The 55,859-nt window shown below is 71.9% G+C and carries 58 protein-coding genes (2 of these 58 running past the window's edge); 36 read left to right on the top strand and 22 right to left on the bottom strand.

Features of this window, described 5'->3' with window-relative positions; translation table 11 throughout:
- A protein-coding gene (locus B0E54_RS04485) for an SDR family oxidoreductase (protein WP_234581963.1) crosses the window boundary here: on the bottom strand, positions 1-253 show its beginning. The gene continues 467 nt to the left of window position 1, outside the view; the window shows 253 of its 720 coding nt (coding positions 1-253); the start codon lies at positions 251-253; its stop codon lies beyond the left edge, outside the window.
- Between the two features lie 143 nt (positions 254-396).
- Here B0E54_RS04485 and B0E54_RS04480 point away from each other — a divergent pair, with 143 nt between their 5' ends.
- Complete coding sequence (locus B0E54_RS04480) at positions 397-1,296, top strand: LysR family transcriptional regulator (RefSeq protein WP_234581962.1); 900 nt, start codon at positions 397-399, stop codon at positions 1,294-1,296.
- A gap of 13 nt (positions 1,297-1,309) precedes the next feature.
- Positions 1,310-1,759, top strand: a complete 450-nt coding sequence (locus B0E54_RS04475; protein WP_234581961.1) for a GNAT family N-acetyltransferase — start codon at positions 1,310-1,312, stop codon at positions 1,757-1,759.
- Here the strand turns inward: B0E54_RS04475 and B0E54_RS04470 are convergent.
- The 3 genes from B0E54_RS04470 to B0E54_RS32700 all read right to left on the bottom strand — a co-directional run bounded on the left by B0E54_RS04470 (position 1,756) and on the right by B0E54_RS32700 (position 7,033).
- On the bottom strand, positions 1,756-2,664 hold the full coding sequence (locus B0E54_RS04470) for an NAD(P)-dependent oxidoreductase (RefSeq protein WP_234581960.1): 909 nt from the start codon (positions 2,662-2,664) through the stop codon (positions 1,756-1,758). The two genes, B0E54_RS04475 and B0E54_RS04470, sit on opposite strands and share 4 nt — an antisense overlap.
- Before the next feature lie 168 nt (positions 2,665-2,832).
- Positions 2,833-5,661, bottom strand: a complete 2,829-nt coding sequence (locus B0E54_RS04465; protein WP_234581959.1) for a PQQ-dependent sugar dehydrogenase — start codon at positions 5,659-5,661, stop codon at positions 2,833-2,835.
- Positions 5,662-5,749: 88 nt separating this feature from the next.
- Positions 5,750-7,033 (bottom strand): ThuA domain-containing protein, encoded by a 1,284-nt coding sequence (locus B0E54_RS32700; protein WP_308195335.1) that lies wholly within the window; start codon positions 7,031-7,033, stop codon positions 5,750-5,752.
- A 312-nt stretch (positions 7,034-7,345) separates the two neighbouring features.
- On the opposite strand from B0E54_RS32700, the gene B0E54_RS04455 reads away from it, so the two are divergent.
- Positions 7,346-7,693: a hypothetical protein gene (locus B0E54_RS04455; RefSeq protein ID WP_234581958.1), complete on the top strand. Its 348-nt coding sequence runs from the start codon at positions 7,346-7,348 to the stop codon at positions 7,691-7,693.
- Between the two features lie 24 nt (positions 7,694-7,717).
- On the opposite strand, the gene B0E54_RS04450 is transcribed toward B0E54_RS04455, so the two are convergent.
- A complete protein-coding gene (locus tag B0E54_RS04450; protein WP_234581957.1) occupies positions 7,718-8,446 on the bottom strand; it encodes an alpha/beta fold hydrolase in 729 nt (242 codons plus the stop codon).
- Between the two features lie 120 nt (positions 8,447-8,566).
- Positions 8,567-9,310 carry a cyclopropane-fatty-acyl-phospholipid synthase family protein gene (locus tag B0E54_RS04445; protein WP_234581956.1) on the bottom strand — a complete coding sequence of 248 codons (744 nt, stop codon included), beginning with the start codon at positions 9,308-9,310 and terminating at the stop codon, positions 8,567-8,569.
- A 105-nt stretch (positions 9,311-9,415) separates the two neighbouring features.
- On the opposite strand from B0E54_RS04445, the gene mug reads away from it, so the two are divergent.
- Positions 9,416-9,985: a G/U mismatch-specific DNA glycosylase gene (gene mug, locus B0E54_RS04440; protein ID WP_234581955.1), complete on the top strand. Its 570-nt coding sequence runs from the start codon at positions 9,416-9,418 to the stop codon at positions 9,983-9,985.
- Here mug and B0E54_RS04435 read toward each other — a convergent pair.
- Together B0E54_RS04435 and B0E54_RS04430 are read right to left on the bottom strand one after the other, a co-directional pair.
- On the bottom strand, positions 9,982-10,485 hold the full coding sequence (locus B0E54_RS04435) for an SRPBCC family protein (protein ID WP_234581954.1): 504 nt from the start codon (positions 10,483-10,485) through the stop codon (positions 9,982-9,984). The two genes, mug and B0E54_RS04435, sit on opposite strands and share 4 nt — an antisense overlap.
- Positions 10,482-10,844 (bottom strand): helix-turn-helix transcriptional regulator, encoded by a 363-nt coding sequence (locus B0E54_RS04430; protein WP_234581953.1) that lies wholly within the window; start codon positions 10,842-10,844, stop codon positions 10,482-10,484. Before B0E54_RS04430 ends, B0E54_RS04435 begins: the two co-directional genes overlap by 4 nt.
- Before the next feature lie 92 nt (positions 10,845-10,936).
- Here B0E54_RS04430 and B0E54_RS04425 point away from each other — a divergent pair, with 92 nt between their 5' ends.
- Positions 10,937-12,034: a calcium:proton antiporter gene (locus tag B0E54_RS04425; protein ID WP_234581952.1), complete on the top strand. Its 1,098-nt coding sequence runs from the start codon at positions 10,937-10,939 to the stop codon at positions 12,032-12,034.
- Between the two features lie 49 nt (positions 12,035-12,083).
- Here the strand turns inward: B0E54_RS04425 and B0E54_RS04420 are convergent, their stop codons facing one another.
- From B0E54_RS04420 to B0E54_RS04410, 3 genes are all read right to left on the bottom strand, one after another.
- Entirely contained in the window at positions 12,084-13,340 is a 1,257-nt protein-coding gene (locus tag B0E54_RS04420) for an RNA polymerase sigma factor (RefSeq protein WP_234581951.1), read from the bottom strand.
- 4 nt (positions 13,341-13,344) lie between these two features.
- Positions 13,345-13,737 (bottom strand): YciI family protein, encoded by a 393-nt coding sequence (locus B0E54_RS04415; RefSeq protein WP_234582035.1) that lies wholly within the window; start codon positions 13,735-13,737, stop codon positions 13,345-13,347.
- 170 nt (positions 13,738-13,907) lie between these two features.
- The gene (locus tag B0E54_RS04410) at positions 13,908-14,270 is read right to left on the bottom strand and encodes a hypothetical protein (protein ID WP_234581950.1); all 363 of its coding nucleotides are present in this window, start codon (positions 14,268-14,270) and stop codon (positions 13,908-13,910) included.
- A 212-nt stretch (positions 14,271-14,482) separates the two neighbouring features.
- Here B0E54_RS04410 and B0E54_RS04405 point away from each other — a divergent pair, with 212 nt between their 5' ends.
- Positions 14,483-15,226: a neutral zinc metallopeptidase gene (locus B0E54_RS04405; RefSeq protein ID WP_234581949.1), complete on the top strand. Its 744-nt coding sequence runs from the start codon at positions 14,483-14,485 to the stop codon at positions 15,224-15,226.
- 121 nt (positions 15,227-15,347) lie between these two features.
- Positions 15,348-15,998 carry an HAD family phosphatase gene (locus B0E54_RS04400; RefSeq protein ID WP_234582034.1) on the top strand — a complete coding sequence of 217 codons (651 nt, stop codon included), beginning with the start codon at positions 15,348-15,350 and terminating at the stop codon, positions 15,996-15,998.
- A 54-nt stretch (positions 15,999-16,052) separates the two neighbouring features.
- Here B0E54_RS04400 and B0E54_RS04395 read toward each other — a convergent pair whose 3' ends face one another.
- From B0E54_RS04395 to B0E54_RS04380, 4 genes are all read right to left on the bottom strand, one after another.
- A complete protein-coding gene (locus B0E54_RS04395; protein ID WP_234581948.1) occupies positions 16,053-18,608 on the bottom strand; it encodes an ABC transporter permease in 2,556 nt (851 codons plus the stop codon).
- On the bottom strand, positions 18,608-19,375 hold the full coding sequence (locus tag B0E54_RS04390) for an ABC transporter ATP-binding protein (RefSeq protein WP_234581947.1): 768 nt from the start codon (positions 19,373-19,375) through the stop codon (positions 18,608-18,610). Before B0E54_RS04390 ends, B0E54_RS04395 begins: the two co-directional genes overlap by 1 nt.
- Before the next feature lie 354 nt (positions 19,376-19,729).
- Positions 19,730-20,416 (bottom strand): response regulator transcription factor, encoded by a 687-nt coding sequence (locus B0E54_RS04385; protein ID WP_234581946.1) that lies wholly within the window; start codon positions 20,414-20,416, stop codon positions 19,730-19,732.
- A 169-nt stretch (positions 20,417-20,585) separates the two neighbouring features.
- On the bottom strand, positions 20,586-21,500 hold the full coding sequence (locus tag B0E54_RS04380) for a PD-(D/E)XK nuclease family protein (protein WP_234581945.1): 915 nt from the start codon (positions 21,498-21,500) through the stop codon (positions 20,586-20,588).
- A gap of 140 nt (positions 21,501-21,640) precedes the next feature.
- Here B0E54_RS04380 and B0E54_RS04375 point away from each other — a divergent pair, with 140 nt between their 5' ends.
- From B0E54_RS04375 to B0E54_RS04365, 3 genes are read left to right on the top strand one after another with little or no spacing between them, the layout of a single operon-like run.
- Positions 21,641-22,732, top strand: coding sequence for a site-2 protease family protein (locus B0E54_RS04375; protein WP_374109240.1), 1,092 nt, complete (start codon positions 21,641-21,643; stop codon positions 22,730-22,732).
- Positions 22,729-23,730, top strand: a complete 1,002-nt coding sequence (locus B0E54_RS04370; RefSeq protein WP_374109239.1) for a tRNA (adenine-N1)-methyltransferase — start codon at positions 22,729-22,731, stop codon at positions 23,728-23,730. The genes B0E54_RS04375 and B0E54_RS04370 overlap by 4 nt, the downstream gene beginning before the upstream one ends.
- A 28-nt stretch (positions 23,731-23,758) precedes the next feature.
- The gene (locus B0E54_RS04365; protein WP_234581943.1) at positions 23,759-24,331 is read left to right on the top strand and encodes a hypothetical protein; all 573 of its coding nucleotides are present in this window, start codon (positions 23,759-23,761) and stop codon (positions 24,329-24,331) included.
- 63 nt (positions 24,332-24,394) lie between these two features.
- On the opposite strand, the gene B0E54_RS04360 is transcribed toward B0E54_RS04365, so the two are convergent.
- A complete protein-coding gene (locus B0E54_RS04360) occupies positions 24,395-24,688 on the bottom strand; it encodes a ferredoxin (protein ID WP_039908212.1) in 294 nt (97 codons plus the stop codon).
- A 178-nt stretch (positions 24,689-24,866) separates the two neighbouring features.
- Between B0E54_RS04360 and arc the strand changes: the two genes are divergently transcribed.
- The 6 genes from arc (at position 24,867) to prcA (ending at position 31,140) form a co-directional block, all read left to right on the top strand.
- On the top strand, positions 24,867-26,651 hold the full coding sequence (gene arc, locus B0E54_RS04355) for a proteasome ATPase (protein WP_234581942.1): 1,785 nt from the start codon (positions 24,867-24,869) through the stop codon (positions 26,649-26,651).
- A gap of 293 nt (positions 26,652-26,944) precedes the next feature.
- Positions 26,945-28,462, top strand: a complete 1,518-nt coding sequence (gene dop / locus B0E54_RS04350; protein ID WP_357490263.1) for a depupylase/deamidase Dop — start codon at positions 26,945-26,947, stop codon at positions 28,460-28,462.
- 104 nt (positions 28,463-28,566) lie between these two features.
- Positions 28,567-28,782, top strand: a complete 216-nt coding sequence (locus tag B0E54_RS04345) for a ubiquitin-like protein Pup (protein WP_030332902.1) — start codon at positions 28,567-28,569, stop codon at positions 28,780-28,782.
- Between the two features lie 21 nt (positions 28,783-28,803).
- Positions 28,804-29,490, top strand: a complete 687-nt coding sequence (locus B0E54_RS04340) for an endonuclease VII domain-containing protein (protein WP_234581941.1) — start codon at positions 28,804-28,806, stop codon at positions 29,488-29,490.
- Positions 29,409-30,248 carry a proteasome subunit beta gene (gene prcB / locus B0E54_RS04335; protein ID WP_234581940.1) on the top strand — a complete coding sequence of 280 codons (840 nt, stop codon included), beginning with the start codon at positions 29,409-29,411 and terminating at the stop codon, positions 30,246-30,248. Before B0E54_RS04340 ends, prcB begins: the two co-directional genes overlap by 82 nt.
- A gap of 61 nt (positions 30,249-30,309) precedes the next feature.
- Entirely contained in the window at positions 30,310-31,140 is an 831-nt protein-coding gene (prcA, locus tag B0E54_RS04330; RefSeq protein WP_234581939.1) for a proteasome subunit alpha, read from the top strand.
- A 229-nt stretch (positions 31,141-31,369) separates the two neighbouring features.
- On the opposite strand, the gene rfbB is transcribed toward prcA, so the two are convergent.
- Complete coding sequence (gene rfbB / locus B0E54_RS04325; RefSeq protein ID WP_234581938.1) at positions 31,370-32,371, bottom strand: dTDP-glucose 4,6-dehydratase; 1,002 nt, start codon at positions 32,369-32,371, stop codon at positions 31,370-31,372.
- A gap of 91 nt (positions 32,372-32,462) precedes the next feature.
- Between rfbB and rfbA the strand changes: the two genes are divergently transcribed.
- The 4 genes from rfbA to B0E54_RS04305 all read left to right on the top strand — a co-directional run bounded on the left by rfbA (position 32,463) and on the right by B0E54_RS04305 (position 36,398).
- A complete protein-coding gene (rfbA, locus tag B0E54_RS04320) occupies positions 32,463-33,347 on the top strand; it encodes a glucose-1-phosphate thymidylyltransferase RfbA (RefSeq protein ID WP_234581937.1) in 885 nt (294 codons plus the stop codon).
- A 123-nt stretch (positions 33,348-33,470) separates the two neighbouring features.
- Positions 33,471-34,829, top strand: a complete 1,359-nt coding sequence (gene pafA, locus B0E54_RS04315) for a Pup--protein ligase (RefSeq protein WP_234581936.1) — start codon at positions 33,471-33,473, stop codon at positions 34,827-34,829.
- Between the two features lie 68 nt (positions 34,830-34,897).
- Positions 34,898-35,101, top strand: coding sequence for a hypothetical protein (locus B0E54_RS04310; protein ID WP_234581935.1), 204 nt, complete (start codon positions 34,898-34,900; stop codon positions 35,099-35,101).
- A 154-nt stretch (positions 35,102-35,255) separates the two neighbouring features.
- A complete protein-coding gene (locus tag B0E54_RS04305; RefSeq protein WP_234581934.1) occupies positions 35,256-36,398 on the top strand; it encodes an oxalate decarboxylase family bicupin in 1,143 nt (380 codons plus the stop codon).
- Positions 36,399-36,409: 11 nt separating this feature from the next.
- Here the strand turns inward: B0E54_RS04305 and B0E54_RS04300 are convergent, their stop codons facing one another.
- Both B0E54_RS04300 and B0E54_RS04295 read right to left on the bottom strand, forming a co-directional pair.
- A complete protein-coding gene (locus tag B0E54_RS04300; RefSeq protein ID WP_234581933.1) occupies positions 36,410-37,495 on the bottom strand; it encodes a DUF3866 family protein in 1,086 nt (361 codons plus the stop codon).
- Positions 37,496-37,551: 56 nt separating this feature from the next.
- Entirely contained in the window at positions 37,552-38,553 is a 1,002-nt protein-coding gene (locus B0E54_RS04295; RefSeq protein WP_234581932.1) for a cation diffusion facilitator family transporter, read from the bottom strand.
- A gap of 119 nt (positions 38,554-38,672) precedes the next feature.
- Between B0E54_RS04295 and B0E54_RS04290 the strand changes: the two genes are divergently transcribed.
- The 6 genes from B0E54_RS04290 to B0E54_RS04265 all read left to right on the top strand — a co-directional run bounded on the left by B0E54_RS04290 (position 38,673) and on the right by B0E54_RS04265 (position 43,604).
- Positions 38,673-39,671, top strand: a complete 999-nt coding sequence (locus tag B0E54_RS04290; RefSeq protein WP_234581931.1) for a YafY family protein — start codon at positions 38,673-38,675, stop codon at positions 39,669-39,671.
- Complete coding sequence (locus B0E54_RS04285; protein ID WP_234581930.1) at positions 39,668-40,726, top strand: YafY family protein; 1,059 nt, start codon at positions 39,668-39,670, stop codon at positions 40,724-40,726. The genes B0E54_RS04290 and B0E54_RS04285 overlap by 4 nt, the downstream gene beginning before the upstream one ends.
- 10 nt (positions 40,727-40,736) lie before the next feature.
- Positions 40,737-40,982, top strand: coding sequence for a hypothetical protein (locus B0E54_RS04280; protein WP_234581929.1), 246 nt, complete (start codon positions 40,737-40,739; stop codon positions 40,980-40,982).
- A gap of 181 nt (positions 40,983-41,163) precedes the next feature.
- Positions 41,164-41,478 (top strand): Sec-independent protein translocase subunit TatA, encoded by a 315-nt coding sequence (gene tatA / locus B0E54_RS04275; protein ID WP_124855346.1) that lies wholly within the window; start codon positions 41,164-41,166, stop codon positions 41,476-41,478.
- A gap of 18 nt (positions 41,479-41,496) precedes the next feature.
- A complete protein-coding gene (tatC, locus tag B0E54_RS04270) occupies positions 41,497-42,447 on the top strand; it encodes a twin-arginine translocase subunit TatC (protein ID WP_234581928.1) in 951 nt (316 codons plus the stop codon).
- A 272-nt stretch (positions 42,448-42,719) separates the two neighbouring features.
- Positions 42,720-43,604, top strand: coding sequence for a diacylglycerol kinase family protein (locus tag B0E54_RS04265; RefSeq protein WP_234582031.1), 885 nt, complete (start codon positions 42,720-42,722; stop codon positions 43,602-43,604).
- Here the strand turns inward: B0E54_RS04265 and B0E54_RS04260 are convergent.
- On the bottom strand, positions 43,567-44,484 hold the full coding sequence (locus tag B0E54_RS04260) for a DMT family transporter (protein ID WP_234581927.1): 918 nt from the start codon (positions 44,482-44,484) through the stop codon (positions 43,567-43,569). The two genes, B0E54_RS04265 and B0E54_RS04260, sit on opposite strands and share 38 nt — an antisense overlap.
- A gap of 319 nt (positions 44,485-44,803) precedes the next feature.
- On the opposite strand from B0E54_RS04260, the gene B0E54_RS04255 reads away from it, so the two are divergent.
- From B0E54_RS04255 to B0E54_RS04245, 3 genes are all read left to right on the top strand, one after another.
- Positions 44,804-46,009, top strand: coding sequence for an MFS transporter (locus tag B0E54_RS04255; protein ID WP_234581926.1), 1,206 nt, complete (start codon positions 44,804-44,806; stop codon positions 46,007-46,009).
- A gap of 141 nt (positions 46,010-46,150) precedes the next feature.
- A complete protein-coding gene (locus B0E54_RS04250; protein ID WP_234581925.1) occupies positions 46,151-46,447 on the top strand; it encodes a hypothetical protein in 297 nt (98 codons plus the stop codon).
- On the top strand, positions 46,444-46,842 hold the full coding sequence (locus B0E54_RS04245) for a hypothetical protein (RefSeq protein ID WP_234581924.1): 399 nt from the start codon (positions 46,444-46,446) through the stop codon (positions 46,840-46,842). The genes B0E54_RS04250 and B0E54_RS04245 overlap by 4 nt, the downstream gene beginning before the upstream one ends.
- Before the next feature lie 18 nt (positions 46,843-46,860).
- Here B0E54_RS04245 and B0E54_RS04240 read toward each other — a convergent pair whose 3' ends face one another.
- Positions 46,861-47,631: an HAD family hydrolase gene (locus B0E54_RS04240; protein ID WP_234581923.1), complete on the bottom strand. Its 771-nt coding sequence runs from the start codon at positions 47,629-47,631 to the stop codon at positions 46,861-46,863.
- Positions 47,632-47,717: 86 nt separating this feature from the next.
- Between B0E54_RS04240 and B0E54_RS04235 the strand changes: the two genes are divergently transcribed.
- Both B0E54_RS04235 and B0E54_RS04230 read left to right on the top strand, forming a co-directional pair.
- On the top strand, positions 47,718-50,519 hold the full coding sequence (locus tag B0E54_RS04235; protein WP_234581922.1) for an RNA helicase: 2,802 nt from the start codon (positions 47,718-47,720) through the stop codon (positions 50,517-50,519).
- A gap of 165 nt (positions 50,520-50,684) precedes the next feature.
- The gene (locus B0E54_RS04230) at positions 50,685-51,569 is read left to right on the top strand and encodes an MHYT domain-containing protein (RefSeq protein WP_234581921.1); all 885 of its coding nucleotides are present in this window, start codon (positions 50,685-50,687) and stop codon (positions 51,567-51,569) included.
- A gap of 19 nt (positions 51,570-51,588) precedes the next feature.
- On the opposite strand, the gene B0E54_RS04225 is transcribed toward B0E54_RS04230, so the two are convergent.
- Positions 51,589-51,957, bottom strand: coding sequence for a nuclear transport factor 2 family protein (locus B0E54_RS04225; RefSeq protein WP_234581920.1), 369 nt, complete (start codon positions 51,955-51,957; stop codon positions 51,589-51,591).
- Between the two features lie 147 nt (positions 51,958-52,104).
- On the opposite strand from B0E54_RS04225, the gene B0E54_RS04220 reads away from it, so the two are divergent.
- The 5 genes from B0E54_RS04220 to B0E54_RS04200 form a co-directional block, all read left to right on the top strand.
- Positions 52,105-52,914 carry a helix-turn-helix domain-containing protein gene (locus B0E54_RS04220; RefSeq protein ID WP_234582030.1) on the top strand — a complete coding sequence of 270 codons (810 nt, stop codon included), beginning with the start codon at positions 52,105-52,107 and terminating at the stop codon, positions 52,912-52,914.
- Between the two features lie 97 nt (positions 52,915-53,011).
- Positions 53,012-53,863, top strand: a complete 852-nt coding sequence (locus tag B0E54_RS04215) for a fumarylacetoacetate hydrolase family protein (RefSeq protein ID WP_234581919.1) — start codon at positions 53,012-53,014, stop codon at positions 53,861-53,863.
- Positions 53,860-54,609 carry an SDR family NAD(P)-dependent oxidoreductase gene (locus B0E54_RS04210; RefSeq protein ID WP_234581918.1) on the top strand — a complete coding sequence of 250 codons (750 nt, stop codon included), beginning with the start codon at positions 53,860-53,862 and terminating at the stop codon, positions 54,607-54,609. Before B0E54_RS04215 ends, B0E54_RS04210 begins: the two co-directional genes overlap by 4 nt.
- A gap of 19 nt (positions 54,610-54,628) precedes the next feature.
- Positions 54,629-55,396, top strand: coding sequence for a (Fe-S)-binding protein (locus tag B0E54_RS04205; RefSeq protein WP_234581917.1), 768 nt, complete (start codon positions 54,629-54,631; stop codon positions 55,394-55,396).
- A gap of 20 nt (positions 55,397-55,416) precedes the next feature.
- On the top strand, positions 55,417-55,859 hold the 5' portion of the coding sequence (locus B0E54_RS04200) for a LutB/LldF family L-lactate oxidation iron-sulfur protein (protein WP_234582029.1). Its footprint extends 994 nt past the window's final position; the window shows 443 of its 1,437 coding nt (coding positions 1-443); it begins with the start codon at positions 55,417-55,419; its stop codon lies beyond the right edge, outside the window.

Below are 55,859 nucleotides of genomic sequence, written 5' to 3'. Positions count from 1 at the left end.
CGCCGGCGGTGTAGACGAGGTGGTCGAACGGGCCGATGTCCTGGAACAGTCGGGCCACGTCGGCGGGGTCGGTCAGGTCGGCCACGTACCCCTGGGCGCCGGTCGGCAGGGTCGCCAGGGCGCGGTCCACGCTGCTCTGGTTGCGGGAGGCGACCACGACCTGGGCGCCCTCGCTGGCGGCCCGGACGGCGGTGGAGAGCCCGATTCCCGATGTTCCGCCGAGTACGACGACGCGCTTGTCGCTGAGGTTCATGATCGTGTCCTTTCGGATCTGTGGTGGGGACGGTTCCCACCATGCGCCGACTCCGTCGCCCACGTCCAAGACCTCTTTCACCTGCTGTGATGCCCGGAGGGTATCGTCGGACAGGTCGCATGCGGGGGCGGACGGGGGAACGGATGGATGTCGATCTGCGCAAGCTCCGCTACTTCGTGGCGGTCGCCGAGGAGCTGCACTTCGGGCGGGCCGCGGCGCGGCTGCACATCGCCCAGCCGGTCCTGTCGCGCCAGATCCGGGCGTTCGAGCAGGAACTTCGCGCCGAGCTGTTCGTCCGGGACCGCCGCTCCACCGTACTGACCGAGGCCGGTCGTCAACTGTTGACCGACGCCCGTCCGCTGCTCGCCTCGGCCGAGGCACTGCACCGACGGGTGCAACGGGCCGCGCACGGCAGGTCGACGTTCACCATCGCGTTCATGCCCGGCATCATCGTCACCGCCGAGGCTCGCGCGATCGCCGAGCGGCACCCCGACCTGTCCGTCGATGTGGTGCGCACCTCCCCGCGCGATCAGGCCGACGTGGTACGCGAGGGACGCGCCGACGTCAGCTACGTACGCCTTCCGGTCGACAAGCGCGGCCTGAGCCTGCGCCCCCTGTTCAGCGAACCGCGGGTCGTGGTCCTGCCTCGCGAGCACCGTCTGGCCGGCAAGGAGTCGGTCGACCTCGCCGAGCTGGTCGAGGAACGGCTTCTCCAGGACCCGGACGTGGTGCCCGAGTGGCGGGACCTGCCGAACCGTCCGAGCGACAGCGATCCCCGCCCCCGGCCCGTGCTGTCCTCCGTCGAGGAGAAGCTGGAACACGTCGCCGCGGCCGCGGGAATGGTGATCCTGCCGCTGTCGATCGCGACGTTCTACACCCGACCGGACGTCGCCCACGTGGCCGTCGACGACCTCGGGCCCAACCAGGTGTGCCTGGCCTGGGCCGAGGACAATCGATCACCGCTGGTGCGGGAGTTCGTCGACCTCGCCGCGCGGCAGGCGCAGGCGGCCGGCCGCGGGTCCGCGGGCAAGGGTGGCTGGTGACTACGCTCGGGGCATGTTCCGTGCGGCCCGGCCCGATGACTTCGCGCAGATCATCCGCCTCTACCGGCAGCTGAACCCGGACGATCCGGTGGTGGACGACGGATCCGACGAGGCGGCCTTTGCGCAGATCGTGGGCTCACCGGGGCTGCACCTGTTCGTCCTGGAACGGGACGGGGTCGTCGTCGCCACGACGTACCTCAACGTGATCCCCAACATCAGCCGGTCGGCGTCGCCCTACGCCGTCATCGAGAACGTCGTCGTCGAGGAGTCCCGGCGCGGCACCGGTCTGGGCCGGCAGATCATGGCCGGCACGCTCCAGGCGGCGTGGGACGCCGGCTGTTACAAGGCGATGCTGATGACGGGCTCGCGCGACCCGTCGACGCACGCCTTCTACCGCGCCTGCGGGTTCTCGGCGGACGTCAAGACCGCGTACCTCGCCCGTCCGCCCCGATCCACGAGCTAGGCGGGGAAGGTCTCGCGCAGCGCGGCGTCCAGCGACCGGCCGGTCGTCGGCTCGACGAACAGTTCGGCGAGCAGCAGGTCCGCGAGGTAGGTGGGGTTGATGCCCGACTCCTTGCCGCCGAGGCCCTGCATCGCGCCGCCGAGTCGCAGGGCGACAGTCGCCGCGCCGGCCGGCAGTCGGGCGACCCGGCGGCGTCGGCCCACCGACTCCGCGATGCGCCCGATCATGTCGTGCCAGGTGAGGTTCTCGTCGGCGACCGGGATGTCCGCGCCGCTTGCCTGCTCCAGAGCGTCCGCAGTGACCTCGGCGACGCTGCGCGCCGAGGCTGCGGCGCTCCCGCCGGTCGGGGCGACCAGAGGGGTACGCGACCGTGCCCACCGGTCCAGCGGCCCGGCCCAGTTCGGCAGCCGGTCGCCGGAACGACCGAAGACGAACGGCAGTTCGAGGACGGCGACCGGCAGGTCCGGGCCGGCCGCCGCGCGTCCCTCCCGGGCCTGCTCGACCCGGCACCTGATGTACGTGTGCCGCTCGGCGAGCCGCCACTGTGGATTCCGCCGGTCGAAGTAGGTGTAGTAGGAGCCCATTACGGCGCCGCGGGTGAGGCCCTCGGCGCGGGCGGCGGTGAACAGGCGCACCACCGGATCGACGTTGTCGCTGCGGAACTGCGGATAGATCGGCTTGGGCAGCGGTCGCTGCTCGTCGGTGCGGGTGGCGTACACGACACCGTCGTGACCGGCGAGCACCGGCCGCAGCTCCTCGATCGAGGCGGACCCGACATCGAGCAGGTGGTCGACGCCCGGCTGGGCGGTCCGCGCCACCGAGGTGGTGGTGTGGCCGCGCTCGCGCAGCACGTCCACGATCTGCGCGCCGATCAGGCCACTGCCACCCACCACGAGGATTCGCACGCTGCATCGTCCACTCTGGAACGGGGTGCTTGTCAAGCCACGGTGCGAGCCGACCCACGCCGGCCCGAGGCGACGACCGGAAAGGAGCCGGGGCGGACGGTTCGCACCGCCCGCCCCGGACTCCCGCCGTTCAACGGCCCGGCCGCCGACCAGGCCGGGTACCGCCGCCTAACTGCCCAGGACGAACTTCTCCCAGGCTCCCACCGACGTGCGGTTGGCGATCAACGAGCTCGCCCCGGCGTTCTCGGCGCACACGATCTGGTTGTTGACCGTGGCGCGCAGGCTCACCGTCCCATCCGAGTTGGTGATGAGCTGGAACGTCTCCGACGTCCCGATCGACGTGCCGCTGGCGACCAGCGCTCCCGCGCCCGCGTTCGTGGCCGAGACGTAGAGCCCGTTGGCGCGCGACCGCAGCGCGATGTTGCCGTTGCCGGCGTCCACCCGGTCGAACTGCTCGGTGCTACCGACGCTGGCCTTGTTGGCGATCAACGCGGTGGTGCCGACCGCCGACACGTACTGGTTGTTGATTTGGGCCCGCAGCGTGGTCACCGGCGTGCTGGGGGTGCCGGTGGCGAAGGTGAACGCGTCAACGTCGAACAGGTAGCCCGACCCGCCCTTGAACACCAGGTACAGCGTTGTCGACGCGCTGGGCGGGTTGCTGATCGTGCCGGACACCTCGGTGAAGGTCTCCCAGTTGCCGGTCACCGGCACCGTGACAGTGCCCAGCAGGGTGCCGGTGGCCGAACCGGTCCGCACCTCGATCGTGCCACCCGCCCCGGCCGACGACGCCCGCACGGTGATGCGGTTCGCACCGGTCAGGTTGTACGGCTGGTACGAGATCCAGTCGTTGTTCTCGATGAACCCGGCGGTACGACCACCCTCGGCGCTGGTGTGGTCGGTCGCCTGCACACCCGACTGGGCGCCGAAGTGCTCACCCTGGCGGTGCTTCGGCTGCAGCGTCTTGATGCTGTGCGTGGTCAGGCCGCCGTTGTCGGTGTAGGCGGCGTCGAAGACCCCGTAGATGTTGGCCGCCGCGTCGTGCTCACCGTCGGTCGGGACGGTGATCGAGCCGCTGCACCCGTTCTTCGAGGTGATCTGGTGGGCGTGGCTGTCGTGGCCCAGCGCGTACGTCATGCTCACCTTGGAACAGTCGATGGTGCCGTCCTGTGGGTCGCTCACGCTGATCTGGTACGACACGGTGTCACCGAAGCTGAACAGCTGCCCGTCGACGGGCGAGGTCAGCGTCACCGTCGGCGCGGTGTTGCCCACGGTGACGACCAGGCTCGCCGTGCCGGACAGGCCGGTCGGGTCGGTGACCTTCAACGTGGGGGAGTAGGTACCGTTGGTGGTGTACGTCTTGGTGGGGTTGGCCGCCGTCGACGTGGTGCCGTCACCGAACGTCCACAGGTAGCTCAGCGCCCCGCCCTCGGGGTCGGAGCTGCCGGCCGACGAGAAGTTCACGGTCAACGGGTTGGCCCCCGACGTCGGGTTCGCCGAGGCGACCGCGATCGGGTTGCGGTTGCCGCCGCCGATGTACTCGATCCGGAACAGCGCCTGGTTGTTCGAGCCCGTGCCGTAGTCCAGCACGTACAGCGCGCCGTCCGGGCCGAAGGCCATGTCCATGACCTGCGTGCCGCTCCACGGGAACGAGGAGATCTCGCCGCGGGAGCCGTCGGAGTTGATGGCGATGGGCTTGATCCAGCGGCGGCCGTACTCGCCCGCGAAGAACAGGCCGTTCAACGACTGCGGGAACTTGACGCTGGAGTTGAGCGAGGCGTCGTACCGGTACACCGGCCCGGCCATCGGCGACTCGGAGCCGCTGCCGAACTCCGACGGAGACCCGGAGTCGCCGGCGTACTTGATCCAGGCCGGCTTCGCCGCGGGCAGCGTGCCCAGGCCCGTGTTGCGGAACGAGTTGTTGGTCGGCCCGCCCGTGCAGTTGTACTTCGACTGCGACGGCCCGGACGGGAAGGTGTATTCATTGTATGTTTCGGTGCTCGTGTTGCTGCCCGTGCAGTACGGCCAGCCGAAGTTGCCGGGCGCCGTGATGCGGTTGAACTCCACCTGACCCTGCGGACCGCGGCTGGAGTTGGTGCTCCCGGCGTCCGGGCCGTAGTCGCCGACGTAGACGACGCCTGTGGCCTTGTCGACGCTCATCCGGAACGGGTTGCGCAGACCCATCGCGTAGATCTCCGGACGGGTGTTGGCCGTGCCGGGCGCGAACAGGTTGCCCGACGGGATCGTGTATGTCCCGTCCGCCTGCGGCTTGATCCGCAGCACCTTGCCCCGCAGGTCGTTGGTGTTGCCCGCCGAGCGCTGGGCGTCGAACTGCGGGTTGCGGTTGGTCCGCTCGTCCAGCGGCGCGTAGCCCGACGACTCGAACGGGTTGGTGTCGTCGCCGGTGGTCAGGTACAGGTTGCCGGCGGCGTCGAAGTCCAGGTCACCGCCGACGTGGCAGCACTGTCCACGGTCGTTGGCGACCTGGAGCACGATCTTCTCGCTGCTCATGTTGACCGTGTCGTCGCTGTTGAGGGTGAACCGGGACAGCCGCAGGTGCCCCTTCCACCGGTCCCAGTCCGACTGCGTGCCGGTGGTGGGGGCATCCCCGGACGGGGTGCTCAACGTGGGCGAGTAGTACAGGTAGATCCACCGGTTGGTGGCGAAGTTGGGGTCGACGGCGACGCCCTGCAACCCCTCCTCGTCGTGCGTGTAGACGGACAGGGTGCCGGAGACCTTGGTGTTGCCGGCCACGTCGGTGACCCGCAGGACGCCGTTGCGGGCGGTGTGCAGCACCGAGCGGTTGGGCAGAACGGCCAGGGACATGGCCTCGCCCAGCTCGGCCGAGCCGGTGGCGAGTTTGACCTGCTGGTAGTCACTGGCGGGGATCACCACCGCCTGCGCGGCGGTGGAGGGCGCGACTACTGCCAGGGTCACACTCGCGACGGTGGTGACCGCCGCGACGAGTGCCCGGGACCAGCGCCGGGATTTCGAAAGCATGATCGTCCTTCCTCGACGACCAGGGCCGGGGCGTGCGGGGGCGCACCACGGCCAGGTGAGGGTGGTGGGGAGCTAGCCGCGGAGCGGGTCAGTTGGTGACGAAGTCGAACTTCTCCCACTGACCGATGGAGGTCCGGTTGGCGATCAGCGGGGACGCGCCAGCGTTGTCGGCGGCCACGTACCGGCTGTTCACGGTGGCCCGCAGACTCACCGTGCCGTCGGAGTTACGGATCAGCTGGAACGTCTCCCACGCGCCGGCGGTGGCCCGGTTGGCAATCAGCGCCGAGGCCCCGGCGTTCTCCGCCGCGACGAACTGTCCGTTGCTCTTGGCGCGCAGCGCGACGTTGCCGTTGGCGAGGTTGACCACCTCGAACCGCTCACTGGTGCCGGCGGAGGTCTTGTTGGCGATCAACGGCGTGGTGGCGTTGGGGGCGCTGACGTACTGGTTGTTGGCGCGGGCCCGCAGGGTGGAGCCGGTCGCGGCCGGCGGCGGGGTGGTCGGCGGGGCCGTGGTCGGCGGCGGGGTGGTCGGCGGCGCCGTGGTCGGCGGCGGGGTGGTCGGCGGCGCCGTGGTCGGCGGCGGGGTGGTCGGGTTCGTCGAGCCCGGCGAGCAGTTGGCGCTCACCGAACCCGCGGCGACCTGCAGGCCACCGAGCAGCATCCGGGTGAAGTTCGGGTCGCTGTACGACGCCTCGGTGTGCCCGAGACCCGTGTACCAGGCCCGACCGCCGCCGTACGCCTTGCACCAGGTGATCGGGTGGTCGCCGTTCATGTTGCCGCCGCTGTAGGACGACTCGTCGAGGCTGGCCAGGACCCGTGCGCTGGACCGGGGGTTGGTGCGGTAGTTGTACCACTCGTCGGAGCGGACCCAGGTGGCGCCGAGGTGCGCGGTCGACGGGTTGGTCCGGTCCTCGATCTTCACGGTCGCGGTCTGGATCGCCGGGTGCGAGTCGAACCACGCGCCGACGAGTTGGCCGTACCACGGCCAGCTGTACTCGGTGTCGGCCGCGGCGTGCACGCCGACGTACCCGCCGCCGGCGGCGATGTACTGCTCGAAGGCCGTCTGCTGGCTGGAGTTGAGGACGTCGCCGGTCGTCGACATGAAGACCACTGCCTGGTACTGGGCCAGGTTGGAGGTGGTGAACTGGCCGGCGTCCTCGGTGGCGGTCACGCTGAAGCCGTTGGCAGCGCCGAGCTGCTGGATGGCCGCGACCCCGGTCGGGATGGACGAGTGCCGGAAGCCGGCGGTCTTGCTGAACACCAGCACCTTGGTCAGCGGTGCGGCCGAGGCTGTCGTGGGAAGGGTTATCAGGCCGGCCATCAACACGGCCAGGCCGGTGACGAATGCCAACAGGCGGGGACGGGAACGCATGGTCCTGCTCCTTAGCTGAGCGTCGACCCCGAGGGGTGCGCGAGGGCACGCCCGGGGCCAGGGTGGCGGTGGTGCGGAAGCCGGGCCGCCGATGCTCGGCTGATGTGGAGCGGTGATGTGGAGCGGTGGTGACGTGCGATTGGCCAGCCGATGACTCCGACCAACCTCTGTGGACGGTCACAGTGCATCGACTCACATCGCTGACGCAGTAAACCTCCGATGTCTGCGCCCCGTCAAGCCCACCCGCTCCGGCCTGGGACGCACCACGGCACCCGCAGCGCCGGAGCCGGGGCGGGACGTAGGGTCGGCGGTATGTCCACCGACGAAGATCGCGAGCGCCTCGCCGGGCAGCTCGCGGCGCTGCCGGTCCGTGAGCTGGTCGACGTCCTGCGGCGTGCCCTGCCGGGGTTCACGCAGGAGGCGTACGGCATGCGAACGGTGCTGACCCTGGCCAACGTCACCTGGTTCGAGGACGACGTCGAGCCGGGCCTCGACGTCGAGCTGGTCGCCTGGCCCGACCGCGACTACTACGGCGGCGAGCTCGGCCTGGATCAGGGCCTGTGGGAGAACGGCAGGTGTCCACGCTGCGATGTGGAAATCACCTCGAACGCCAAGCGCGCGCACTGCCCGTACTGCGGCACCGCGTGCGCCCTGACCTGACGGTGCGCGCCCGCGTCGCGGTGGTCAGCCTCGGGTGTCCGGCTGCGGGTCGCGAGTGCCCCTGGTCGCCATGAGGATGAGGTCGGCGATCGCCTCGGGGTGCGTGACCATGGCGAGGTGCGAGGAGTCGACCTCGATCGTCGTCGCGTTCATCCGCTCGGCCAGGAACCGCTCCAGCTCGGGCGCGGTGGTCCGGTCCGCCGTGGAGACGGAGTAGTAGCAGGGCCGGTCCCGCCAGGCCGCGACAGTCGTGCGGCCGGCGAAGAGGTCCCCTGCGATCGGCCCCTGAGCCGCGAAGAGGGAACGCGCACGGGTCTCGTCGACGCCGCCGGCGAAGTCGTCGAGGAAGGCCTTCTCGCTGAGTTGCGCGAAGCCGTCGTTGTGCACGAGCCCGGCGTTCGCCGGTGGGGTGGGGAACCGCGCCGCGAGCGCCGTGAAGTCCTCTCCGGCGTCCGGCACGCGGGCGGCGACGTACACCAGGGCGGTGACCTTGGGGTGGTTGCCGCCCTCGCTGATGACAGTGCCCGCCCAGGAGTGCCCCACCAGCACCGTCGGCCCGTCCTGCCGGTCGAGGGCGCGGTTGGTGGCCGCCACGTCGTCGGCCAGGGAGGTCAGCGGGTTCTGCACCGCGGTGACCGTCAACCCGGCCCGCTGCAGGAGCGGAATGACGTCGGACCAGGAGGAGCCGTCGGCGTAGGCGCCGTGCACCAGGACCACGTTGTTGACGGGCCCGGTCGGGGTCGTGCCGCTCATCCGCACCTCCGCACACGACGACGCCGAGGCACGGCCCGGCCGCCGACGACAGGTCTCGTCAGCACTCTCCCTCATCGCGACGCGGTCGGTGGGCGAAACGGGCAGCTTGCGCCGGTGGCGTCAGCGACCGAGGACGAGGTACGCGAGGCCCAGGACGCCCCGGTAGCCGCCGACGTACTGGCGCAGCCGGTCGTCGAGTTCCGCGCGGACCTGGTCCGCGCGGGGATCCTCGGGGTACGTCAGCAGCCACTCCTGCCGGCCCGCGAGCCAGGTGGACTCGAAGTCGTCCCACTCCCGCTGGTCGGCGGCGCTCAGGTGCAGCAGCCGCCACCCCCGCGCGCGGGCGGCCTCGACGAGGCCCGCGAGATCGGTGACGTCCGCACCGAAGATCCGTGTGGCCTCGGCGGTGGGGTCGGACTGCCAGTACCCCTCGCCGAGCAGCAGCCGCCCGCCCGGGCGGACCACGCTGGCGAGCGTGTCGAGAGCCGCGCCGGTGCCGCCGAAGACGTGCGCCGAGCCGATGCACAGGACCCGGTCGGCCGGCTCGTGCCAGGCTGCCGCCTCGCCCATCACGAAGGCGACGTGCCGGTTCAGCGACTTCTCGGCGGCGAGCCGGCGCCCCCGGGCGAGAGCGGCCTCGTCGGTGTCGACGCCGACGCCCCTCGTCGCGACGGGGCCCGCCACGCCGCCGGCGGCGACGGCGCGCAGCAGCAGCTCGCCCCAGCCGCAGCCCAGGTCGAGTACGCGCGCGCCGGGGCGTACGTCGAGTCGTCGCAGCAGCAGGGCGGCGTGCTCCTCCGAGAGCGGCGTGTTCCAGAGCATCCGCGCGTACCGGCTGGCGGCGAGGTGGTCGGTGCTGTGCATCCGTCCAGGGTGTCAAGTCGTGATCACCGGCGCGCACCGGGTGGGGTGCGTTCGGGTTGCGCGCAGGTCGGGACGGGTGCCGGAGCGTACGCAAGGATCGGTGTGATGGACGCGGGCGCGGCGCAGCCCTGGCGGCCGCCGACCCGCCACGAGGTCGCGGCCGCGGCCGGTCGTGGCCTGGTGGACGTGATCGGCCCGGGCCTGCGGGTGCTGTTCTGCGGCTTCAACCCGGGCCTGTACTCGGCGGCGGTGGGGGAGCACTTCGCCCGCCGGGGCAGTCGCTTCTGGCCGGCCCTGCACGGCGCCGGCTTCACCGACCGGGAGCTGCGCCCGTGGGAGCGCGCCGAGCTGCTCGCGCAGGGGCTGGGGATCACCAGCCTGAGCAACCGGGCCACCGCCCGCGCCGACGAGCTGACCCCGGCGGAGCTGGTGGCCGGGGTGACCGGGCTGGCGGTCAAGGCCGAGCGGCACCGGCCGAGGTGGGTGGCGATTCTCGGGGTGACCGCGTACCGGATCGCGTTCGTCCGGCCGAAGGCCGGGCTGGGCCCGCAGCCGGAGCGGCTGGGCCCCGCCCGGGTCTGGGTGTTGCCCAACCCCAGCGGCCTGAACGCGCACTTCCCGCTGCCGGCGCTGACGGCCGAGTTCGCGGCGCTGCGGCGGGAGGCGGGTCCCTAGGCGCCGTCGGTGGCCAGCGCCCGGTAGTAGGGGGTCATGGCGGGGTGGTACTCGTAGAACTCCGGTCGACGGGAGCCCTCCCGCGACGCAACGAGCATGTCCAGGTAGTACTCCCAGCCGGCGCCCACCTCCGCGATGCCGTCCAGGCTGGTGAGGCGCTGGGCGAAACGCAGCTCGGTGGTGCCGTCGGTCTCGGTCAGCGCGAACTCCAGCAGCCAGTTGCCCGAGCCGTCGATCATCGAGACGCTCAGACGCCGCTGCGGCTCACACACCTCGATGCGCACCTCGCACCAGGGCTGCTGCTCCTCGTACGCCATCTGGACCCGGATGGTCCGGCCGGGCCCGGCGTCGCCCTCCCACGGGCCGAACCAGCGGGCCGTGCGCTCCGACTCGGTCAGGCTGGCCCACACGTCCGCCGCCGGGGCGCGGAAGGTGCGGGTCAGGACGAGATCGTGGCCGGTGGCGGTGCGGAACAGGCGGCCAGCGGGTGTACGGGTCATGCGATGTGCTCCGTTCGGTGTGCCGCCGGGCCGCGGGCGCGGCGTTCCCGGCGGGTGCGATGGACCTCGGTCTCCAGGGCGTCGAGGCGCTGCTCCCACTGCTCCGCCGCGGTGAACCCGGCGAGCCAGTCGATCAGCGCGGCGAGCGGGCCGGGGTCGAGCCGGTAGATCCTGCGGCGGCCGACCAGCTCGTCGCGGACCAGCCCGCTCTCCCGCAGCACCCGCAGGTGGCGACTGACCGCAGGGCGGCTGATGGCGAACCGTTCGGCGATCTCACCGGCGGCCAGCGGCGCGTCGCGCAGCATGGTCAGGATGCGCCGCCGCACCGGGTCCGCGATCGCGGTGGCCACCTCGTCCACGCCGAAAGCGTAACTCATAGGTTACGGGTCTGCGCCCCCGGCGTCGCGTCGATGGTGGGCACATGATCACGTGACCTGGCACTCTTGACGGCATGCCAGCCCAGCTTCGATCCCGCCTGCTCGATTGGACCGTCGCCGTACCCGTACTCGCGGTGCTGGTGTTGCTCGTGACCTGGGGGCGAGAACTTCCCGCCCCCATCGTCGTGGTGGTCGCCGCGTTGCTGGGCGGCGCGGTCCTCGCGGCCGTGCACCACGCGGAGGTGGTCGCCCACCGGGTGGGGGAGCCGTACGGGTCGCTGGTGCTCGCCGTCGCGGTCACCGTGATCGAGGTCGCCCTCATCGTCACGCTGATGATCAGCGGGCCGGAGAAGACCCAGTCGCTCGCCCGGGACACCGTCTTCGCCGCCGTCATGATCACCTGTAACGGGATACTCGGCCTGTCCCTGCTGCTCGGGGCGCTGCGTCGTCGCGTCGCGGTGTTCAACCCCGAGGGCACCGGCGGGGCGCTGGCCACCGTGATCACCCTGGCCACCCTGAGCCTGGTCATCCCGACGTTCACGGCCCGGCCCGGCCCGCAGTTCAGCCCGGCCCAGCTCACCTTCGCCGCCGTCGCGTCGCTGGCGCTCTACGGGTTGTTCGTGCTGGTGCAGACCGGCCGGCACCGCGACTACTTCCTGCCGGTCGACAGCCAGGGTCGGGTGATCGACGCGGAGGAGCACGCCAAGCCGCCGACGACCCGCGCCGCGCTGGTCAGCCTGGGGCTGCTGCTGGTGGCGCTGGTCGCGGTGGTCGGCGACGCCAAGACCGTCTCACCGACCATCGAGGCCGGCGTCGCCGCGGCGAACCTGCCGCACGCGTTCGTCGGCGTGATCATCGCCCTGCTGGTGCTGCTGCCGGAGACCCTGGCCGCCGCCCGCGCCGCGCGCCGGGACCGCGTGCAGATCAGCCTCAATCTCGCCCTCGGCTCGGCGATGGCCAGCATCGGCCTGACCATCCCGGCCATCGCCATCGCCTCGATCTGGCTGGACGGCCCGCTGCTGCTCGGCCTCGGCGGCACCCAGCTCGCGCTGCTCGCGCTCACCGCGGTGACGGCGGTGCTGACCGTGGTGCCGGGGCGGGCCAACGTGTTGCAGGGCGGCGTGCACCTGGTGCTGCTGGCCGCGTTCGTCTTCCTGGCCGCCAGCCCCTGACCTCCTCGGCGTCGCGCCCCTCAGCGCCGATCCGTCACCGGCGGTCGGCTCAGCCGGCGGTCGGCGGGTCGTCCGCCAGCCGGTCCGCGCGGGCGTTCAGGTAGCGCTGCTGCGCCAGGTTCGTCGAGCGTGCCGCCGCCATCCGGTACGCCTCCCGCGCCGCGACCCGCTCACCGGTCAGCTCCCACAGGTGGGCGCGAGCGGCAGGCAGCCGCGGATCGTCGGCCAACCGGACGTCGTCGGCCAGGTCGGCCAGCAGCGTCAGGCCGGCCGGCGCTCCACGGCTCATGGCCACCGCCACCGCGTGGTTGAGCGCCACGACCGGATTGTCGGACAGGCCGAGCAGCACCTCGTACAGGGCGGTGATCTGCGTCCAGTCGGTGGCCGCCGCGCTCGGCGCCTCGTCGTGCACGGCCGCGATCGCCGCCTGGAGCTGGTACGGCCCGACCACCCCGCGCGGCAGCGCGCTGGTGATCAGGGCGACCCCCTCGGCGATCTGGTCGGCCCGCCACCGGCCGCGATCCTGCTCGGCCATCGGCACCAACTCGCCGTGGACGCCGATCCGCGCCGGTGCGCGGGCGTCGGTGAGCAGCATCAACGCGAGCAGCCCTGCGACCTCGGGGTCGTCGGGCAGCAGCCGGTGCACCAGCCGTGTCAGCCGGATCGCCTCGGCGGTCAGGTCGGCGCGCAGCAGTCCCGGACCGGCGGTCCGCGCGTACCCCTCGGTGAAGATCAGGTAGAGCACGTGCAGCACCGCGGCGACCCGGTCGGCGCGCTCGGCCCCGGTCGGTGGCGCGAACCGCAGGCCGCTGTCGCGGATGCGCTGCTTGCCCCGGCTGATCCGCCGGCTCATCGTCGCCTCCGGCACCAGGAACGCGCGGGCCACCTCGGCGGTGCTCAACCCGCCCACCGCGCGCAGCGTCAGCGCGATCTGCGATGCCGGCGTCAGCGCCGGGTGGCAGCACAGGAACAGCAGGATGAGCGTGTCGTCGGCGTCTGCCGGGGGCCGGTCGGCGGGCGGCGCCCACCACTGCTCCGGCAGCACCCAGCGCGCCGCCGTCTCCTCCCGCCGCGTCCGCGCCTGGTCGCGCCGGAGCAGGTCGGTGAGCCGCCGGGACGCGACGGTGATCAGCCACGCGCGGGGATTCTCCGGTACGCCGTCGCGCGGCCACGCGTCCGCCGCCGCGATCAGCGCCTCCTGCACCGCGTCCTCGGCGGTGTCGAAGTGCCCGTAGCGGCGGACCAGCGCGCCGAGGACCTGCGGCGCCAGCTCGCGCAGCAGATCCTCGACGGGCGTCGCCGGCACCTGGTCAGCCGGCCAGGTCCTCGACGCCGTCCAGCACCGGCCGCACGTCCACGTACGCGCCGGGGCTGTCCGGGTCGACCAGGCCGGCGGCGATCTCGGTGGCCCGGTCGAAGCTGGCGCACTCCACGATCGTGTAACCCGCGAGCACCTCCTGCGTCTCCGGGTACGGGCCGTCGGTGATGACGGACGCCCCGTCGCGTACCCGCACGCGACGGGCGTGCACCGGCTCGCTGAGGCCCCGCGCGTCGACGAGTTCCCCGGATTCGGCGAGCGCCTGGTGGAACGTCTCCATGTGCTGGTGCATGGCCGCGATCTGCTCGGCGGACATGGCCGGTCGGTCGGACGCCCGCCCCGACAGCACGTCGTAGTCCTGCTGCGACCCGTAGAGCAGAATCATGTACTTCACGGTGGCCCTCCTGTCTCCGGTGCCGCCCCGGCACCGCTCACCGGAAACGTCGAACCCAACCCCGCTCCCCGGACATTCCCGCCCCCACCAGACCCGTTGACCAGAAAGTTGTTGCCCCGACACGCCGCGTCCGAGGGCAACAACTTCATGATCGACGGGGCTTACTGGCCGTAGGAGAGGCGGAGGCGGTTGTTGATCAGGTAGTTGAGGCGGTGCCGCAGGTAGCCGAGGGTGCTCTCGCTCGGTAGGTCCGCCTCGGTGGTCAGGGTCCAGCGCAGCGTGCAGTCCCCGCCGGGCAGGCCGTGCGTCACATCGAAGCGGATCCGGTCCAGCGGCCGGTGTGGCCACAGCGACGACCACACCAGCAGCACCGGCGCGTAGCCCGCCACCACCCGGGGCGGCACCTCGTCGTCGCGCAACTCCAACCACTGACGACTGCCGGCCTCGTACGGGTCACGCAGCGACCGCCACACGACATGCGCCGGGGCCGGTTGGCTTCGTCGACGGCTGCCCAGCACGTGCACGTCGCCCTCCTCCCGAGGACGGCCACGTCCGCCCCGGGCCATTGTGGCGGCCAGCGCCGGCCACGTGAACCGCCCGGCCGGTCTGCGGGTCGAGCCGCCCGGCCGGCCCGCCCGTGAACCGCCCGGCCCGGTGGTGCGTGGGATCCGATGGGCGTGGCGGTCGTACCGTCGGGGTACTGCGCCGTGCGAGCGCCGAGGTCTGGGGAGGCACAGTGGGGCCATGGTCAGGACGCGACGCCCGGGGGCCCCTGGCGGGCCTGGTGGTCGCCGCGCTGGTGTCGCTCGCCTGCGCCGGCGGTGGGCTGGCCGAGCCGGAGGGCGAACGCCCGGGAGCGAACCCGTCGGCCGCCTCGCCGGGGCCGAGCACCACCCGCGCCGACAGCACCACGAGCGTGGCCGAGTTCAAGCAGGACGTCGCCGACGCGCAGGCGGTCGCCGAGCGCTACTGGGCGGGCCAGTTCAAGGCGTCCGGCAAGCGCTTCCAACCCATCCGGCGGGTCACCCCGTACCAGCGGGCCGGCGAGGTGTCCTGCGGCGGGCAGCCGCTGCCCCGCAACAACGCGGTCTACTGCTCGCAGGGCGACTTCATCGCGTACGACGTCGCCTGGTCGGTGGCGGCGTTCCGCGAGGTCGGTGACGCGTTCGTGTTCTACCTGCTCGGCCACGAGTACGCCCACGGCATCCAGGTGCGCCTCGGCATCAACTACAGCTACACCATCCAGCAGGAGTTGCAGGCCGACTGCATGGCGGGGGCGTACCTCGGCGATTCGGTGCGCTCCGGCGACCTGAGCCTCGCCGAGGGCGACCTGGACGAGTTCCGGGAGGGGGTGGCGGCCGTCGGCGACGACCCCGACCAGCCGTGGTTCGCCGAGGGCGCGCACGGCACCGCCGAGCAGCGCACCGACATGTTCTTCCGCGGCTACGAGCGTTCGCTCTCCGAGTGCGGCCTGGGCTGAGCGGGGTTGCCCGGATCACCCCGACGCCCGTTGCCGCCACCGGCCACGGGCCGTGCTGGCAGGATCGCCGGTGTCGCCCACGACCCTGGAGGATCCGCTGAGCAGCCAACACCCCGCCGCCGTGCTCTTCGACATGGACGGCACGCTGGTGGACAGCGAGAAGCTGTGGGACGTCGCGCTGCAGGAACTGGCGCGCGAGTACGGCGGTGACCTCTCCGCCGACGCCCGCCGGTCGATCGTCGGCACCGCCATGGCCGAGTCGATGCGCATCCTGCACGACGACCTGGGGCAGCCCGAACGGGATCCCGAGGTCAGCGCGGCGTGGATCAACGCCCGGATCCTGGACCTGTTCCGGGCCGGTCTGCCCTGGCGGCCGGGGGCGTTCGACCTGGTGCACGCGGTCCGCGCGGCGGGAATCCCCACGGCGCTGGTCACGTCCAGCCCGCGGGCCCTCGTCGAGATCGCCCTGGACACCCTGGGGCGGGACACCTTCGACGTGGTGGTCGCCGGCGACGAGGTGGTCGCGGCCAAGCCCCACCCGGAGCCCTACCTGACCGCCGCGCGGCTGCTCGGCGTGCCGATCGAGCGGTGTGTGGCGATCGAGGACTCGCCGACCGGGGTGGCCAGCGCGCTCGCCTCCGGCGCGGCCGTGCTGGCCGTACCCGCCGAGGTGCCGTTGCCCGACGGGACCGGCGTACACCAGGTGGAGAGCCTGACGGGCGTGGACCTGGAGGTGCTCGCGGCCCTGCTGGCCGACCGCGCCGTGGCCTGAGGCGAAAAAAGGGGGACCCCGCAAGTGCGGGATCCCCCTTTTTCCTGCCCGACGTCAGTCGTGGGCGATCGCGCCCAGGACGTTGATCCGGGCCGCCCGCACGGCGGGCAGCACCGCCGCCACCACCCCGATGATCGCGGCGAGACCGAGGAAGACGCCCATCTGCCCCCACGGCAGGATCAGGTCGGTGATGCCCTCGTCCTTGAGCGCCTCGACCACTGCGGCGCCGAGGCCGCTGCCGACCGCCACGCCCAGCAGCGCGCCGAACACGGAGATCACCACCGCCTCGACCGTGATCATGCCCATGGTCTGCCCGCGGCGCAGGCCGATGGCCCGCAGCAGCCCCAGTTCCCGGGTCCGCTCCAGCACCGACAGCGCGAGGGTGTTGACGATGCCCAGGACGGCGATCACAATGGCCAGCGCCAGCAGGATCTGGATCATCGTGAGCAGCCCGTCGAGCGAGCTCATCTGCTGCTGGATGAACGCGTCCCGGTCGGCCACCGACACCTCGGGGCTGTCCGCGAGCAGCGCCTCCACCTGCGGCTGCACGTCGGCCACCCGGGCGCCCGGCGCCAGCTGGATGAAGCCCTGGATGGGCTGCGGGATGGCGAAGTCCTTCGCCGCGGTCGCCGGCAACGTCACCGGGTTGGTCAGCTGCGACGACTCGTAGATGCCGCTGATCGTGTACGTCCGGGCCTCGCCCCGGGTGAGCTGCACGTTCACCGTCGAGCCGACCGACCAGCCACGGGACTTGGCGGTGTCGGAGCTGGCGAGCATCTGGGTCGGTCCGAGCCGGTCGATGTCACCGGCGGTGGCCTTCGCGCCGAAGATCTGCCGCAGCGACGCGACGTCGCTGCTCGCCGCCACCCAGGTGCCCTCGCCGTTGATCCTGGCCATGTCGCCGTACTCGCCGTCGACCAACTGCACGCCGGGCAGGGCCTTGGCCCGGTCCAGGACACCCGGGTCGAAGCTCGGCGGACGCGGCCCGCCCTGCTGGCCGGAGATCACCAGCTCGGCCTTGATGGTGTCCTGGGCGAGGGCGCTGATGCTGCCCTTGGCCGAATCGAGGATCACCGTGACGCCGGTGACCAGCGCGATGCCGACCATCAGCGCGGCCGCGGTGATCGCGGTGCGGCGCGGGTTGCGCCCCGAGTTCAGCCGGCCCAGTTGGCCCGGCACCGACCAGGAGAAGATCGCGCCGAGCAGGCTCACCACCGGCCGACTGATCAGCGGGGTCAGCAGCGCCACGCCGATGAAGGCGAACAGCACCCCACCCAGGATGGTGGACAGAGTCTGACCACCCGCGTTGCCGCTGAGCCCAAGGAAAAGCAGCAGCGCGCCGATGCCGGTGACCACCGACCCGGCAACCGTGATCTTGGTCAGCGGCCGGTCCGGGGTCGCCACGTCCTGCATGGCGGCGATCGGCGGGATCCGGGATGCCCGCAGCGCCGGCAGCAGCGCCGCCACCACGGTGATCACCAGACCGACGCCGAAGGAACCGATCACCGCTGCCGCCGGCACGCCGATCCCGGCCAGGGTCAGCCCACCGGCCAACTTGCCGAACAGGAACGCCAGCAGCGCCCCCACACCGATGCCGGCCGCCAGGCCGAGCACCGACGCGATCAACCCGACCGCGATGGCCTCCAGCACCACCGAACCGATGATCTGTCGGCCGCTGGCGCCGATCGCGCGCATCAGCGCCAGCTCCCGAGTCCGCTGCGCCACGATGATCGAGAAGGTGTTGAGGATCAGGAACGTGCCCACCAGCAGCGCCACCGCGGCGAAGCCGAGCAGGATCTTGTTGAAGAAGGACAGGCCCTCCTTCAGCCCGGCAGAGGCGTCCGCGGCCACCTGCTTGCCCGTCTTGACCTCGAAGTCCGCGCCCAGGGTCCGGGCCAGGTCGTCGCGCAGCCGCTCGTCCGAGACACCGTCGGCGGCGCGCAGCGTGATGCTGCTGAACGTGTCCGGCTCGCCCAGCATCAGCCGCTGCGCCACCGGCGTGGTGAAGAAGACCTCGTTGACCCCGCCGATCGAGTCCCGGTCACCGCTGTAACCCATGATCCCGACCAGGGTGAAGTCCCGCTTCTTCGACTCGAACGCGGTGAGCACCCCGACCTTCTGGCCGACCTGCACCTTCGCGGCCGTGGCCAGCGCCTTGTTGAGAACAATCTCGTCCTCGGCCTGCGGCGCGCGCCCCTCCCGCAACTGCATCAGGTCGGTCTCGCCGATCCAGTTCTCGCCCAACTGGGGCGGACCGAACGAGGTGATCACCTTGCCGTTGCTGCCGATCACCCGGGCCCCGTCGGCGTTGACGATGCCGGTCGCCGAGGCCACGCCCGGCACCTGCTTGACCCGGTCCACCACGGCGGCCGGCAGCGGAGCGGCGGTCTGCTCGCCCTCCATCTCGTCGACCTGCACCTTCGGCTTCGCCGCGACGTTCACGTCGATCTCGGAGAAACCGTCGGCGAAGACCGAGTCGAAGGAGCGGCCCAGCGTGTCGGTCAGCACGAACGCGCCGGAGACGAACATGACCCCGAGCACCACCGCCAGCCCGGACAGGATCAGCCGGACCTTGCGGGCCAGCAGACTCTTGAGTGTCGCCCGGAACATCAGTTGCCCACCTCAGCCGGGGTGTCCAGCTTCTTCATGGTGTCCAGCACCGTGTCGGCGGTCGGCTCGATCAACTCCGAGACGATCTGCCCGTCGGCGAGGAAGACCACGCGATCGGCGTACGCCGCGGCGGTCGGGTCGTGGGTGACCATGACGATGGTCTGGCCGTGCTCACGCACGGAGTTGCGCAGGAAGCCGAGCACCTCCGCGCCGGAGCGCGAGTCCAGGTTGCCGGTCGGCTCGTCCGCGAAGATCACGTCGGGGCGGGAGACCAGCGCCCGCGCACACGCCACCCGCTGCTGCTGACCGCCGGAGAGCTGCGCCGGTCGGTGGTCCAACCGGTCCTGCAGGCCCACCGTCTTGATCACCGTGTCGTACCAGGCCGGGTCCGGCTTGCGACCGGCGATCGACAACGGCAGCAGGATGTTCTCCTTCGCGGTGAGCGTCGGCAGCAGGTTGAACTGCTGGAAGATGAAGCCCACCTTGTCCCGGCGCAGCTTCGTCAGCCCCGAGTCACCGAGGCCGGTGACCGTCGTCGCACCGATCGACACCGTCCCCCGGGTCACCGAGTCCAGACCGGCCAGGCAGTGCATCAGCGTCGACTTGCCGGAACCCGACGGGCCCATGATCGCGGTGAAGCGGCCACGTTCGAACTCCGCGCTGACCCCCCGCAGCGCGATGACCTGAGCCTCGCCGCTGCCGTACACCTTCCACACGTCGTTCGCCCGGGCCGCGGCCTGCGCCTGCTGGCCTACCGTCGCGGTCACGTCATCTACCTCTTCCGTCTGTCCGAATCTCACGCCGCCCCCCGATGGTCCGGCGTGACCGTTCAATCATCGGCGCTGCTCGCGCCCGCCCCGTCCGCCCCTGGGGGGACCCGGCGCGGATTTCTCGCTGCGGGTGCACCCCCATGCCGCATCAGGGTTGCCCCTGACCCGGCCGCCGATCGACAGGTTTCCCGACCGACGAAACACCGCCGGACACGACACTTCCCCCGTACGCCACAGGAGGGTCAACCGCGCCGAGCCGTCTACGGTCACGGTAGGTGAGCACGGCAACAGCGCCGTCCCCCCACGGAGGGATCTTCGAGTACGCCGGGTGGGGTAGCCGCCGCGTGTCCGCTACGCCCGGGGGCGGACCAGACCCGACTCGTACGCCAGCACGACCGCCTGCACCCGGTCGCGCAGCCGCAGCTTGGTCAGCACATGCCCGACGTGGGTCTTGACGGTGGTCTCGCTCACCGACAGCACCGCGGCGATCTCGGCGTTGGACAACCCCCGGGCCACCTGCACCAGCACCTCGCGCTCCCGGTCGGTGAGCGCGCTGAGCGCCGCCGACGGCGTCGCCGCCGGATCCGGCAGCAGGTCGGCGAAGCGCTCCAGCAGCCGCCGCAGGATCCGCGGCGCGACCACCGCGTCCCCGCCGGCCACCGTGCGGATCGCCGCGATCAGCTCCTCAGCGGGTACGTCCTTGGCCAGGAACCCGCTGGCGCCCGCGCGCAGCGCCCCCACCACGTACTCGTCGAGGTCGAACGTGGTCAGCACCAGCACCCGCACCGGCAGGCGGGAGTCGACGATCGCCCGGGTCGCCGCCACCCCGTCCATGCGGGGCATCCGGATGTCCATCAGCACGACGTCGGGCAGGAGCCGCCGGGACAGCTCCACCGCCTCCACACCGTCGCCGGCCTCCGCCACCACGTCCAGGTCACCCGCGGCGCCCAGCACCATCCGGAAGCCCGTGCGCAGCAGCGGCTGGTCGTCGGCGAGCAGGATCCGTACCGGTCGTGCCGGGGCCACCCGATCGCTCATGTCGTCTCCCGTCCCGCGTCGCCGGTCACCCTCGCGTCCACCGGCGGACGCGTCGCGGACCACGGTAGAGGTCGGCCGGGCGCCCTGTCCCGACCGAGCCCGCACCGCTGCGGTCGGGTCCGCGCCGCGCGTGTCACCGTCGCGACGGTCGGACCGCCGGGCCGGACGGTCACTCGTCGGCGCCGGGCACCACCGGGGCGGATCGGGCGTCACGCAGCGGATCGGCGTTCGCCGCCGCGACGGGGAACGGCGGCGGAGTGCCACCGAAGGTGGGGCAGATCGCCTGGTGACTGCACCAGTCGCACAGCCTGCTCGGACGGGGTCGGAAATCCTGCCGGGCGGTGGCCTGCTCGATCGCCCGCCACAACGCCACCACCGTGCGCTCGAAGCGGACCAGCTCCTCGGCGTCGGGGGTGTAATCCAACACCTCGGCGTCGCGCAGGTAGAGCAGACGCAGCACCCGGGGCACCACCCCCCGGGTGCGCCACAGCACCAGCGCGTAGAACTTCAGCTGGAACAGCGCCCGCGCCTCGAACGCCTCCCGGGGTGCGCCGCCGGTCTTGTAGTCGACCACCCGCAGCGCGCCGTCCGGGGCGACGTCGAGCCGGTCGAGATAGCCCCGGATGAGCAGCTCCTCGTCGACGACCGCCGAGATCAGGCTCTCGCGTTCGGCCGGCTCCAGCCGGGTCGGATCCTCCACCGCGAAGTAGCCCTCCAGCAGCCCCGCCGCAGAGCGCAGGAACTCCACCGGGCCGGCCGGCTCGGCGCCGTCGAAGATCCCGGCCAGCTCCGGTTGCTCGGTGACCAGCCGGTCCCACTGGGGGGCCACCAGGTCGCCGGCCGCGGCCGGCGTGCGGGCCTGCGCGGGCAGGTCGAACAGCCGCTCCAGCACCGCGTGCACCAGCGTGCCGCGGGCCTGCTCGACGGTCGTGCGCTCCGGCAGCCGGTCGATGCTGCGGAACCGGTAGAGCAGCGGGCAGGTCTTGAAATCCGCCGCCCGCGACGGGGACAGCGAGGCCCGCACCGTCGGCGGTGTCTGTGCCGGGGTGAAGGACTGGGGGGTGGTGACCGGTTCCGCCGTCATGTCCGCAAAGGTTAGGGCACCGGTGTGACACCGCCCGCCGCCCGCCCCACGCCGGGCCGGTCCGTAGCATCGGTGCGATGGAGCAGAGATCCCGGCCACCACGTCGGTCCGACCGGCGATCCGGTCTGAGCGTGGGTCGTGTGCTCGGGGTGCCGTTGCACCTCAACGCCTCGATGCTCCTGCTCGCCGTGCTGGTCGCCGTGCTCTACGCCGAGTTCGCCCGCCGGCAACTGGACCTGCCGCAGGTCAGCGGCTATCTGATCGGCTTCGGGTTCGTGGTGTCACTGCTCGGCTCGGTGCTGCTGCACGAGCTGGGTCACGCGCTCACCGCCCGCCGCTACGGCATCGGTGTGCGCGGGATCACCCTGGAACTGCTCGGCGGGTACACCGAGATGGAACGGGACGCCCCGACGCCCAAGGTCGACCTGCTGGTGTCGCTGGCCGGCCCGGCGGTCTCCGCAGTGCTCGGCGTCCTCGCGGTCGCCGCCACCGTGGCCCTTCCCCAGGGCACAGTGGCCCACCAGCTCGCCTTCCAGCTCGCCCTGAGCAACGTCATCGTGGCGCTGTTCAACATCCTCCCCGGGCTGCCGCTGGACGGCGGGCGTGCCCTGCGCGCCGCCGTGTGGGGCCTGACCCGCGACCGGCACCGCGGCACCGAGGTCGCCGGCTGGGCGGGCCGCGTCATCGCCGTCGGCACCGCCGCCCTGGTCGGCCTGCTGACCGTGACCGACTACCTCGTACCGGTGGCACTGCCACTGATGCTGCTGGTGGCCGTCACGCTCTGGCGCGGCGCCGGCCAGTCGATCCGGGCCGCGCGGGTCAGCAGGCGGTTCCCGCTCATCGACCTGTCCCGACTGGCGCGGCCGATCTGGCCGGTACCCACCGGCACACCGCTGTCCGAGGCCCAGCGCCGCCGCGCCGAGGGCGGGCAGCCCACCGCCGCGCTGCTGGTCACCGACTCCACCGGCCGCCCCGTGGCGCTGGTCGACCCGGCCGCCGCCGCGGCCGTCCCCGCCGAGCGCCGACCCTGGCTGGCGGTGGACGCCGTCGCCCGCGCGCTGGCCGCGCTACCCACCCTTGCGGTCGGGCTGGACGGCGAACGGGTGATGGAGGCCGTGCAGACCCACCCGGGCGCGCAGTACGTGGTGACGTCAGGCGAAGATGTCGTCGGCATTCTGCACATCGGGGACCTGGCACAGCTCCTCGAACCCAACCGGAAGATGACATCGTGACCGCAACTCCCTCCACCGTCGCCGCCGACCCCGCCAACCCGGCGCTGACACCCGTGCACCGTGGCCCGTTCCGGCCCGGCGACCGGGTGCAGCTGACCGACCCCAAGGGGCGGATGCACACCGTGACGCTGGAGCCCGGCAAGGAGTTCCACACCCACCGCGGCATCCTGGCCCACGACGCGCTGATCGGGCTGCCCGACGGCAGCGTGGTGACCACCTCCGGCGGCGGCACCGCCTTTTTGGCGCTGCGCCCGCTGCTCTCGGACTACGTGCTGTCCATGCCCCGCGGCGCCCAGGTGATCTACCCGAAGGACTCGGCGCAGATCGTCGCGATGGGCGACATCTTCCCCGGCGCGAAGGTCCTCGAGGCCGGGGCCGGCTCCGGCGCGCTCAGCTGCTCGCTGCTGCGCGCGGTAGGCACCGAGGGGGAGCTGCACTCGTTCGAGCTGCGCGACGACTTCGCCCAGATCGCCAAGCGCAATGTCGAGGCGTTCTTCAACGGGCCGCACCCCTCCTGGAACCTGCACGTCGGCGACGTCGCACAGTGCCAGGAGACCGGCTTCGACCGGATCATCCTGGACATGCTCACCCCCTGGGAGACCCTCGACATGGTCGAGCGGGCGCTGGTGCCCGGCGGCGTGTTCATCGGCTACGTGGCCACCACGCCCCAGCTCTCCGAACTCGTCGAGGCGCTGCGCGAGCGCGGCGGCTGGACCGAGCCCCGCGCCTGGGAGTCGCTGGTGCGCGACTGGCATGCCGAGGGCCTCGCCGTCCGCCCCGACCACCGGATGATCGCGCACACCGCGTTCCTGGTCTCCGCGCGCAAGCTCGCCCCGGGCGTCACCGCGCCGCCGCGCCGCCGCAAGCCCAGCAAGGGCACCGAGGCGTACGCGCAGCGCCGGCAGGACCTGCGCGAGGCCGAGGCGGCCCGGCAGGCGGCCGCCGCCAGGGCCGCCGACGCGCAGCCCGACGCGACGGGGGAGATGGACAGGCCGTGACCATCGGCGTGCGGGGGGAGGCGGCGGCATGAGCCGACCGGGTTACGGCGGCGGCGACCTGCCCGCCGTGTTTCCGGACTGGTCGCCCTATCAGGACCTGGAGTCGGCGGCGCGGGCCTATCTGCGCGACCCGGACGTCGCCCTGGAAGCGCTCGGCGGAGTGCTGCGCGGCGCCTCGGTGCTCGGCTTCACCCTGGAACGCTTCGTCAACGAGGTCAACGGCGTGTGGCAGGAGGTCGTCGTCTGCGACGGCAGCCGGCTGATCCTCTGGCACGGCGAGGACGTGCCGCCGGGGGAGGGGCCGCCGGGATCGATGACGTCGTCCCTGCGGGTCGTACCGGTCTCCACGGTCACCGAGGTGGGCTGTCGGCGGCGGCTCAACCGCTCCGACAGCGGCGAGATCCGAGTCGACAGCATCGACGTCTACCTGCTGCTCACCTCGTTGGACGAGGCGCCGCCGAGCGAGGACATGGCGGGTACGCCCCGGCACGACGCGCTGCGCTTCGGCAAGACACTCGACGACGGTGGCGCCGGGCAGATCGCCCGGCTGGAGGAGTTCGCCCGGCTGGTGGCGTCGGTGGTCGGCCGCCCGATGCTCTGAGTCAACCCCTGTTCGGGTCGAGCCGGCGTCGCGCGGTCCGCGCGACGCCGGCGCCCGTTCGGCTCAGTCGTCCTCGGCGTCCGGGCCGGCGACCTCGACGCCGTCGCCACGCACCACGTGGATGCAGTCGCCCGGACACTCCTTCGCGGAGTCGATCACTTCGAGGCGCAGGTGCGCGGGCACGTCCACCCGGCTGCCCGGCGCCATCCGCAGCTCACCGTCGACGCCCTTGACGTACGCCAGGCCGTCGATGTCGAACTCGAACACCTCCGGCGCGTACTGCACGCAGAGCCCGTCACCCGTGCAGAGATCCTGGTCCACCCAGACCTGCAACTGGTCGGTCGCGACCTCGGCCACCGGTGCACCCCCCATGTTCTCCCGTACCAGCCTCCGACGGTACCCGAACGCCCGTACCGGCCCGGCAGGCCACCCTTGGCGATCAAGGTTCGGTGACGAGGGTGTTGCGTGGGACCGAATCGGGCTCATAGCGGCTAGTGTTAGCTCAGAACGTTCAAGCCCCCCGGGGAGGTGGGACGTGGCAGCACGCAGCGACGACGCGGACTCGCGCGCCGCACGGTGGGAGAAGGAAGCCCACGATCTCTCCACGCAGGTCGCGTTCCTTCAGGAGGAACTCGCCCTGGTGCGGCGGAAGTTGACCGAAAGCCCCCGACACGTCCGGCAGCTCGAAGAGCGGCTGGCGGCCACCCAGGCACAGTTGGCGCGGCTGACCGAGAACAACGACCGGCTGGTGAGCACCCTCAAGGAGGCTCGCACGCAGATCGTCACGCTCAAGGAGGAGATCGACCGGCTCGCGCAGCCGCCGAGTGGCTACGGAGTCTTCCTGGCCAAACACGACGACGGGACGGTGGACGTCTTCACCGGCGGCCGCAAGCTGCGGGTGGCCGTCTCGCCCTCACTGGACGTGGACGAGTTGCGCCGCGGTCAGGAGGTCCTGCTCAACGACGCGCTCAACATCGTCGACGCGTTCGGGTACGAGCGGGTCGGTGAGGTCGTGATGCTCAAGGAGATCCTGGAGGGACCGAACGGCGGGCCGGGCGACCGGGCGCTGGTGGTCTCCCACTCCGACGAGGAGCGCATCGTGCACCTCGCCGAGACGCTCATCGGCTCGGCGATCCGGGCCGGCGACTCGCTCATGATCGAGCCCCGCTCGGCGTACGCGTACGAGCGGATCCCGAAGAGCGAGGTCGAGGAGTTGGTCCTGGAGGAGGTGCCCGACGTCGACTACGGCGACATCGGTGGCCTCCAGTCGCAGATCGAGCAGATCCGCGACGCGGTGGAGTTGCCGTTCCTGCACGCGGACCTGTTCCGCGAGCACCAGCTCCGCCCGCCCAAGGGCATCCTGCTCTACGGGCCGCCCGGCTGCGGCAAGACGCTCATCGCCAAGGCGGTGGCCAACTCGCTGGCCAAGAAGATCGCCGAGCGCCAGGGCAAGGAGAAGCACACCAGCTTCTTCCTGAACATCAAGGGCCCGGAGCTGCTCAACAAGTACGTCGGCGAGACCGAGCGGCACATCCGGCTGATCTTCCAGCGGGCTCGGGAGAAGGCCGGCGAGGGCACCCCGGTGATCGTGTTCTTCGACGAGATGGACTCGATCTTCCGGACCCGCGGCTCCGGCGTCTCCTCCGACGTGGAGAACACGATCGTTCCGCAGCTGCTCAGTGAGATCGACGGCGTGGAGGGTCTGGAGAACGTCATCGTCATCGGCGCCTCCAACCGGGAAGACATGATCGACCCGGCGATCCTGCGCCCCGGTCGGCTCGACGTGAAAATCAAGATCGAGCGACCGGACGCCGAGGCGGCGAAGGACATCTTCTCCAAGTACATCCTCTCCGGGCTCCCGCTGCACCCGGACGACCTCGCCGAACACGGAGCCGACCCCCAGGCCACCGTCGCCGCGATGATCGACGCCGTGGTGCTGCGGATGTACTCCGAAACCGAGGAGAACCGCTTCCTCGAGGTCACCTACGCCAACGGCGACAAGGAAGTCCTCTACTTCAAGGACTTCAACTCCGGCGCGATGATCCAGAACATCGTCGACCGGAGCAAGAAGATGGCCATCAAGGAATTCCTCACCTCCGGTCGCAAGGGCATGCGCCTGCAGCACCTGCTCGACGCCTGCGTCGACGAGTTCCGCGAGAACGAGGACCTGCCCAACACCACCAACCCCGACGACTGGGCCCGCATCTCCGGCAAGAAGGGCGAGCGGATCGTCTACATCCGCACGCTCGTCTCCGGCGGCAAGGGCGCCGAGGCCGGCCGGTCCATCGAGACCGCCAGCAACACCGGCCAGTACCTCTGAACAAACGGTGACGGTAGGGGCCCGGGACGCGACGCGTCCCGGGCCCCTACCCGTCGCGCCGGCCGGCCCCACGCGCCGCGGCCGAGCCGGGGACCCCGACGGCCAACCGTCGTGACCCTCTGCGGGCTGACGCCCGCGGGTCACCACCGTGCCAATGATCATCAAGTACTGAGCGCGCCGCCACGGGCCGACACCCGGTGACCCGCCCGCACCGGCGTGCCCCCGTCCCCGAACAGTCGGACTACGCTCGACATGACGGGGGACCGGGTCGGGCGAGCGAAGCGGGTAGGTCGATGAGCGTAAGACGGATCATGGGCACCGAGGTCGAGTACGGCATCTCCGTGCCCGGCCAGGCCGGAGCCAACCCGATGGTCACCTCGTCCCAGGTGGTCAACGCCTACGGGGCCCGGCCCGAGCTCAACCGGGGCGGACGTGCCCGCTGGGACTACGAGGAGGAATCGCCGCTGCGCGACGCCCGCGGCTTCACCTACTCCGGGGCCGCCTACGACCCCGCCGAGGCGCTCGCCGACGAGGACCTCGGCCTGGCCAACGTGATACTCACCAACGGCGCACGCCTCTACGTGGACCACGCCCACCCCGAATACTCCACCCCCGAGGTCACCACGCCCCGCGACATCGTGCGCTGGGACAAGGCCGGCGAGCGGGTCATGGCCGAGGCGTCGCGCCGGGCCGCCACCATCCCCGGCAGCCAGCCGATCCACCTCTACAAGAACAACACCGACAACAAGGGCGCCAGCTACGGCGCTCACGAGAACTACCTGATGCGCCGGCAGACCCCGTTCGCCGACATCGTGGCGTACCTGACGCCGTTCTTCGTGACCCGACAGATCGTCTGCGGCGCCGGCCGCGTCGGCATCGGGCAGGACGGCGGGCAGAGCGGCTTCCAGATCTCCCAGCGCGCCGACTTCTTCGAGGTCGAGGTCGGCCTGGAGACCACCCTCAAGCGGCCGATCATCAACACCCGCGACGAGCCGCACGCCGACGCCGACAAGTACCGCCGGCTGCACGTCATCATCGGCGACGCCAACCTCTCCGAGATCTCCACCTACCTCAAGGTCGGCACCACCGCGCTGATCCTCACCATGATCGAGGAGAAGGCGCTCGGCGCCGACCTCGGCATCGCCGACCCGGTCAGCGAACTGCGCGCGGTCAGCCACGACCCCTCGCTCACGCACCTCATGAGGCTGCGCGACGGCCGCCGGCTGACCGCCCTGGACGTGCAGTGGGCGTACCTGGAGCGGGTGCGGTCCTTTGTCGACGACCGCTACGGCACCGACGTCGACGAGCAGACCGCCGACGTGCTGGACCGCTGGGAGGACGTGCTGGACCGGCTCGGCCGCGACCCGATGCTCTGCGCCGACGAGCTGGACTGGGTGGCCAAGCTGCGGCTGCTGGAGGGCTACCGCGAGCGGGAGAAGCTCGGCTGGGGCTCGCACAAGCTCCAACTCGTCGACCTGCAGTACTCCGACGTACGCCCGGACAAGGGCCTCTACAACCGGCTGGTCTCCCGAGGGGCGATGAAGACGCTGCTCACCGACGAGGAGACCCGCAGCGCCATGACCGAGCCCCCGGAGGACACCCGGGCCTACTTCCGTGGCCGCTGCCTCGCCCAGTACGCCTCCGAGGTGGTCGCCGCGAGCTGGGACTCGGTGATCTTCGACGTGGGTCGCGAGTCGCTCGTCCGGGTGCCGATGATGGAGCCGGAGCGGGGCACCCGCGCCCACGTCGGCGCCCTGTTCGACCGCTGCGCCAGCGCCAAGGACCTGTTGGAGACGTTGACCGGCGGCTGAACGCGCCGCCGAATGCCCGCTGTGCGTCGCAAGCCGGCGCGCGGCGGGCTTTTCGTCGTCCGAGCGAGGTAAGTTCATCGCAGACGATCGTGGAGGAGGCAGCAATGGCCACTCATGACAGCGGCGGCCAGTCGCAGTCCGGCAAGTCCCGTCAGGGCGAGGAGATCGAGGACGTCACCACGGAGGCCAACCCCGAGGTGGCCGAGCGGCACGCCGAGATCACCGAGGACGTCGACGACCTCCTCGACGAAATCGACTCCGTCCTGGAAGAGAACGCAGAGGAGTTCGTCAGGGGTTATGTACAAAAAGGAGGTCAGTGAACATATAGGGTTAATTCGGACATGCCTTACGTGAGTGATGATCACGACGGACTTCGCCGCTGTCGAGACTGCGGCGAATGGAAGTCGCTCGATGATTTCTGCGCCAGTTCGAAGCGGCCAGATGGGCGGGGCAGCTACTGCAAGCCCTGCTTCAACGTGCGGTCCAAGGCAAGTTACGCGCGTCGGGTAAAGGCCAAGTTCGATCGTGAGGTGCGGGCAGGGCGGGTCGTGCCAGAGGGACACAGGTACTGCCCGGCATGCGAGGTGGCCAAGCCGTTCGATGCCTTTCCCCGGAACCGGGCGGACAGCTCCGGGTATGCCAGCTACTGCAAGCCCTGCCACAACACCAGGACCAGAGAGACGAAAGAAAGGCTGTACGGGGGTAACCGCGAATACCACCTACGGCAGCGCTACGGCATCGGGGAGAAGGAGTTTCAGGAGCTCCTGGCCGAGCAGGGCGGGGTCTGCGCGATCTGCGGCGGCGCGGACCCGCAACATCTGGACCACGATCATCGCACCGGATGGGTGCGCGGGATACTCTGCTTCAACTGCAACGGTGGTCTTGGCCAGTTCCGTGACAGTCCTACGAGGCTGGCCAGGGCGATCACGTACCTGAGAGGAACCACGTGGCAGCGGGCTTTGATCCATCCGGGCGTCTACCAGATGTGTTCACCAACGCGGGGACGTCCTCCTTCACCACGTTTCTGAGCCGGGTGGCGCCCGAGATGCTGCCCGGTCGTCGGCCGCTGCCGCCGGGCATGGCCGCCGACCTGGCGCCGCACGCGACCACCATCGTGGCGATCTCGGCCGCCGGCGGTGTGGTGATGGCCGGCGACCGACGGGCCACCATGGGCAACCTGATCGCCCAGCGCGACATCGAGAAGGTGCACCCCGCCGACGCGTACTCGCTGGTCGGCATCGCGGGCACCGCGGGCATCGGCATCGAGCTGATGCGACTGTTCCAGGTGGAGCTGGAGCACTACGAGAAGATCGAGGGCGCGATGCTCTCGCTCGACGGCAAGGCCAACCGGCTGGCGTCGATGATCCGGGGCAACCTGGGCGCGGCCATGCAGGGCCTGGCGGTGGTGCCGCTGTTCGCCGGCTTCGACCTGGCCGCCGCCGACCCGGCGCGGGCGGGGCGGATCTTCAGCTTCGACGTGACCGGTGGCCCCTACGAGGAGACCGGGTACGACGCGATCGGCTCGGGCTCGCTGTTTGCGAAGTCGGCGTTGAAGAAGCGCTTCCGGGCCGGCCTGTCCGTGGACGACGCGACCCGGCTCGCGGTCGAGGCGCTCTACGACGCGGCCGACGACGACACCGCGACCGGTGGACCGGACCTGACCCGCCGGATCTATCCGGTGGTGATGACCGCTACCGCCGAGGGCACCCGCCGGTTGACCGACACCGAGACGGCGGCGATCGCCGAGGGTGTGGTCGCCGGCCGGATGGAGAACCCGGGCGGATGAGCCCCGTCCACCCCCACCAGTCCGCAGTCGTCAGCACAGCGCCGTAAGGAGAACCGCCGCCGTGGCCATGCAGTTCTACGCCTCGCCCGAACAGATCATGCGCGACCGCTCCGAGCTGGCCCGCAAGGGCATCGCTCGGGGTCGCAGCGCGGTGGTCCTGAGCTACTCCGGCGGGGTGCTCTTCGTCGCGGAGAACCTCTCCAGCGCCCTGCACAAGGTCAGCGAGATCTACGACCGGATCGGCTTCGCCGCTGTCGGTCGGTACAACGAGTTCGAGAATCTGCGTCGGGCGGGCGTGCGGATGGCCGACCTGAACGGCCTGAGCTACGACCGGCGTGACGTCACCGGGCGGGCGCTCGCCAACGCGTTCGCGCAGACGCTCGGCGCGATCTTCACCGAGCAGTCGAAGCCGTTCGAGGTGGAGATCTGTGTCGCGGAGGTCGGGGCGACTCCGGACGACGACGAGCTGTACCGGCTCACCTATGACGGGTCGGTCAACGACGAGCCCGGCCGGATGGCCATGGGTGGTCAGGCCGAGGCGATCACCGGTGTGCTGAAGTCCCAGCACCGGGCGGACATGTCCCTCGGCGAGGCGGCCCGGGTGGCGGTGCAGGCGTTGAGCAGCGTCGGTGGTGAGGGCGGCGCGGCCCGCACGATCGCCGCCAACCAGCTCGAGGTGGCGGTGCTGGACCGCCAGCGGGTGGGTCGTACGTTCCGTCGGATCACGGGCGCGGCGCTGACGGCGCTGCTGGACGGTGATGTCGCGGCAGCCGAGCAGCCGGCCGAGGCGGGAGGGCCGGACACGCCGGCGCAGCCGACCACGGAGGCGCACAAGCCGACGACGTCGGCGGGCTCCGCCGATCTGGAGGACAAGCCGGCGGACGGCAAGTAGCGCGCGTCGTGTCGGCGGGCGGCCCGGAGGAACGGGGTGCCCGCCGACGGCGTTGAACGCCCTGTCCTGGCTCGGCTCCACCGAGCTTGTACGTGTGGTCGCATGGACCGACGACGGGGCCGTTGAAGCCGTTTCGGTCGCCGGTAATGGCGGAGGCGAACGGTGGTGTGCCAGCCCGGAAGCAGTGGCCGACTCGCGGCGGCCCGATCGTCGGCGTCGGACGACCGGGTCATGCGGCCGGTGCGGCCTTCAACGGCTCCCACCAGGCCCGGTTTTCGCGGTACCACTGCACGGTCTGCGCCAGGCCGTCGGCGAGGTCGATGCTCGGGGCGTACCCCAACTCTTGTTTGATCTTGGTGATGTCCAGCGAGTAGCGGCGGTCGTGGCCCTTGCGGTCGGCGACCGGGACGACCCGGTCCCAGTCGGCGCCGCAGGCATCCAGCAGCAGGCCGGTCAGCTCCTTGTTGGTCAGTTCCGTGCCGCCGCCGATGTGGTAGACCTCGCCGCCACGGCCCTTCTGCGCAACCAGCGCGATGCCCCGGCAGTGGTCGTGCACGTGCAGCCAGTCGCGGATGTTGCCGCCATCGCCGTAGAGGGGAACGGTGCCGCCGTCGAGCAGGTTGGTGACGAACAGCGGGATGACCTTCTCGGGGAACTGGTACGGCCCGTAGTTGTTGGAGCAGCGGGTGACCACCACGTCCATGCCGTGGGTGCGGTGGTAGGCCAGGGCGAGCAGGTCGGAGCCGGCCTTCGAGGCCGAGTACGGCGAGGTCGGTGCGAGCGGCCAGGTCTCGGTCCAGGAGCCCTCGTCGATGGACCCGTACACCTCGTCGGTGGAGACGTGCACGAAGCGGCCGGTGCCGTGGCGCAGCGCGGCGTCCAGCAGGGTCTGCGTGCCGAGCACGTTGGTGGTGACGAACGGCGCGGGGCCGGCGATCGAGCGGTCGACGTGCGATTCCGCCGCGAAGTGCACGATCACGTCGTGCCCGGGGACCACCTCGTCGACGACGGTCGGGTCGCAGATGTCGCCCTGGACGAAGCGCAGCCGCGGGTCGTCGCGCACCGGGTCGAGGTTCGCCAGGTTGCCCGAGTAGGTGAGCTTGTCGAGCACGGTCACGCCGGCGGGGTCGACCACGGGCACACCCGAGGCGGTGCCACCAGGCTCGCCCAGCAGCATGCGGACGAATTCTGAACCGATGAATCCGGCGCCGCCGGTGACGAGGAACCTCACGTGTCCAGGAGTGTACGCGAAGCGGTGGGCCCGGCTGTCCGGCAAAAACCGACATGCGACGGGCTGGTTGGTTGCGGCTAAGCTCCCCCGGGTGCGCGGAATCGTACTCGCTGGCGGCACCGGCTCTCGGCTCTGGCCGATCACGCGGGCAGTGTCCAAGCAGCTGATGCCGATCTTCGACAAGCCGATGATCTACTACCCGCTCTCCACGCTGGTGATGTCCGGTGTGCGGGAGATCCTGATGATCACCACACCGGAGGACCAGGACCAGTTCCGCCGGTTGCTCGGCGACGGCAGCCAGTTCGGACTGCGGCTGGAGTACGTCACGCAGGCCCGCCCGGAGGGCATCGCCCAGGCGTTCATCCTCGGCGCGGAGTTCATCGGCGACGATTCGGTGGGGCTGATCCTCGGCGACAACATCTTCCACGGCGTCGGTCTGGGTCGGCAGTTGGCCACCCACAGCGACCTCGTCGGCGGCCGGGTGTTCGCGTACCCGGTGTCCAACCCGCAGGATTACGGCGTGGTGGACTTCGACGCCGAGGGTCGGGTGCTCTCGATCGAGGAGAAGCCGGCTCGGCCGAAGTCGCGCTACGCGGTGCCCGGCCTGTACTTCTACGACAACCGCGTGGTGGACATCGCCCACAAGATCACGCCCAGCGCCCGGGGCGAGCTGGAGATCACGGCGGTCAACGAGGTGTACCGGGAGACCGGTGAGCTGACCGTCACCCTGCTGGACCGGGGCACGGCCTGGCTGGACACCGGCACGTTCGCCTCGATGATGCAGGCCGGCGAGTTCGTCCGGGTGATCGAGGAGCGGCAGGGCCTGAAGATCGGTTGCGTCGAGGAGGTGGCCTGGCGGGCCGGCCTCATCGACGACGACCAGCTGGCCGCGCTCGCCGAGCCGCTGACCAAGAGCGGCTTCGGCGACTACCTGTTCGGTCTGCTGACCGAGAAGAACGCGCCGTTGACCCGATGAAGATCCGGGAGCGAGCCTCGGGCCGGACGGAATGTCGCACTCAACCGTTATGTGAACACCCCCGGAGTACGACCTGTGGTGTGACAGTGACGAACCGGGCCTCCGGGCGGCTAATGTCTCATCATGGAGCGGCGAATCTTCGGCCTCGAGACCGAGTACGGCGTCACCTGCACCTATCGCGGGCAGCGGCGGCTGTCCCCGGACGAGGTCGCGCGGTATCTGTTCCGGCGCGTCGTGTCCTGGGGCCGGTCGAGCAACGTGTTCCTGCGCAACGGAGCCCGTCTCTACCTGGACGTCGGGTCGCATCCGGAGTACGCGACACCGGAGTGCGACTCGGTGACCGACCTGGTGGCCCACGACCGGGCCGGCGAGCGGATCCTGGAGGGGCTGCTCGTCGATGCGGAGAAGCGGCTGCACGACGAGGGCATCGCAGGTGAGATCTACCTGTTCAAGAACAACACCGACTCGGCCGGCAACTCGTACGGCTGCCACGAGAACTACCTGGTCTCGCGGCACGGCGAGTTCGGCCGGCTCGCTGACGTGCTCATCCCGTTCCTGGTCACCCGGCAGTTGATCTGTGGGGCCGGCAAGGTCCTGCAGACCCCGCGTGGCGCGGTCTACTGCCTGTCCCAGCGGGCCGAGCACATCTGGGAGGGCGTCTCCTCGGCGACGACCCGCAGCCGGCCGATCATCAACACGCGCGACGAGCCGCACGCCGACGCCGAGCGCTACCGGCGCCTGCACGTGATCGTCGGCGACTCGAACATGAACGAGGTCACCACGCTGCTCAAGGTCGGCACCGCCGACATCGTGCTGCGGATGATCGAGGCCGGGGTCGTCATGCGGGACCTGTCGCTGGAGAACCCGATCCGGGCGATCCGCGAGGTGTCGCACGACATCACCGGTCGGCGCAAGGTGCGGCTGGCCTCCGGCAAGGAGGTCAGCGCGCTGGACATCCAGCAGGAGTACCTGGCCAAGGCCACCGAGTTCGTCGAGCGTCGCGGCGGCGACCAGGCCGCCAAGCGGGTCGTCGAGCTGTGGGGCCGGGTGCTCAACGCCGTGGAGAGCGGCGATCTGGAGCCGGTCTCGCGCGAGATCGACTGGGTCAGCAAGCTGCGGCTGATCGAGCGCTACCAGCGCAAGCACGACCTGCCGCTGTCCCACCCCCGGGTCGCGCAGATGGACCTGGCGTACCACGACGTGCGCCGTGGGCGTGGCCTCTACGGGCTGCTGGAGCGTCGCGGCGAGGTGGACCGGGTGGCCACCGACCCGGAGATCTTCGAGGCCAAGGAGACCCCGCCGCAGACCACGCGGGCGCGGCTGCGCGGCGAGTTCATCCGGCACGCCCAGGAGAAGCGGCGCGACTTCACCGTCGACTGGGTGCACCTGAAGCTCAACGACCAGGCGCAGCGCACCGTGCTCTGCAAGGACCCCTTCCGGGCGTACGACGAGCGCGTGGAGCGGTTGATCGCCAGCATGTGACGGGTGTGCCGGCCCCGGCGGTGGTGTGCCGCCGACGGGGTCGGCCGGCCCGGTAGGCTGGGCCCGCCATGACGACTTCTGGACCATCCGACCGTTCCGAGCGCTCCGAGCGCGGCACCGAACGGCAGAACTGGGTCGAACGCCGGCGGGAGAAGATCCGCGCCGAGGTCGACCGCAACCGGCGCGGTGAGTACACCGTGCCGACGTGGGTGCTGGCCCTGGCGCTGGTGCTCATCGTGGGCGGCTGGCTCGCCCTGATCTTCCTCTCCTGATCCCTCCGCGCTGTCGCGCGAGCGGTGACCCACCGGGGCCAGAGGTTGGCCCGGCCGGGTCGCGTCGACGGGTACCCGCCGATGCCGCCGCCGCGGGGGGCCCGCCCGCCCACCGCGCCGACGACACCCGGACGCGACGACGCGGGAGGCGATCATGGACGACGACCGGACGGTGCCGCAGCCGGAACGCGGTGGGGGAGGCTGGCAGGACCCCGGTCCGCGCGACGTGGTCCGGGACCGGCAGAATCCCGATCTGCTGACCCCGCCGAGCACGGATGCGGGGACGCTGCCCAACCTGCGGTTCTCGTTCTCCGACGCGCACACCCGCGTGCAACGCGGCGGCTGGACCCGCGAGGTGACCGTACGGGAGCTGCCAATTGCCACCGAGCTCAGCGGCGTGGACATGGCGCTGGAACCGGGCGGCTACCGGGAGATGCACTGGCACAAGCAGTCCGAGTGGGCGTACGTGTCGCGCGGCAGCGCCCGGATCAGTGCCGTCGACCAGGAGGGCCGCAACTTCCTCGACGACGTACGCGCCGGGGACCTGTGGTTCTTCCCGCAGGGGGTGCCACACCACATCCAGGCGCTCGATGAGGGCGTGGAGTTCCTGCTCGTCTTCGACGACGGCGCGTTCACCGAGAACAGCACGTTCCTGATCAGCGACTTCTTCGCGCACACCCCGAAGGATGTGCTGGCCAAGAACTTCGGCTGGCGACCCGAGCAGCTCGACTCGATCCCGGAGCGGGAGAGGTACATCTTCGCGGGGCAGGTGCCGCCGCCGCTGGACCGCGACAAGGTGGTCAGCCCGAGCGGGGACCTGCCCCGCAGCCTGAGCCACCGGCTGCTCGCGCAGCAGCCACAACGGTTCGCCGGCGGCCAGGTCCGCATCGCCGACGTCACCCAGTTCCCGGCGGCCACCACGATCTGCGCCGCGCTGGTCGAGGTCGACCCGGGTGGGATGCGCGAGCTGCACTGGCACCCCACCGACGACGAGTGGCAGTACTACCTCTCCGGCCACGGCCGGATGGGCGTGTTCGCCTCTCAGGGCGTGGCGGGCACCTTCGACATGCGCTCGGGTGACGTCGGGTACGTGCCGTTCGCCTACGGCCACTACATCGAGAACCTCGGCACCGAACCGCTGGTCTTCCTGGAGATGTTCCGCAAGCCCCGGTTCGAGTCCGTCTCGCTGACCCAGTGGATGGCGAACACCCCGGCCCAGGTCAGCGCCGACACCCTCAACCTTCCCCGAGAGCTGATCGAAGCCCTACCAAGAGACCAACGCCCGGTGATCCGCTGACCCCGGGTGGGTTAGGGGAGGTGGGTGGTGGCGTGGCGGCCGGCGGCGGCGGCCGTCAGGAAGTAGGCGTGGTCGGCGTCCAGGTTGCGGCCCATCGTGGACAGCGGCACGGCGCTGGCGCGCAGCGCGGCGTCGAGGCCGGCGGTGGGCACCCGGACGATCCGGTGTCGGGCCGTCAGCGGCGCCAGCGCCGCGTCGACCTCGGCCGCGAGGGCCGGGTCCAGGTCGTCGGGCACCACCAGCTCCGCCGGGGCGAGGGCGACCCGGCCGTACGCGGTGAGGCTGTGGTGCGACACGCCCCGGTGTCGGGGGCGGGGGTCGGCGTCGGAGATGCGCAGTGAGCCGATCGGGCGGCCGCCGAGCGTGGCGATCGCGTTGACGGCCTCGCCGACGGCGACGCCGGAGAAACCCCACCGGGTGCCGGTGCCCAGGTTGCCGGGCCCCTGGGCCACGATGGCCACGTCCGCGTGCAGCACGTGGCGGGCGGCGAGCAGACCGCCGTGCAGGGTGGTGGCCTCCAGGTCGCCGCCGAACGCCTGCCCGACGGTGATCGTCCCGGCCAGTTCGGCGCGCAGCCCGGCGAGCGTGCGGGAGAACCAGGCCGGCAACGCCCCGCCGTCGGTGAGCAGGTACGCCACCCGGGCCTGCGGGGCCTCGGCCCGGATGCCGGCCAGGATCGCCGGCAGGGCCGAGTGCAGGTCGGCGGTGACCACCGGCATTCCACCCAGGTCGTCGGTGTCGGCCAGCAGGGCCCGGTGCGGGCTGGCCTCCTCGTCGACGCCGAGCAGGATCGGCTGCAACGGGGTGTAGCGGGCCTTGACCAGGTGCCCGGCGTCGCGGGTGTCACCGGCGTCCGGCGGGTCCGGCGGCAGCCGGTCCGGCAGGGCCACCACGAGGGCGTAGCCACCGGTGCCCAACCCCATCAGCAGCGCGCCCGCGTTGAGCAGCACCCGGTCACCCGGCTCGGGCGTGCCGACCAGCTCGGGATAGGCCAGCGCCCGCATGCGCGTGCCGTCGGGCAGGTCGACGTCGAGTTCCACCGCCCCGGTCCACTGCCGCCGCAACGCCGCCACCGTCCCCGCCCGCCATCGCACCATGACGGGCACGCTAGCCGCGCGGGCGCGGCGGACCGCGACCGGGTGCGACCCCGGCCTCAGGTCGGTTCGTCGCCGGTGGGCGTGGGCGGCGCGGCCTGGGTGTGCCGGGCGGTGCCGGTGACGCCCGGCTGCGAGCGGGTGGGGTCGAGGAAGACGAAACGGATCTCCGGGTACCGCCCGGTGAGCCGCCGCTCGGCCTCGTCGGCGGTGGCCTCGATGGCCGCGCCGGTGGCCTCGTCGCGGAAGTCGACCTTCGCGGCGACGAGGATGTCGTCCGGGCCGAGCTGCATCGTCAGCAGGGTGTCGATGCGTTCCACCTCGGGCAGCCCGGCCAGGTCGCGTTCGATCTCGCGGCGCAGCCGCTCCGGAACGGCCCGGCCGACCAGCAGCGACAGGTTGTTGCTGGCCAGGATCCCGGCGACGGTCAGCAGCAGCAACCCGATCAGGATCGACGCGACGCCGTCCCACACCTCGTCGCCGGTGGCCTCGGACAGGCCGACGCCCAGCGCGGCCAGCAGCAGGCCGATCAGGGCCGCGCTGTCCTCCAGGAAGACCGCCTTGACCGTGGTGTCGGCGGTCAGTCGCAGGAACCGCCGAGGTGTCGTCTGCCAGCGCGCAGACTCGCGGCGGACCTGCCGCACGGCCCGGGCCAGCGAGATCGACTCGATGACGAACGACACCGCCAGCACGATGTACGAGATCAGATAGTCGCCGCTGTGCTCGTGCACGAGGATCGTGGTGACGCCGTGGGTGACGGCGAAGCCGGCGCCGGCCACGAAGGTGAACATGGCGGCGAAGAACGCCCAGACGTAGCTCTCCTTGCCGTACCCGAAGGGGTGTCGTCGGTCGGCCGGGCGGGCCCCGCGGCGCAGCGCCTGGAACAGCAGCACCTCGGTGGTCGTGTCGGCGACCGAGTGCGCCGCCTCGGAGAGCATCGCGGCCGACCCGGAGATCAGCCCGGCGATCAGCTTGGCGATCGCGATGGCGAGGTTGGCGGCGCCCGCGACGACCACCGTGCCGACGCTTTCGCTCTCGGTCTTCATCTCGCCCTGCGACATGAGGGCAACACTATGGCGGCGGGCGGCGGCTCGCCGGGGGAGGGGCTCGATCCGAACAAGTGTGCGGCACGCCCGCGTGGGTGCACGTCCTTGGCGTGTCGGCTGCTAGCGTCTACCGCGTGTCGCGGACCCGCACCGAACGCCTGGTCAACCTGGTGATCTGCCTCCTGTCCACGCGACGGTTCCTGACCGCCGCGCAGATCGCCGCGACCGTGCCCGGCTACGAGCACGACCCCGACGACGCGCGCGACCATGAGGCGTTCCAGCGCAAGTTCGAGCGGGACAAGGCCGAGCTGCGCGAGCTGGGCGTGCCGCTGGAGACCGGCACGGCCAGTGTCTTCGACGCCGAGCCCGGCTACCGCATCGCCCACCGTGAGTACGCGCTGCCCGACATCCCCCTGGAACCCGACGAGGCCGCCGCGGTCGGCATCGCCGCCCGTCTGTGGCAGCACGCCGGGCTGGCCGCCGCCGCGTCGTCCGGGCTGGCCAAGCTGCGTGCCGCCGGGGTGGACGTCGACCCGCAGGCCACCCTCGGCCTGGAGCCGATGGTCACCGTCGATCCGGCGTTCGCGCCGCTGACGGCCGCCGCGCGGGACCGCCGCGAGGTCGGATTCGACTACCGGGTGCCCGACCAGGACGCGCCCACCCGCCGCCGCCTCCAGCCGTGGGGCGTGGTCTGCTGGCGCGGGCGGTGGTACGTGGTGGGCCACGACCTGGACCGCGCGGCGACCCGCTGCTTCCGCCTGTCCCGGGTGGTCGGCGCTGTCCGGGTCACCGGCGCATCCGGCGCGTACGAGCCACCGGCCGGCGTCGACCTGATCAGCCACGTGGCCCGTTGGTCCGGGCCGGTGGAGCGCACCGGCCGGGCCACCGTGCTGGCGGCGTCCGGGCGGGCCGCCGGTCTGCGCCGCTGGGCGGTGGAGGTGACCGCCGGGCCGGACGGCGACCACCTCGTCCTGCCGTACGCCGACCCGGACTCTCTGGCCGGCCAACTCGTCGGGTACGGCCCGGACGTGCGGGTGCTCGACCCGCCGGAGGTCCGCGAAGCGGTCATCCAGCGACTCAAGGAGATCGCCGTCCGGCACGACGAGCTGACCGTCACCGGGGGTGCCCGATGACGCGTCCGGCCGCCCGCGGCGGTTCCCGCGCCTCCGCAGACCGACTGGCGCGGCTGCTCAACCTGGTTCCCTACCTGCTGGCCCGGCCTGGCATCGAGATCGCCGAGGCGGCCGGTGACCTGGGCGTCACCGAACGGCAGCTCCGGGAGGACCTGGAGCTCCTGTGGGTGTGTGGGCTGCCCGGTTACGGCCCCGGTGACCTGATCGACATGGCGTTCGACGGCGACCGGGTGACCATCACCTACGACGCCGGCATCGACCGGCCGCTGCGGCTCACCCCCGACGAGGCCCTCGCGCTCGTGGTGGCGCTGCGCATGCTCGCCGAGACCCCCGGCGTGGCCAACCGGGAGGCCATCGAACGCGCCCTCGCGAAGATCGAGGACGCCGCCGGTGACCTGGTGGGCGCACCGGTCGCGGTCCGGCTGCCCGGGGACACCCGGCGGGTCGAGGCGCTGCGCGCCGCCGTCGAGGGCGGAAAGGCGCTGCGGATCACCTACTACACGGCGGCCCGGGACGAGACCACCGAGCGCGTCGTCGACCCGCTGCGGATGCTGATGGTCGGCGGCCGGGCGTACGTGGAGGCGTGGTGCCGGCGCGCGGAGGCCGTCCGGCTGTTCCGGGCCGACCGGATCGACGCGATCACCGAGCTGGACGAGCCGGCCACCGTCCCGCCGCAGGCCGTCCCGCACGACCTCACCGAGGGTGTGTTCCGGCCGTCGCCGGACCTGCCGCTGATCACCCTGCGGATCGGGCGGGGCGAGCGGTGGATCACCGAGTACTACCCGTGCGAGCGGGTGGAGGCCGGCGACGGCGACCAGTGGCTCGTCTCGCTGCGGGTGACCGACCTGGGGTGGGCGCGGCGGTTCGTGCTGGGCCTGGGCCCGGACGTCACAGTGGTCGCCCCGGTCGAGCTGGCCGAGCAGGTCCGGGCGACCGCGGCCGCCGCGCTCGACGCGTACGCCGTGCCGGCGGCCGTTCCCCGGCGCGCGCCGGCCGATTCCGTGCCGGTCGGCGTGCCGTCGGGCGATCCGGCGGTGCCTGCCCGCACCCAGTAGGCTGACCGGCGTGCTGATCTGGATCGTGCTCGCGGTGGTGCTGCTCCCGCTCGTGGCGCTCGCGCTGGCCGTACGCCCGGTGGTGAGCCGGCTGCCCCAGCTGCGCCGCGCCGCGGTGGCGTTGCAGCGGCGGGCCACCGAGGCGGAGGCGCTACGGGAGACCGCCGAGGCGTTGCAGCAGCGCGCCGAGGGTGTCCAGCGCCAGCTCGACACCGCCCAGCAGCGACTCGCCGTGATCAAGGCCAAGCGCGGCTGACCGACCTCTGCCGGCCACCGCCGTCACCCGGTCGGGTGGCGATGGTTGACTGATCATCGCGGTTGGTCAAGACTTCACCGGCCGGGCCCTGATCATCATCCCCGGCCTGTGGCATTCGGTCCATCCGCACGTACGATGGGCTGCGTATCACCCCCCGGACACAGAGCGACTGGAGCTTCTCATGGGTGCCCTCAAGCCGTGGCACATCGCAGTTCTCGTGGTTGTGCTGATCCTGCTCTTCGGTGCGAAGCGGCTTCCCGACGCGGCCCGCTCGCTGGGTCGCTCGCTGCGGATCATCAAGGCCGAGACCAAGAGCCTGCAGGACGACGACCGCGACCTGGCCGAGAAGGCCGACGCGCAGGCCGGCTACCAGCCGCTGCCGCCGCACGCCGGCCAGCAGGCGCCGTACGCCGGGCAGCCGCAGCAGGCGCCGTACCAGCAGGCGCCGCCGCAGCAGCCGGTCGTCGACCCGGTGCACCGCGTCCGCGACAACTGACCGAAGGGCCCCACCACAGTGGCCTTCGCCCTGCGTAAGCGCGGCCCGAGCACCTTCGAACGGGCCGCCGACGGCTCGATGACGCTCATCGAGCACGTCCGTGAGCTGCGCAACCGTCTGTTCCGCGCCTCGCTGGCGATCCTTGTCGGCTTCGGTTTCGGCATCTGGCTGGCCGAGCCGGTGCGGCACCTGCTGTCGCAGCCGTACTGCGACCTGCCGGGGTCGAAGGACGCGTCCGGCAAGTGCCTGTTCGTCCAGCTCGGCCCGGCGGACCTCTTCCTGCTGAACCTGAAGATCGGCCTCTGGGTGGGCCTGATCATCGCGGCGCCGATCTGGCTCTACCAGCTCTGGGCGTTCATCGCGCCCGGTCTGCACCGGCACGAGCGGCGCTACGCGTACGCGTTCACGGCCCTGGCGGCACCGCTCTTCGCCGCCGGTGCGGTGCTGGCGTTCTTCGTCACCGCCAAGGGCCTCGAGTTCCTGATGAACGTGTCCGGCGATGACATCTCGACGACCCTGGAAGTCACCCGCTACATCTCGTTCGTCACCAACCTGATCCTGCTGTTCGGGGTGGCGTTCGAGTTCCCGCTGATCGTGCTGATGCTCAACTTCGTGGGCCTCGCCAGCGCGAAGCGGCTGCTCAGCTGGTGGCGGGTGGCGATCTTCGTGTTCTTCGCGTTCTCCGCCGTGGTCACCCCCACGCCGGACCCGTTCGGGATGACCGCCCTGGCGGTCTGCCTCTCCGCGCTCTACTTCGGGGCGGTCGGCGTGGCGTTCATCAACGACCGGCGGCGTGGGCGGGGCAAGGAGGTCTACGCCGGTCTCGACGACGACGAGGTCTCGCCGCTGGAGTTCGACACGGACCCGGTCGTGGCCGGGCAGCGGGTCGACGCGACAGCGCCGATCGGTGCGCCCGAACCGATCGCGAAGCCGGCGCCCATCGAACGCCGCTACGACGACATGACCTGACGGCCCCGCGCCGCCGGACTGCACCGACGCCGTCCCCGCCTGCCGGGGGCGGCGTCGTCGTGTCAGCGGCCCCGCAGGGCGCTCACCCGACGCGCCGGCGGCGAGACTGATCGTGACGTCGGCCGCCCCGGGTGAACAGCGGGTGTCCGACCGGTACGGTGCTGCCCGTGACCGCAGACGATCACCTGTCCGGCCCGCCCACCGACGGCCCGGGCGAGCGCACCCCTTCCGCCGGCGACCCGGTCGAGCGCGCCCGGGATGAGGGTGGCCCGGTGGCCGTGCTCGTCAACCCGACGGCCGGCCGGGGACGGCACCGGGCGCTGCTGCCCCGGCTGCTGGACGGGCTGGCCGCCGCCGGCCGGCCGGTCCGGAAGCTGTCGGCGTCCGACCCGGACGAGGCGGAGGCGGCGTGTCGTACCGCGGTCGCCGACGGTGTCGACGCGCTTGTCGCTATCGGCGGGGACGGCACCGTGCACCGGGCCATGCAGGCCGTCGCCGGCACCGACGTGCCGTTCGGGCCGGTGCCGGCCGGCACCGGCAACGACTTCGCCCTCGACACCGGCTTCCCGGCCGATCCCGTCGCCGCCGTGGCGGTGATCGCCGAGGCGCTGCGCGCCGGTCGGGCCCGCGTCGTCGACCTGGCCCGGATGGCCGGCGTCGACGGGGCCGAGCGTTGGTACGGGGCGGTCCTCGCGGCGGGCTTCGACGCGATCGTCAACGAGCGCGCCAACCGGATGCGCTGGCCGCGCGGCCCCCGCCGGTACGACCTGGCGATCGTGGTCGAGCTGGCCCGGCTCCGGCCGCGCCGCTACACGCTGCGCCTCGACGGGGTGCCGCACGAGCTGGACGCGGTGCTGGTGGCGGTGGGCAACTGCCCGACGTACGGCGGGGGGATGCGGATCTGTCCCGACGCCGACCCGACCGACGGGCTGCTCGACGTGGTGGTGGCCGGTCGCGTCGACCGGCGAACCCTGATCCGGGTCAAGCCGCGCATCTACCAGGGCACCCACGTGAGCCACCCGCTGGTGAGCAGCTACCGGGCCCGCACCGTGGAGTTGGCCGCCGACGACATCGTCACGTACGCCGACGGGGAACGCTCGCTGCGCCTGCCGGTGACGATCACCGCTGTGCCGGGGGCTCTACGACTGCTGCTCTGACCCGTACCGCGCCGATGCTGGCGGCGATGACCAGCACGATGGCGGCGCATTCCAGGAGCGTCAGCGCCTGCCGCAGCACCAGCCATCCGGCGAGGGTGGCGATGGCCGGGCCGAGGCTCATCAGCACCGCAAAGGTGGCGGTGGGCATCCGGCGCAGCGCCAGCAGTTCCAGGGTGTACGGCAGTCCGGAGGCGAGGACCGCGAGGGCGGTGCCCAGCGCCAGCACCTGCGGGTCGAGCAGGGCGGCGCCGCCGTCGACGATGCCCAGGGGCAGGGTGACCAGCGCGGCGAGGGTCAGCGCGAGGGCCAGCCCGTCCGCGCCCGGGAACCGGTCGCCGACCCGCGCGCTGAGCACGATGTACGCCGCCCACATGGCGCCCGCGCCGAACGCGAAGGCCACCCCCGCCGGGTTGAGCCGGTCGAAGCCGCCCTGCCCGAGCAGCGCCACCCCGGCCAGCGCGAGCCCCGCCCAGCACCAGCTCGCCAGCCGACGGGCGGTGAACACCGACAGAGCGAGGGGGCCGAGCACCTCCAGGGTCACCGTCGGGCCGAGCGGGATCCGCTCGATGGCCTGGTAGAACAGCGAGTTCATGCCGGCCAGGGCCAGCCCGAACGCGCCGGCCGCGAGCCAGGCCGAGCGGTCGTGCCCGCGCAGCCGGGGCCGGCACACGATGAGCAGCAGCACGGCCGAGATCGTCAGCCGCAGGGTGACCGCCCCGGCCACCCCGGTACGCGGAAAGAGCAGCGCGGCCAGGGCGGAGCCGAACTGCACCGACAGCGCCCCGCCGAGCACCAGCCCCACGGCGAGCACGCCGCCGCGCCGCTGTGGGGGCGCGTCGGTCGGGCGCGGGTCGGGCAGCAGGGTCTCCGTCACGAGCACGACGCTAGGCGGTCGGCCCGCGGGGATCTGCGGCGGTGTCCACCTCCGGAACAACGCGAGGCGCGTCGCCCGGCAGGTGGCGAGCGGGTCGCGCTTGGGGGATACGAGAACGTCGATGGCCGGCTATTCTGCTCGGACCGGTATTGATCGACAGTTGGGAGCTGACATGCGCCTCGCCATGGTCACGGTCTCCGCCTCGCCGCGAGGGCACGCCCGGCACTGATCGTGCGCCGCCGGAGTTCACCTCCGGTGGTCCGGTGCTCCTCGCCGCGGAGCGGTCCCACGACGACCGTTTCCTTTCCTGGCTCGAGGAGTTCTTGTGCGTGCCCCTGTATCCGCGCGTCTCGGCGCGGACTTCACCAAACTGTGGACCGCTGCGGCGGTGTCCAACGTCGGCGACGGCGTCACGATGGCCGCCGGCCCGCTGCTGGTCGCCTCCGTCAGCGACGACCCGGCCCTCATCGCCGGCGCCGTCTTCGCCCAGCAGCTGTCCTGGCTGCTGTTCGCCCTGGCCAGCGGTGCCTACGTCGATCGGCTCGACCGTCGCCGGCTGGTCGTGGCCGTCAACCTGGCCCGCGCCGCGGCTCTGGCGGCGTTGTCGACGACCATCGCGACCGGAACCGTCTCGGTGGCCGTCGTCTACGCGGTGCTCTTCCTTCTGGGTACGGGGGAGACCCTCGCGGACACCGCGTTGGGTGCCCTGCTCCCGGCGGTCGTCGCCCCGGTGGACCTGCCGCGCGCCAACGCTCGGCTCTACGCGAGCTTCACCATCGGCAACCAGTTCGTCGCGAAGCCGCTGGGCGCGTGGTTGTTCGTCGTCTCGGCGGCCGTGCCGTTCGGGGTCGACGCGCTCACCTTCGCGACGTCCGCGGCGCTGATCGCGGGCATCCGGCGAGTCCCCGTCAGTGGCGACCCGCCTCGGCGGGCCTCGCTGCGTGCCGAGGTCGCCGCCGGTGTGCGGTGGTTGTGGCGGCACCGACTGCTGCGGACCCTCGCCGTGAGCATGGGACTGGGCAACATCGCGTTCGGTGCCGCGTTCGCCGTGTTCGTGCTCTACTGCCGGGAGCGCCTGGGTGTGTCCACCGTCGGCTACGGCTTCCTGTTGTCCGCGTTCGCGGTCGGCGGTCTGGTCGGCAGCGCTGTCGCCGCGAGGCTGACGCGCGCGTTCGGCAGCGCCACCCTGTTGCGTGCCGGCCTGGTGATCGAGGTCGTGACGCACGTGTGCCTCGCGACCACGATGACACCCTGGATCGCCGCCGTCGTCCTGGTCGTGTTCAGCATCCATGCCATGGTGTGGGGCATCACCGTCACCTCGGTCCGGCAACGGGTCGTGCCTGCGCACCTGCGCGGCCGGGTCGGCAGCGTGTACGCAGTGCTGGATCTCGGCGGCGCCGCGGTGGGCTCGCTCCTCGGCGGCCTGTTCGCCAGCGCCTGGGAGATCACCACGCCGTTCTGGATCGCCGCCGTCGCGATGGCGGCGATCGCCGCCATCGCCTGGCGGCCCCTGCGGGAGGCGGTCGCCTGAGCGCCCGGCCCCGAACGACGGCGGGTTCCGCCGTTCGGGGCCGGGCGCCTCGGCGCGATCTTCCGACGCCGCAGGCACCCGAGCGCCGGACGCGGCCGTGGGTGTTCGCCGAGGCGGTGCTACCGGCGTATGGTCTCGGGTATGACCAGCGCGATGCGGAAGCTGTCCATCTCCGTCCCACCCGACGTGGCGGAGCGCCTGGAGCACGAGTCCAACGCCAGCGCGTACATCACCCAGGCCGTCCGGGACCGGATGCGTCTGGACGCCCTGGACGCGGAGCTGGCCCACCAGGGCATCCAGATCACCGAGCAGGGTGTGGCCGAGGCGCGTGCCCGTCGTGCCGCCGTTGAGGCCGACTGGTCGCCGGAGCGCCGGCATGCGCTGCGCGAGCGGGCACGCCAACACATGCGGGACACCGCCGACCAGCCGGCCGCGTGAGCGCCGCGGACGACCGGCCGGTCCGGCTCGTGCTGGATCGGTCGGCGCTGCTGGCTTATCTGGCGGGGTCGGTGCATGTCGGGGAACCGCTGCACGAGGTGATCCAGGACCGCAACAGGTTCGGTGTCACCGCCGTGACCGCGGCGGAGGCCCTGGCGATCGTCAGTGACCCGAAGGAACGGGCGACCCTGCACCGGCTGCTGATCCTGGACGCCTGTGCGGTGCTCTCCACCGAGGGGCACTCCTGGCACGAACTCAGCTACTGGCGGACGGTGACGGGTCGGGCCGATCTCGCCACCACCGTGCTGGCCGTACTCGACCATGACGCCTCGATCCTGACCGGGGAGGACCGGTACGGTGACGGCGAGCTACCGATCATCCACATTCCGACCTGACGGTTTCCGCAGCGCGGTTCAGGTCGGCAGGGCCAGGTCCAGGACCGCGCCGAGGCCGTTCTCCCGACCCGGGTCGGCGGCCGGGAGCACCAGCACCGCGCAGCCGGCGGCGACCGCACCCGCGTCCGCCGGGGTGTCGCCGACCATCAGCGTCTGCTCGGGGTCGACGCCGAGCATCCCGCACGCCCGCCAGAAGATCGCCGGGTCGGGCTTGCAGCGCCCCACCTCGTACGACAGCACGAACGCGTCGACGAGGTGGGTCAACCCCCAGGCGTCGAAGTGCGGTCGCAGGTCAAAGCCGATGTTGCTGACCACCGCCACCCGCACACCGGCGTCGCGCAGCGCGGCCAGCGTGGGGGCGGTGTCCGGGTACGGCAGCCAGCCCTCGGCGACGAGCAGCCGCTCGTAGAGCGCGTCGGCGAACCCTTCGATGCCCGCGTCCACGGTTTCGGCCAGCCCCGTGTACGCCCCCCGGTGCGCGTGCGCGTAGAGGTCCCGGTCGGCCCACAGCTCGGCCAGCCGGGGCGGCACCCGGGCGGGCAGGGGGCCGCCCGCGCGGCCGGCGGTGAGCAGCCGGTCGGCCAGCGAGGTGGCGCGGACCCGGTCCAGAGTGACCCCGCACGCGGCGGCGGCCTGGGTGACCCACTGCCGGGGCTCCTCGACCTGGGCCAGGGTGCCGTGGAAGTCGAAGAGCACCGCCTTGACGGGCCGTCGGGACGCCCGGGGGACGGTGGGATCCGCGACGCTGCCCGGCGGACTGGTCTGGGGCGGTTCGGCATGGTCCGGCACGCCGTGCACCCTACCGACCGCCGCCGACGGCCCCCGCGCACGGCCTTGTCGGGTGTCGTGTCCCGGCACGCACTAATCTTGGTGCCATGTCGAGCCCCGCCGAGCGGTACGCAGCGGCGCGCCGCCGGGCCGCGCAGACCGCGCAGTTCCCGGCACTGGACGAGTTCGCCCTGGACCTGGGGTTCGATCTCGACGACTTCCAGCGTGAGGCGTGTCAGTCGTTGGAGCGGGGCAGCGGCGTGCTGGTCTGCGCCCCCACCGGCGCCGGTAAGACGGTGGTCGGCGAGTTCGCCGTACACCTGGCGCTGCGCGGGCGGCCCGACGACCCGGCGGTGGCCGACGACGCCGCGACGCCACCCACCCGGCGCAAGTGCTTCTACACCACGCCGATCAAGGCGCTGTCCAACCAGAAGTACCACGATCTGGTCGCCCGGTACGGCGCCGAGCAGGTCGGCCTGCTCACCGGCGACAACGCGATCAACGGCGACGCGCCGGTGGTGGTGATGACCACCGAGGTGCTGCGCAACATGCTCTACGCGGGGTCCAGCACCCTGCAGGGGCTGGCGTACGTGGTGATGGACGAGGTGCACTACCTCGCAGACCGGTTCCGCGGTGGCGTGTGGGAAGAGGTGATCATCCACCTGCCCGCCTCGGTCACCCTGGTCTCGCTGTCGGCGACCGTGTCCAACGCCGAGGAGTTCGCCGACTGGCTGGTCACCGTGCGCGGCGAGACCGCGGTGGTGGTCAGCGAGCACCGGCCGGTGCCGCTGTGGCAGCACATGCTTGTCGGCAAGCGGATGTTCGACCTGTTCCACGACGCCGACGCCGCCCGCAAGCACGACGTGCACCCGGAGCTGCTGCGCTACACCCGGGACCAGATGCGCCGGCTGGAGCTGGGGGAGGGGCGCAGCGCCGGGCCGGGCGCCGGTCGGCGTGGCCCCCGCTGGCGTGGGCCGATGCGCCCGGACATCGTCGACCGGCTGGACCGTGAGGGGCTGCTGCCGGCGATCCTGTTCATCTTCAGCCGGGCCGGCTGCGCCGCCGCCGTGCAGCAGTGCCTCGCCGCCGGGCTGCGGCTCACCTCGCCCGACGAACGCGCCGAGATCCGCCGGGTGGTCGAGTCCCGGGTCACCGCCATTCCCGGCGAGGACCTGACGGTGCTGGGCTACTGGGAGTGGCTCGACGGCCTGGAGCGCGGCCTCGCGGCCCACCACGCCGGGATGTTGCCGGTGTTCAAGGAGATCGTCGAGGAGCTGTTCGTCCGGGGCCTGGTCAAGGCGGTCTTCGCCACCGAGACCCTGGCGTTGGGCATCAACATGCCGGCCCGCTGCGTGGTCCTGGAACGCCTGGTCAAGTACAACGGCGAGGCGCACGTCGACCTGACCCCGGGGGAGTACACCCAGCTCACCGGCCGCGCCGGTCGGCGCGGCATCGACGTCGAGGGGCACGCCGTCGTGGTGTGGTCCCCGGAGACCGACCCGCGGCACGTGGCCGGGCTCGCCTCCACCCGCACCTATCCGCTGCGGTCCAGCTTCCGGCCCTCGTACAACATGGCGGTGAACCTGGTCGGCACGGTCGGCGCGGAGCCGGCCCGGGCGCTGCTGGAGTCCTCGTTCGCCCAGTTCCAGGCGGACCGGTCGGTGGTCGGCCTGGCTCGGCAGGTGCAGCGCAACACCGAGACCATCGAGGCGTACGGCGCGGAGGCCGCCTGCCACCACGGCGACTTCGACGAGTACTTCGCGCTGCGGGTGGCGATCGCCGACCGGGAGAAGGCCATCGCCCGGCAGGGGCAGACCCAGCGCAAGGCCGCCGCCGTGGCGTCGCTGGAGCGCCTGCGGATCGGTGACGTCATCCGGGTGCCGTCCGGCCGGCGGGCCGGCCTGGCCGTCGTACTGGACCCGGCGACCGGCGGGTTCGGCGAACCCCGTCCGCTGGTGCTCACCCAGGACCGCTGGGCGGGGCGGGTCAGCCCCGGCGACTTCACCACCCCCGCCGAGGTGCTGGCCCGCATCCGGGTGCCCAAGCACTTCAACCACCGCTCGCCGGGCGCCCGGCGGGATCTGGCCGCCGAGGTCAGCGGCACCGGCCTGGACCGGCACGGCGGCCGGCGCGGTGGCCGCTCCCGGCAGACGCCCGGCGAGGACCACCGGCTCACCCAGCTCCGCACCGAGCTGCGTAACCACCCCTGCCACGCCTGCCCGGAGCGCGAGGAGCACGCACGCTGGGCGGAGCGGCGTCGCCGCCTGGAGCGGGACACCGAGGAGCTGCGCGAGCGGGTGTCCGGGCGCACGGGGTCCCTCGCGCGGACCTTCGACCGGATCGTCGCGCTGCTGACCGACCGTGGTTACCTCGCCCGCGACGGCGCGGTCACCGACGCCGGTCGGATGCTCGGCCGGATCTGGACGGAAGCGGATCTGCTGGTCGCCGAGTGCCTGCGCCGACGGGTGTGGGACGGGCTCTCCCCGGCCGAGCTGGCCGCCGCGGTGTCCGTGGTGGTCTTCGAGGCGCGTCGCGACGTCGACGAGCGGGCGTCGCTGCCGCGCGGCCCGGTGGCCGACGCCGTCGACGAGACGCTGAAGCTGTGGGGCGAGATCGAGGCCGACGAGGCGGCGCGCGGTCTGGCCGCGACCCGGGAGCCGGATCTGGGCTTCGCCTGGCCGGTCTACCGGTGGGCGCGGGGCGAGGCGCTGGCCAAGGTGCTCGGCAGCGGGCACGAGATCGACGGGGACATGCCCGCCGGCGACTTCGTCAGGTGGGCGCGGCAGGTGGTCGACCTGCTCGGTCAACTTGCCGACTCCGGCGGCGCCTCGCCGGAGCTGCGCTCCACCGCCCGGCAGGCGATAGCGGCCATCAACCGGGGCGTGCTGGCGTACCACACCTCCGCCTGATAATCATTTTCGGTCAGCGTCGTTCTCGAACCGACGCATCGGACGGTCACCGCGACAGCACCCCCCGAACAGCCCGGGGGGCGCTGTTGCGCCTGGTCGGAGCACCCCCGATCATTGCCCGAGCGCCGTGCTTACGCGCCGGTAACGAATGGGGAGAGAACCGCCGTGGCGGACATCAATCACTTTGAGTACGGGTGGATCACACCCGCGCTGAGCTACGCGCTGTCCGTGCTCGGCTCGATCCTCGGGCTCGTCTGCGCCGGTCGCATCCGTACCGCCCGCACCGCCGGTCAGCGCGCCTGGTGGGGCCTGCTGGCCGCCTGGGCGCTCGGCGGCACCGCCATCTGGGCGATGCACTTCATGGCCATGCTCGGCTTCGCCGTCGACGGCACCCGCATCCGGTACGACGTGCCCCTCACCGCCGCCAGCACCGTCATCGCGGTGGTGGCCGTCGGTATCGGCCTGGCCATCGTCGGCACCGGCCGGCTGAATCCGGTACGCCTCATCGCCGGTGGTGTCTTCACCGGCGCCGGCGTCGCCGCCATGCACTACACGGGCATGGCGGCGATGCGCCTCAACGGCAGCCTCGGCTACGACAGCACCCGCGTCATCCTCTCCGTGGTCATCGCCGTCGTCGCCGCGACCGTCGCGCTGTGGCTCGCGATGACCGTCCGGCGCGGACTGGCGATCTTCGCGTCCGCGCTGGTCATGGGCGTCGCCGTGAACGGCATGCACTTCACCGGCATGAGCGCGCTCTCGGTGCACCTGCACGAACGCGCGGGTGGGGTGACCGGCACCGGGGTGAGCACGTTGCTGGTGCCGATCGTCGTGGCGGTGATCTTCGGGGTGGTCGGGCTGCTCTACGCCCTGCTCGCCGCGCCCACCGACGACGACCGGGCCGCCGCCGCGTACCTCGACGCGCGCCGGGTACCGGAGCCGGCCCCGGCCGCGCCGGTGACCGCTCCGGACCCGGTCGGGCTGCGTGCCCGCTCCACCCTCGGGCAGCCCGGCACCCCGTTCCCGTCGCGCCGGGACACCCCGCCGCGCTGACCCCCGGCACGCGGGACGTTCAGGCCACCGGGACCCGGTCCAGGAAGCCGAGCACCTGGCGGAGCTGCCCGTTGCCGTCCAGCACTGCGACGTCGAAGCCCACGACGGGCGCCTCGACCCCGTCGGGTCCCAGCTCCCAGGTGAACCGGAGCTGGTCGTGGTGGCCGTCGACCGGACCGGCCAGCCGGAACGTCATGCCCGGAAACTGGCCCTGCACGGCCGCGATCGTCGCGTCGATCGCGTCCCGACCCTCGGCGACGGTGAGCGGGTCGACGTAACGGGCGTCGGGGGCCCAGACGTCGGCGATCTCGGTGCGGCGGCGGGCCGGGTCGGTCTCGTTCCAGATCGCGATGTACCGCTCGGCCAGCGCGTCGAAGCTCGTACCCATGGCTTCTCTCCTCATTGTCGGGTGACGGGCGGCGGTGGGCGCCGCTCTCGGGACAGATGGTTGCGGCCGGCCCGGGGCGCTGTCGATTACGTCGGAGGTAATGGTCCGCGCACCGGCGCGCTCACTAGGGTCGGTCGCGTGACGACGATGACCAGGCCGGTACGACGGGTCGGAGAGCTGCTGCGCGACTGGCGCCAGAGCCGCCGGATGAGCCAACTGGACCTGTCGATCGAGACGGGGATCTCGGCCCGACATCTGAGCTTCGTGGAGACCGGACGGTCCCGGCCGAGCCCCGAGCTGATCCTGCGGCTGGCCGAGCAGCTCGACGTACCGCTGGCGGACCGCAACACCATCCTGCTCGCCGGCGGGTACGCGCCCGCCTACCCCCGCCACGAGCTGGACGACCCGGAACTGGCGCCGGTGCGCGCCGCCGTACGGCGGATCCTCGACGGCCACGGCCCGTACCCGGCGGTGCTCATCGACAGGCACTGGCAGCTCGTGGAGGCCAACTCCGCCGTGGCGTTGTTCACCGAGGGCGCGGCGCCGCACCTGCTCGTCCCTCCGGTCAACGTCCTGCGGCTCAGCCTGCACCCCGACGGGATGGCCCCGCGGATCGGCAACCTGCCCGAGTGGCGGACGCACCTGCTCACCCGGCTGCGCCAGACGGCCGTCGCCACCGGCGACGCGGCTCTGCACGACCTGCACGAGGAACTGCGCGGCTATCCCGGCGACAACTGCCGTCCTCCGGCCATGGACGACCCGGTCTCGCGGGTCGCGGTCGGGCTCCGGTACCGCCACCACGGCCGGGACCTGTCCTTCCTCAGCACCACCACCGTGTTCGGCACCCCGCTGGATGTCACGGTCGCCGGGCTGGCCGTCGAGTCGTTCTTCCCCGCCGACGCGGCGACGCTGCGTGCCCTGGGCGTACGGGGCGACGGCGACGTCCCACGGAGCTGACCGAGGTGATCCCGCCGTGCCGGCCGCGGGGAGTGGCGGTGTTGAATGCGGGGGTGTCCGCCACCCGCCGGTCCGTCCGGACACAGAGGAGAGTGAGATGAACTTCCAGCGCCTCGGCCCGAGCGGCCAGGAGATCCCTGTCGTCCAGCGCGACGGTACGACCTTCGACCTGCGGCCGCTCACCGCCGACCTGGACGGGGCGTTCTGGGCGTCGGACGGGATCGCGCGGACGCGGGTCGCGCTCGATCGTGGCGAGCTGGCCGAGCTGCCCGACGCGGACAGCCTGCGGGTGGGAGCTCCGGTCGCCCGACCCCACAAGGTCGTCTGCATCGGGCTCAACTACCGCGATCACGCGGCGGAGACGGGTGCGGCGCTGCCGGCCGAGCCGGTGGTCTTCATGAAGGACCCGATGACCATTGTCGGGCCGTACGACGATGTTCTCGTTCCGCGCGGCTCGACGAAGACCGACTGGGAGGTCGAACTCGCGGTCGTCGTCGGCTCGACCATCCGCTACGCCGACTCGCCGCAGGAGGCCATGCGGCACATCGCGGGTTACGCGGTGTCGCACGACGTCTCCGAGCGGGCGTTCCAGTTGGAGCGCGGGGGCCAGTGGGACAAGGGCAAGAGCTGCGAGACCTTCAACCCGCTGGGGCCGAGCCTGGTGCCGGCCGACGAGATCGACGACCCGCAGTCGCTGGCGCTGCGGTTGTGGGTCAACGGGGTTCTCCGCCAGGACGGGTCCACCAAGGACATGATCTTCCCCGTCGCACACGTCGTCTGGTATCTGAGCCAGTTCATGGTCCTGTACCCCGGCGACGTCATCAACACCGGTACGCCCGCCGGGGTGGCGCTGGGTCTCCCGGACCACCCGTACCTGCGCGCCGGCGACGTGGTGGAGCTGGAGGTCGCCGGGCTGGGGCGGGCACGCCAGACGTTGGTGGCGGCATGAGCGCGGAGTTCGCCGGGCTGGCGGCGCTGGTCACGGGCGGCTCCTCCGGCATCGGCCGCGCCACCGCCGTGGAGCTGCGCGAGCGGGGCGCCCGGGTGGCCGTCCTCGACCTCGACCCGAGCGGCCTGCCGGAGGGCATCGTCGGCATCGCCGCCGACGTGTCGAGCCGACCGTCGGTGCAGCAGGCGGTCGCCGCGGCGGCCGACGCGCTCGGCGGCATCGATGTGGTGGTCAACAACGCCGGGATCGGCGCGACCGGGACCGTCGCCGACCAGACCGACGACGAGTGGCACCGCGTGCTCGACGTCAACGTGGTCGGGATGGCGCGCGTCGTCAGCGCGGCCCTGCCCTGGCTGCGCCGCTCGGAGCACGCATCGGTAGTCAACCTCTCGTCCATCGCCGCGCTCAACGGCCTGCCCGGCCGGGCGCTCTACTCGGCGAGCAAGGGCGCCGTGCTGTCGCTGACCCTCGCCATGGCCACCGACCACGTCCGCGAGGGCATCCGGTTCAACTGCGTCTGCCCCGGCACCGCCGACACACCCTGGGTGGGACGGCTGCTGGCGCAGGCGGACGACCCGGCCGCCGAGCGCGTGGCGCTGCAGGCCCGCCAGCCCATCGGACGACTGGTGACGCCGGCGGAGGTCGCGAACGCGATCGTCTACCTCGCGTCGCCGCTGTCGGCGTCGACCACGGGTACGGTGTTGGACGTCGACGGTGGGGTCACCCACCTGCGGGTCCGGCCGTGACGATGGGCGGGGGTGTGCCGTGCGGATCGCGCTGTTCGTGACCTGCCTGGCCGACACCATGTTCCCGCAGGCGGCCACCGCGACGGTGCGTCTGCTGGAGCGGCTCGGCCACGACGTGGTCTTCCCGACCGAGCAGACCTGCTGCGGGCAGATGCACGTGAACACCGGCTACCCGCGCGAGGCCGTTCCCCTGGTACGCCGGCACGTGCGGGTCTTCGACCCGTACGACGTGATCGTCGCGCCGTCGGGCTCCTGCGTCGGGTCGGTGCGGCACCAGCACGCGATGGTGGCCCGGCGGGCCGGCGACGTACGGCTGGCCAGCCGGGCCGAGTCGGTGGCCGGGCGGACGTACGAGCTGTCGGAGCTGCTCGTCGACGTGCTCGGGGTGACCGACGTGGGCGCGTACTATCCGCACCGGGTCACCTACCATCCGACCTGCCACTCCCTGCGGATGCTACGGGTGGGCGACCGGCCGCGACAGTTGCTGCGCGCGGTGCGCGGCCTCGACCTGGTGGAGTTGCCGGCGGCGGAGCAGTGCTGCGGGTTCGGCGGCACGTTCGCCGTGAAGAACCCGGAGACGTCCACGGCGATGCTTGCGGACAAGATGCGCCACGTGCTCGCCACCGGCGCCGACGTGTGCGCCGCCGGGGACGTCTCGTGTCTCATGCACATCGGCGGCGGTCTGTCGCGGCTGCGGACCGGGGTGCGCACCGTGCACCTCGCCGAGATCCTGGCCTCGACCGAGCAGAGCGGCACGCCCAGTGCCCGATCGGCGGTCCGGTCGTGACCCGCCGGACGTTCCTCGGCATGCCGGCGACCGCGCCACCGGTGACCGCGCCGGCCGGCGTGGGGCACCTGCGCGGCGACGAGTCGTTCCCGGACGCCGCGCGGCGGAGCCTTGCCGACCCGCAACTGCGGCGCAACCTGCGCCACGCCACGACGACGATCCGGGCCAAGTCCGCGGGTGTGATCGACGAACAGGCGGACTGGGAGCAGTTGCGCGCGGCGGGCGCGGCGATCAAGGCCGACACCCTGCACCGCCTGCCCGACCTGCTGGAACAGCTCGAGGAGAAGGTCACCGGGGCCGGCGGCGTGGTGCACTGGGCGGCGGACGCCATCGAGGCCAACCGCATCGTCACCGACCTCGTCCGCGCGGCCGGCGCGGACCGGGTCATCAAGGTCAAGTCCATGGCGACCCAGGAGATCGGCCTCAACGAGGCCCTCGAAGCGGCCGGGATCACCCCCGTGGA

The sequence above is a fragment of the Micromonospora sp. MH99 genome, from assembly GCF_021442385.1.
Lineage (GTDB): Bacteria > Actinomycetota > Actinomycetes > Mycobacteriales > Micromonosporaceae > Micromonospora.
The sequence above is the reverse complement of the archived record's forward strand: the minus strand, read 5'-3'. Positions and strand labels throughout refer to the sequence as shown.

Excerpts from the sequence above, each read along its gene's own strand:
- B0E54_RS04480 (WP_234581962.1), top strand. The coding sequence starts at position 397 with ATGGATGTCGATCTGCGCAAGCTCCGCTACTTCGTGGCGGTCGCCGAG.
- B0E54_RS04475 (WP_234581961.1), top strand. The coding sequence starts at position 1,310 with ATGTTCCGTGCGGCCCGGCCCGATGACTTCGCGCAGATCATCCGCCTC.
- B0E54_RS04465 (WP_234581959.1), bottom strand. The coding sequence starts at position 5,661 with ATGCTTTCGAAATCCCGGCGCTGGTCCCGGGCACTCGTCGCGGCGGTC.
- B0E54_RS32700 (WP_308195335.1), bottom strand. The coding sequence starts at position 7,033 with ATGCGTTCCCGTCCCCGCCTGTTGGCATTCGTCACCGGCCTGGCCGTG.
- B0E54_RS04455 (WP_234581958.1), top strand. The coding sequence starts at position 7,346 with ATGTCCACCGACGAAGATCGCGAGCGCCTCGCCGGGCAGCTCGCGGCG.
- B0E54_RS04450 (WP_234581957.1), bottom strand. The coding sequence starts at position 8,446 with ATGAGCGGCACGACCCCGACCGGGCCCGTCAACAACGTGGTCCTGGTG.
- B0E54_RS04445 (WP_234581956.1), bottom strand. The coding sequence starts at position 9,310 with ATGCACAGCACCGACCACCTCGCCGCCAGCCGGTACGCGCGGATGCTC.
- mug (WP_234581955.1), top strand. The coding sequence starts at position 9,416 with ATGGACGCGGGCGCGGCGCAGCCCTGGCGGCCGCCGACCCGCCACGAG.
- B0E54_RS04435 (WP_234581954.1), bottom strand. The coding sequence starts at position 10,485 with ATGACCCGTACACCCGCTGGCCGCCTGTTCCGCACCGCCACCGGCCAC.
- B0E54_RS04425 (WP_234581952.1), top strand. The coding sequence starts at position 10,937 with ATGCCAGCCCAGCTTCGATCCCGCCTGCTCGATTGGACCGTCGCCGTA.
- B0E54_RS04415 (WP_234582035.1), bottom strand. The coding sequence starts at position 13,737 with ATGATTCTGCTCTACGGGTCGCAGCAGGACTACGACGTGCTGTCGGGG.
- B0E54_RS04395 (WP_234581948.1), bottom strand. The coding sequence starts at position 18,608 with ATGTTCCGGGCGACACTCAAGAGTCTGCTGGCCCGCAAGGTCCGGCTG.
- B0E54_RS04385 (WP_234581946.1), bottom strand. The coding sequence starts at position 20,416 with ATGAGCGATCGGGTGGCCCCGGCACGACCGGTACGGATCCTGCTCGCC.
- B0E54_RS04380 (WP_234581945.1), bottom strand. The coding sequence starts at position 21,500 with ATGACGGCGGAACCGGTCACCACCCCCCAGTCCTTCACCCCGGCACAG.
- B0E54_RS04365 (WP_234581943.1), top strand. The coding sequence starts at position 23,759 with ATGAGCCGACCGGGTTACGGCGGCGGCGACCTGCCCGCCGTGTTTCCG.
- dop (WP_357490263.1), top strand. The coding sequence starts at position 26,945 with ATGAGCGTAAGACGGATCATGGGCACCGAGGTCGAGTACGGCATCTCC.
- B0E54_RS04345 (WP_030332902.1), top strand. The coding sequence starts at position 28,567 with ATGGCCACTCATGACAGCGGCGGCCAGTCGCAGTCCGGCAAGTCCCGT.
- B0E54_RS04340 (WP_234581941.1), top strand. The coding sequence starts at position 28,804 with ATGCCTTACGTGAGTGATGATCACGACGGACTTCGCCGCTGTCGAGAC.
- pafA (WP_234581936.1), top strand. The coding sequence starts at position 33,471 with ATGGAGCGGCGAATCTTCGGCCTCGAGACCGAGTACGGCGTCACCTGC.
- B0E54_RS04310 (WP_234581935.1), top strand. The coding sequence starts at position 34,898 with ATGACGACTTCTGGACCATCCGACCGTTCCGAGCGCTCCGAGCGCGGC.
- B0E54_RS04305 (WP_234581934.1), top strand. The coding sequence starts at position 35,256 with ATGGACGACGACCGGACGGTGCCGCAGCCGGAACGCGGTGGGGGAGGC.
- B0E54_RS04300 (WP_234581933.1), bottom strand. The coding sequence starts at position 37,495 with ATGGTGCGATGGCGGGCGGGGACGGTGGCGGCGTTGCGGCGGCAGTGG.
- B0E54_RS04295 (WP_234581932.1), bottom strand. The coding sequence starts at position 38,553 with ATGTCGCAGGGCGAGATGAAGACCGAGAGCGAAAGCGTCGGCACGGTG.
- B0E54_RS04285 (WP_234581930.1), top strand. The coding sequence starts at position 39,668 with ATGACGCGTCCGGCCGCCCGCGGCGGTTCCCGCGCCTCCGCAGACCGA.
- tatA (WP_124855346.1), top strand. The coding sequence starts at position 41,164 with ATGGGTGCCCTCAAGCCGTGGCACATCGCAGTTCTCGTGGTTGTGCTG.
- B0E54_RS04250 (WP_234581925.1), top strand. The coding sequence starts at position 46,151 with ATGACCAGCGCGATGCGGAAGCTGTCCATCTCCGTCCCACCCGACGTG.
- B0E54_RS04235 (WP_234581922.1), top strand. The coding sequence starts at position 47,718 with ATGTCGAGCCCCGCCGAGCGGTACGCAGCGGCGCGCCGCCGGGCCGCG.
- B0E54_RS04225 (WP_234581920.1), bottom strand. The coding sequence starts at position 51,957 with ATGGGTACGAGCTTCGACGCGCTGGCCGAGCGGTACATCGCGATCTGG.
- B0E54_RS04220 (WP_234582030.1), top strand. The coding sequence starts at position 52,105 with ATGACCAGGCCGGTACGACGGGTCGGAGAGCTGCTGCGCGACTGGCGC.
- B0E54_RS04215 (WP_234581919.1), top strand. The coding sequence starts at position 53,012 with ATGAACTTCCAGCGCCTCGGCCCGAGCGGCCAGGAGATCCCTGTCGTC.
- B0E54_RS04210 (WP_234581918.1), top strand. The coding sequence starts at position 53,860 with ATGAGCGCGGAGTTCGCCGGGCTGGCGGCGCTGGTCACGGGCGGCTCC.